The organism is Cellulomonas iranensis NBRC 101100 = JCM 18110 (genome assembly GCF_001552375.1).
GTDB classification, from domain to species: Bacteria; Actinomycetota; Actinomycetes; order Actinomycetales; family Cellulomonadaceae; genus Cellulomonas; species Cellulomonas iranensis.
In genome coordinates this window covers 1-57671 of sequence record NZ_BCRB01000014.1, presented here as the reverse complement: position 1 = coordinate 57671, position 57671 = coordinate 1, and the positions used below count along the sequence as shown (strand labels likewise).

Sequence of the window (57671 nt, the reverse complement as noted above, 5' to 3'; positions counted from 1 at the left end):
CGAGGTCGACGCCGACCTGGGCCCGGAGCTGCAGGAGGCCACGGCCGAGGCGGAGCAGCGCGGCCTGCCGATCGAGGTGGACGCGCACCACGTGACGTTCATGGACTCGTCGGGCGTCGCGTTCCTCGCGCGGCTGTCGATCCGCAGCGAGCACCGCGTGCGGCTGCTGCGCGTGCCGCCCACCGTGCGGTTCCTGCTCGAGGTCACGCGGATCGGCGAGCTGCTCGACGTCGTCGACGAGGACGACGCCGCGCCGTTCGAGCCGGTCGACCCACCGGCCTGACGCCGACCCCCTTCGCACCACGGGCGCGGCCGCACCCGCGACGCAGGACGGCCCCGACCCCCCGCAGGGGGTCGGGGCCGTCCGCGTGGCGGCTCCGGGTCAGGAGATCCGGGTGCCCGCCGAGCGCAGCTGCTGGCACGCCTCGACGATGCGCGCGGCCATGCCAGCCTCGGCCAGCTTGCCCCAGGCGCGCGGGTCGTAGGCCTTCTTGTTGCCGACCTCGCCGTCGACCTTGAGGACGCCGTCGTAGTTGGTGAACATGTGCGCGACGACGGGACGCGTGAACGCGTACTGCGTGTCGGTGTCGATGTTCATCTTGATGACGCCGTTGTCGACCGCCTCGGCGATCTCCGCGGCCGTCGAGCCCGACCCGCCGTGGAAGACGAGGTCGAACGGCGACTCCTTGCCGATCTTCGCGCCGACCTCGCGCTGGATGTCCGCGAGGATCGACGGGCGCAGCTTGACCGCACCCGGCTTGTACACGCCGTGCACGTTGCCGAACGTGAGGGCCGTCAGGTAGCGGCCCTTCTCGCCCGCGCCGAGCGCCTCGACGGTCTTCAGGCCGTCCTCGGCCGTCGTGTAGAGCTTCTCGTTGATCTCGGCCTCGTGGCCGTCCTCCTCGCCACCGACGACGCCGACCTCGATCTCGAGGATCGTGCGGGCCGCCTGCGAGAGCTCGAGCAGCTCGGCCGCGATGACGAGGTTCTCGTCGAGCGGGATGTCCGAGCCGTCGAACATGTGCGACTGGAACGTCGGGTTCTCGCCGCGCTTGACCTGCTCGGCCTCGAGCGCCAGCAGCGGGCGGACCCACGAGTCGAGGTTCTTCTTGACGCAGTGGTCGGTGTGCAGCGCGATCGTGACGCCGTAGTGCTTGGCGACCTCGGTCGCGTACGCCGCGAGCGCGAGCGTGCCGGACACGCGGTTCTTGATCGTCGAGCCCGACGCGTACTCGGCGCCGCCGACCGACACCTGGATGATGCCGTCCGACTCGGCCTCCGCGAAGCCCTGGATGGCGGCGGTGACGGTCTGGGACGACGTGATGTTGACGGCGGGGTAGGCGAACTTGCCGGCCTTCGCCCGGTCGATCATCTCGGCGTAGACCTCGGGGGTGGCGATGGGCATCGCTGTTCTCCTGAAGAGTCGGGGAGCGGTACGACCTGAGTCTGCCACCACCGGGGCACCCGCCGTCCGGGACGTCCACCGGGACCCTCGTCCCGGTGCCGCACGGGGCCGCCCGGGGCTGCACGGGGCCGCTCAGCGGGGCACGTGCTGCACGGCCCACGCGTGCATGACGATCGCGGCGGCGGCCCCGGCGTTGAGCGAGCGCGTGCTGCCGTGCTGCGTGACGTGCACGACGACGTCGCACGCGTCCTGCGCCTCCCGGGTCAGGCCGGTCGACTCCTGCCCCAGCACGAGCACGCACGCGCGCGGCAGCGCGAACCCCTCGAGCGGCACCGACCCCGGGACGTTGTCGACGCCGACGAGAGGCAGCCGCGACCCGCCCGGACCGGCGTGCGCCGCCCAGTCCGCGAGCGCGGCCGCGTCGGGGTGGTGGTGCACGTGCAGGTAGCGGTCGGTGACCATCGCGCCGCGGCGGTTCCACCGGCGCCGACCCACGACGTGCACGCCCGCGGCGTTGAACGCGTTGGCGGTGCGGACCACGGACCCGATGTTGAGGTCGTGCGCCCAGTTCTCGATCGCGACGTGGAACGCGTGGCGGCGCGTGTCGAGGTCGGCGACGATCGCCTCGACGGTCCAGTACCGGTAGCGGTCGACGACGTTGCGACGGTCGCCGTGCGCGAGCAGCTCGGGGTCGTACCGCGGGTCGTCGGGCCACGCGTCGGGCCCGCCGGGCCACGGCCCGACCCCCACCTCGGCGGGTGCGGGGTCCGACGGCGTCCCGTCGGGTGCGGCGGGCTCGTGCGTCACGACGCCGTGTCGGCCGCGGCCCGCGCGCGGGCGGCGCGCCGCCGCTCCCACGCGACGAGCGCGCCGACCACGACAGCGCCGGTGGCGGCCAGCAGCACGACCTGGCCGACGTCGCCCTGCTGCGGCGCGAGCAGCCCGCGGTCGTCGTCCTGCCACGGCCACAGCGCGCGCAGCGAGCCCACCATGAGGCCCGTGACGACGGCCATGGTGACCTGGCGACGCTCGTGCAGCAGCCACTGCAGCGTGCGCACGAACGCCGCGAACCCGAGCACGGCCCCGAGCGCGAACGCGCCGACGAACGCGGCGTCGCGGCCGTCGAGCGCGGCCTGCACGGGCACGTACAGCCCGAGCACCACGAGCAGCGCCGAGCCCGACAGGCCCGGCACGACGAGCGCGTTGATCGCGATCGCGGCGCCCAGCACGACGTACCAGAGCGACGGCTCCTCGATCGCGACGGGCGGCAGACCCGTGAGCAGGAACGCCGCGACGGCCGCGACCAGCGCGTAGGCGCCGTCCTGCACGCGCGGCCGCGACGGCATCATGCCGAGCGGCACGGCGACCGACGCCGCGATCATGCCGGCGAACACGGCGCGGGTCGGCACGGGGTGGCTCTCCAGGAGCGGCGCGAGCGTGCGCAGCGACAGCACGAGCACGACGGCCATGCCCGCGAGCACGGGCAGCACGAGGCGCCAGTCGACGCGCCGCAGCGCGACGGTCGCCTCGGCGGTGCCGCGGCGGCGCACGACGCCGACGACGAACGCGCGGCCCGCGTGCACGACGTGCGCGGCCGCGGCGATCAGCTCGTCGTACAGGCCGACGACGAGCGCGACGGTGCCGCCCGAGATGCCGGGCACGGACTCGGCGGCGCCGATGAGCCCGCCGCGGGCGGCGTGCAGGGGGGCACGGGACCACGTCGTGCGCGGTGCCGCGAGGGTCGAGGTGGTGGGGGCGTCGGCCGGGGAGGTCGCGTCATGAGCCACCGCTCCACCCTAACCAGGCGCTTCGGGGCGCCGTCCGGCGACGTCCCGCGCCGTAGGCTGAGGGCCATGTTGACGACGTCGGCGCTCGCCGCCGCACTGACCACCGACGTGGCGCCGCTGCTGGCCGGCGGCCCGCTGCCGGCGCTCGGTCCGGACTTCCTGCAGGCCGACCACCTCATCGCGTCGTTCGGCACCGCCGCGCTGATCGGCATCACGGCCGTCGTGTTCATCGAGACCGGGCTGCTGTTCCCGTTCCTGCCGGGCGACTCGCTGCTGTTCACGGCGGGCGCGCTGGTCGCGCAGGACTCGCTCCAGCTCAACATCTGGGTGCTGTGCCTGATGCTGTTCCTCGCGGCGTTCGCGGGCGACCAGGTCGCGTACGCGATCGGCCGCAAGCTGGGCCCGCGCGTGTTCAGCCGCCCCGACTCGCGGTTCTTCAAGCAGAAGTACATCGACCAGACGTACGCGTACTTCGACAGGTACGGCGGCCGGACGATCATCGTGGCGCGCTTCGTGCCGTTCGTGCGCACGTACGCCCCGGTCGCGGCGGGCGTCGGCAAGATGAGCTACCGGCACTTCGTGTCGTTCAACGTGGTCGGTGCCCTGCTGTGGGGCGTCGGCGTGACGCTCCTGGGCTACCTGCTGGGCAACGTCACGTTCATCAAGGACAACATCGAGGCGCTGCTCGTCGTCATCGTGCTCGCGTCGCTGCTGCCCGTGGCGTTCGAGCTGTGGCGCGCGCGCCGCAAGGAGAAGGCCGGCGAGACGGTCGAGGGCCGCGACACGGCGTACGACGAGCCGGTCGAGCGCGCCGCGGTCGAGCGCGAGGTCTTCGGCCACGCGGCCACCGAGCCCGTCGCCGGGCAGGCGGGCACCGAGGTCGTCGACCTGCCGGGCGACGACGCCGGGCGGGGTGCGCGATGACGCGCGAGATCCGCTCGTGGCTGTCCGACATGGACGGCGTGCTCGTGCACGAGAACCACGCGCTGCCGGGCGCCGCCGAGTTCGTGGGCGCGCTGCAGGCCGCGGAGCGCCCGTTCCTCATCCTCACGAACAACTCGATCTACACGCCGCGCGACCTGCGGGCGCGCCTGGCCGCGACGGGCATCGACGTGCCGGAGCAGGCCATCTGGACGTCGGCGCTCGCGACCGCGCAGTTCCTCACCGACCAGATGCCCGGCGGCTCGGCGTACGTCATCGGCGAGGCGGGCCTCACGACCGCGCTGTACGAGGCCGGCTACACGCTCACCGCCGCGCGCCCGGACTTCGTCGTGCTGGGCGAGACGCGCACGTACTCGTTCGAGGCGATCACGCAGGCCATCCGCCTCATCCAGGGCGGCGCGCGCTTCATCGCGACGAACCCCGACGTCACGGGCCCGAGCGCCGAGGGCGACCTGCCCGCGACCGGCGCCGTCGCCGCGATGATCTCGGCGGCCACCGGCCGCAAGCCGTACTTCGTGGGCAAGCCGAACCCGATGATGATCCGCTCGGCGCTCAACCGGATCGACGCGCACTCCGAGACGACTGTCATGGTGGGCGACCGCATGGACACCGACGTGATCGCGGGCATCGAGGCCGGGCTGCGCACCTACCTCGTGCTCACGGGCTCGACGCGCGCGACCGACGTCGAGCGGTTCCCGTTCCGCCCCACCCAGGTGCTGGACTCCGTCCAGGACCTGCTCGAGATGGTCTGACGCGCACGCCCGTACCACGGCCCGGCGAGGCCGTTCGTCCCTCGTCGGGGCTCTGACGAGGGCGCACGCTGAGGTGTGCGCAACAACGAGCTCGCCCAGGTGCTGCGCGCGACCAACCCCTGGTGGTCGCGCCGCCGCCGCGCGTCCTGGGTGCTCGACGACCCCGAGCTGACGACGCGCGACGCGCACGAGTGGCCGCTCGCGACCGCGACGGCCCGCGCGGTGCTCGCGGACCTCGCGGCCGGGCCGCGCCCGGGCACCGTGACGCTCGTGGTCGGGCCGCGCGGCGTCGGCAAGACGACGGCCGTCAAGGACGTCGTCGCGCACCTCGTGGCCGACCCGGCCGTCGACCCGCGCCGCGTCGTGCTCGTGCCGGTCGAGCACCTCGACGAGGACGACCGGCCGCGCCGCATGGGCGGCGTCGACGTCGCCGCCGTGCTCCGGCTGCCGACCCGCACGGGCGCGCCGGCGTGCGACGGCGCCCGGGTGCTCGTGGTCGACGAGGTCGGCACGGTGCCCCGGTGGCCGGCTGCGGTCGCCGAGGCGTGCCGCCGCGGGCACCAGGTCCTCGCGACCACGTCGGTGCTCGACCCCGCGGACCTCGCGGCGCTGCGCGCCGCGACGCCGTGCGGAGCCGTGCAGGTGCTCCACCTGCGCCCCGCGACGTTCGCCGAGCTCGTCACCGCGGACCCCGCGGCGGACGCCGCGGGGGTGCGCGCCGCCTTCCTGCGCCACGGCGGCCTGCCGCGCGCGATCGCCGAGCACCGCGACCTGGGCGACGTCGGCCCGGCGTTCGTCGAGCGGGTCGCGGCCGGTCTGCACCACGACGTGTGCCGCGGCGAGGAGCGCTGCCCGCTCGACCGGCTGCTCGCGGCGGTCTGCGCGACGACCGACCGGTTCGTCGAGCCCGCGGCGCTCGCCACGACCCTGGGGCTCACGACGTGCGAGGTGGGCGTGCTGCTCGAGCGGCTCGAGCACGCGCACGCGCTCGACCCGCGGCGCGGGCTCGTCGACCCGCTGCTGCACCGGCTGCCGTCGCTGCTGGCGCCGGACCGGCACACCGCGCCGTCCGACGCGCACATCGCGGCCTTCTCGTCCTGACGCCCGGCCCTGCCGACGCGGCGCCGCGGTGCGGCGCGCACCGCACCCGCGCAGCACGACGCCCGCGCGGCACCGTCACGGTGCGGCGCGGGCGTCGTCGGGTTCAGCGCGCCGAGCGGATCCGCAGGATGAGCACGGCGCCGACGAGGGCCACGACCGCGGCGACCGGGAAGCCTGCGCCGTAGCCGCCCGTCACGCCGACGACCGCGCCCATGAGCACCGGTCCGAGGATCTGCCCGCCGGTGTTGGCCATGTTGAGGATGCCGAGGTCCTTGGCGGCCGCCTCGGGGTTCGGCAGCACGTCGTAGTTGAGCGCCTGGTCGACCGAGTTGAAGACGCCCGACGCGACGCCGAGGCTGATCGCGGCGAACACGATCATCGCGGCGGGCACGGGCCACACGAACGGCACGAGCAGGCCGACGGCCATGAGCACGGTCGCCCCCACGACGAGGACCTTGCGCCGGCCGAGCCGGTCGGACACGGGCCCCGCGACCGCCCCGCACACGAGGGACAGCACGAGCTGCACGAGCGCCATCGTCGCGATCATGCCGCCCGCGCCGTCGGCGTCCATGCCGAGGTGGTCGGTGAAGATGTACAGCTGGTAGCCCGTGATCGAGAACATCGCGAGGACGAACAGCAGCTTGCCGGACATCGCGAGGTAGAAGTCGCGCGCGCCCCGCCGCGGGAACGAGAAGTTGTCGAGCAGCACCGCGCGCGAGAACGCGGGCCGCGGCTCGCCGGCGTTCGACCGGTCGGGCGCGAGCAGCGCGAGCACGGGGCCCGCCAGCAGGATCGCGAACCCCATGAGCCGGAACCCGGTCGCGGGGTCGGTGACGAACCGGGACGCGACGACGTTGGCGCCGGCCATCCCGACCATCATGCCGACGCCGTACACGGCGGAGTACGTGCCGCGCTGCCGCTCGGGCACGCGGTCGGGGATCACCGCGACCAGGGGCGCGACGATCGCGTTGAGGAACAGCTGGCACACGCACCACGTCACGACGAGCGCGGTGACGGATTCGGCCCGCGACAGCAGCAGGAGCAGCAGGCAGGTCGTGACCGACCCGAGCACCATCCAGGGGGTGCGCTTGCCGAGGCGCGACCGGGTGAGGTCGGACAGCGCGCCGAACAGGATGTTGGCGAGCAGCGCGACGACCGACCCGACGATCGACAGGGTCGCGACGACCTGGACCTTGCTGTCGGGGGCGATCTGGTCGAGGCGCGCGGGCAGCAGCACCGTGATGCTCGCGACGTAGGGGCCGATCCAGAGCACGGCGCCGAGCACGAGCGCCGTGACGAGGCGCGCGTGGCCGCCGCGCGTGAGGGTGGCGGGCGACGGCGCGGTCGCGCCGCCGGCGGGGAGGGTGGTGGACATCGTCGTCCGGCTTTCTCGAGGGCCCGACGCCCCGGACCCACCCGGGGCGTCGGGCGGGTGGGTCAGGCGAGAGTGAGGGTCGTGGTGGTGGCGTCGGGGTCGCCCGCGTGCGCGGCGACCTCGAGGTGCACGTCACCGGCGGGCGTCGTGAAGGTGCGGGTCGCGGCGTCCCAGCGCTGCAGGGGGCGCAGCGACAGCGGCACCGTGACGCGTCGCGCGCCGCCGGCGGGGACCTCGACGGCGACGAAGCCGACGAGCGCACGCACGGGGTCGCCGGCGTGCGTCGCGTAGACCTGCACGACGTGCCGCCCGTCGCGCGCGCCGGTGTTGGTGACCGTGACGTCGACCTGCGCGCTCTCGACGCCCGTGCGGCGCGCGACCGGGTCGCCGAGCGCGAACGTCGTGTACGACAGGCCGAACCCGAGCGGGTAGGCCGCGGGCACGCCGTCGCGGTCGAGCAGGCGCTGGCCGTGCCAGGCGTCGTAGGTGACGGCGGTGGCGTCGCGGTCGAACGGCGGCAGGTGGTCCTGCGAGGTCGGCATGCTGAAGGGCAGCCGCCCGGCGGCGTCCACGCGTCCCAGCAGCACGTCGGCGAGCGCGTGCCCGCCCTCCATGCCCGCGTACCAGGACATGACGAGGCCGGGCACGTGGTGCCGCCAGGACTCGGTGAGCACGGCGCCCGCGGCGACCACCGCGACGACGGTGCGCGGCGTGGCCGCGGCGACGGCGCGCACGATCTCCTCGTCGACGGGGCGCAGCGTGAGGCGCTCGCGGTCGCCGCCCGCGCCGAGCGAGGACTCCCCCGCGGCGGCGACGTGCGTCGCGGCCGTGCCGTCGAGCAGCGGCGGGTACAGGGCGGTGATCTCGGGGCGCGCCATGGCGGACGCGTCGGTGAACTCGCCCTCGTCGTCGGCGGTGTAGCCGACCACGACGACCGCGGCGTCGCACGTCGCGGCGACCGCGGCGGCGGTGCGCGGGTCGTCCTCGGGCACGTGCACGACCTCGGTGACGGGCAGCGCCGCGCGCAGGCCGGCGAGGGCCGTGACGACCTCGGGGGCGCGCACGTCGGACGACCCGTGGTCGCCGGTGTTGGGCAGGTCGGCGAGGCGTCCGACGACCGCGAGGCGGCGCAGCGACCCGGGTGCGAACGGCAGGACGGGCACGCCGTCGACGGGCTCGTTGCGCAGCAGGACGACGGCGCGGGCCGCGGCCTCGCGCGCCAGCGCGCGGTGCTCGGGGCTCGCGACGACGTCGAGCGGCGGGCGCGGCGCGTCGTGCTCGGCGTCGAACCGCAGCTGGGTCGCGATCACGCGCTCGCCCGAGCGGCGCACGGCGTCCCAGGACGTCGCGCCGTCGGCGATCTGCCGCGGCAGGTGCTGCGCGCGCTGCTGCCGGAACGGCTCCTCGACGTCGAGCCCGGCCTCGAGGGACGCGGCGGCGTCGCGCAGGCCGAAGATGAAGTCGGAGACGGTGACGCCCTCGAAGCCCCAGTCGCCGCGCAGCACGTCGGTGAGCAGCTCGGGGTGCTGCCCCGCCCACTCGCCGTTGACCGAGTTGTAGGCCGACATGATGCCGTCGACGCCCTCCTCGACGACGCGGCGGAAGTGCGGCAGGTAGACCTCGTGCAGCACGTCCTGCGCGCACGTGACGTCGACCGTGAAGCGCGCGTTCTCCATCGAGTTGAGCGCGTAGTGCTTGGCGCAGGCCATGACGTGGCGGCGCACGCCGCGCGTGAGCGCGGCGCCGAGCTCGCCGAGCAGCAGCGGGTCCTCGCCGTAGGTCTCCTGCGCGCGGCCCCACGCGGGGTGGCGGGGCAGGTTGATGCAGACGCCCGCGAAGAAGTTGCCGTCCTGCGCGGCGACCTCGGCGCCGATCGCGGCGCCGACGCGCTCCTCGAGCTCGGGGTCCCACGTGGCGCCGCGCGCCATCGAGACGGGGAACGCGGTCGAGCGGCCCATGACGACGCCGCGCGGCCCGTCGCTGAACCGCAGGCCGGGGATGCCGAGGCGCGGGACCTCGCCGTGCACGAGCGGCCGGGTATTGTAGCCGACCTGCATCATCTCGGCCATGCCGGGCCAGAACTCCTGGTCGCCGTCGAGCAGGCCGAGGCGCTCGTCGTCGGTGAGCAGGTCGTAGAGCGTGCGGGCGGCGTCCGGCGCGGGGGTGCCGGCGCGCACGGCGGCGACGGCCTCGGGGTAGCTCGTGATGACGGGTGACACCGGTGTCTCCTCACTCGCGGCGACGTCGCCGCTAACTAGTACCTAGTAGGTACTAGTTAAGCAGCCGCGGGACGACCCCGGAAGCACCCTCGCCCGAACGGGTGGCGTGAGAGCATCGGGACGTGCCCACCGCCCGCACCCGCCCGCGCGTCCGCATGGACGGCCCCCGCCGGCGCGACCAGATCCTCGCCGCGGCCACCGCGCTCATCGCCGAGCGCGGCTACTGGGGCCTGTCCACGCAGGACGTGGCCGACGCGTGCGACATGACCGTGCCCGGGCTCCTGCACCACGTCGGCTCCAAGACCGGGCTGCTCGTGGCCGTGCTCGAGCGCCGCGACGCGCTCGACGCGCTCGCGATCGCCGACCGCCTCGGCGTCCCCCACGGCCCCGGGCGCGGCATCTGGGGCACCGACCTGTTCACCGCCGCGGGCGTCACGCTCGACGTGCTGTGCGACCACCTCGTCCAGCACAACGCGACCCAGCCCGAGGTCGTGCGCCTCTACGCCGTGCTCGAGGCCGAGTCCCTCACGCCCGACCACCCCGCGCACGCGTACTTCGCCGACCGGCAGCGCACCGCGCTCGCCGCGCTCGCCGCCGTCGTGCCCCCGCCGCACGACCCCGACCACCTCGCGAGCGTCGCGCTCGGCCTCATGGACGGCCTGCAGCTGCAGTGGCTGCGCGACCCGACCACGTCTCTCGTCGACCGGTGGCGCGCGGCCGTCGCCGACGTCCCCGGGCTGCGCGTCCCGGCCTGACACGCGGCAGCCGCGCCCGGTCGTCAGCCGACCGCGAGGCCCCGGCCGTCCGCCGGCTGGTCGTCCGGCACCTCCGGTCCGACGACCTCCTCCGGGCCCGGCGACGGCCGCAACGCGCTCCACACCGACCACGTCACGGCGATCAGCGGGACCGCGACCACGGCCCCGAACAGACCCCCGACGACCGTCCCCGCGCTCACCCCGACGCCCACCACGAACGGGTGCAGCCGCGCGTGCCGTCCCATGACCAACGGCTGCACGACGTGACCCTCGAGCTGCCCGACGAGGGCGATGCCGACGCCGACGAGCACCGCGTTCCACAGCCCGTTCGACGCGAGCGCGACCAGCATCGCGACGAGCATCGCCGCCGGCGCCCCGACGAGCGGGACGAACGAGCCCACGAACACCAGGACGCCCAGCGGCAGGGCGAGCGGCACCCCGAGAACGAGCAGCACGAGGTAGCCGAGCACCCCGACGCACAGCGCGGTCAGCACGGCGCCGCGCGTGAAGTCCCCGAAGGCCCGCCAGGCCGCGTCGCCGGCGGTGCGCCACGCGTCACGGGCCCGCACGGGCACCTGCCCGACGAACCACGCCCACATCCCTTCCCCGCCCACCAGGAAGCACACGGCGCAGAACACGCCCAGCGCCGTGACCATGAGCGCCACCAGCACGCCGCCCACCTGCGTCGCCGTCGCCCCCGCGAGCGACGTCCCGTTGTCGGCCAGCCAGGACACCACGCCGGCGCCCCAGCGCTCGAGGTCCGCATCGGTCACCGTCACCGGCAGCCCGCCCGAGCGCAACGCGTCGAGCAGCTCGCCGACCCCGGCTCCGACCCGCGCCACGACGTCCGGCCACTGCCGCGCGACCCCCGTGACCGCCAGCCCGACCACGGCCACGACCACGACGAGCCCCGTGAGGACCGCGAGCGCGGCCGCGAGCGCCGGGTGCGCGAACGTGCGGTAGCGCAGCGTGACGGGGCGCAGCACGGCCGTCAGCACGAGGCCGAGGAACAGCGCGACCACGACGAGCCGCAGCTGCACCAGGACCCACAGCAGCACGCCGAGCACGGCGCACACGAGCAGCAGCCGCCCGGACCACGCGCCGAGGCGCCGCAGCCAGAGCGGGGCGAGGGGTGTCGCGTCGAGGTCGCTCACGCCGCGATGCTCCCACGGCGCGCGGCCGTGCCGGCCCGTCGCCCACGGTGCGACACACCCTGGTCAGCGCGTCGCGGCGCGTGGGAGCATCACGCCGTCGGGGGCCCGTCGAGGGAGGTCGCACGTGCGCACGTTGGCCGCGGAGGTCCGGCAGGAGGTGGCGACCGGGTCGTTGCCGGGATGGGACCGGGTCGAGGAGCTCGCGAGAGCCGCGCACGCGCGGTACCGCGACCTGGACGACGGGGCCGTCGCGGACTACATCCCGGCGCTCGCCGACGCCGACCCGGCGCTGTTCGCGGTGTGCGTCGCGGAGACGGACGGCAGCGTGCACGCCGTGGGGGACGCGGGCGTCGAGTTCTCCGTGCAGTCGATCTCCAAGGCGTTCGTCTACGCGCTGGTGTGCGAGCAGCTCGGGCACGAGGCCGTGCGCGAGCGCGTGGGCGTGAACAACACCGGGCTGCCGTTCAACTCGGTCGTCGCGGTCGAGCTCCAGCAGGGCCACCCGATGAACCCCATGGTCAACGCCGGCGCGCTCGCGACCACCGCGCTCGTGCCCGGCGCCACGCCGCAGGAGCGGTGGGAGCACGTCCGTGAGGGCCTGTCCCGGTTCGCCGGCCGCGAGCTCGTGCTCGACGAGGAGGTGCACCGCTCCGAGAGCGCGACCAACGCCCGCAACCAGGCCATCGCCCGCCTGCTGCAGAGCTACGGACGCATCGACCACGAGCCCGCCGGTGTCGTGGACGTGTACACGCGGCAGTGCGCGCTGCGCGTCGACGCTCGCGACATCGCGGTCATGGGTGCGACGCTCGCCGACGGGGGCGTCAATCCCGTCACGCGCGAGCGCGTCGTGTCGGAGGACGTCTGCCGCGACACGCTCGCGGTGCTCGCCTCCACCGGCATGTACGAGCGTTCGGGCGACTGGTTGTTCGAGATCGGCCTGCCCGCCAAGTCGGGCGTCGCGGGCGGCATCGTCGCCGTCGCCCCCGGCAAGGGCGCGATCGGCACGTTCTCGCCGCGGCTCGACGCCGCGGGCAACAGCGTCCGCGGTCAGCGCGCCACGGCGTACCTGTCGCGCACGCTCGGTCTCAACCTCTTCGCCTCCGCCCCGCACACCCTGCCGGGCCGCCCCCACCAGGACCCGGAGGTCGCGCCGTGAGCACGACACCCCACCCACCCGCCGCAGCACCTGCCACGACCCCGACCGAGGAGCGTCGGTCCTGGCTGCCGATGGTCGGGCTGTTCCTCGCCCAGGTCCTCATGTCGTTCAACGTCGCCGCGCTGCCGGTGTCGCTCGGCGGCATGGTCGAGGACTTCGGCGTGCCACCGACGGTCGCGAGCACGACCATCGTCATCTACGGCGTGGTGGTCGCGGCGCTCGTCATGACGGGTGCCAAGCTCGGCCAGCGCGTCGGGTGGGTCACGATGTTCCGCGTCGTCGTCACCACGTTCGCGGGGTCGGCGCTGCTCATGATCCTGTCGCCGTCGATCGGCTGGGCCGTCGCCGGGCAGGCGCTGGCCGGTGCGTCGGCCGCGATCATCGTGCCGGCGCTCGTGGCCCTCATCGCCGAGAACTACCGCGGCGGGCAGCAGGCGACGGCGGTCGGCTCGCTCGGCTCGGCTCGCGCGATCTCGGGTGTCACCGCGTTCTTCCTCGGGGGTGCGCTCGGCACGCTCGTCGGGTGGCGACCCGTGTTCGGCGTCGTCCTCGCGCTGGCCGTCGCCGTGCTCGCGTTCAGCTTCACGCTGCGCTCCGACCGGGGCGACCCGGACGTGCGCATCGACGTCGTCGCCTCCGTGACCATCGGTGCGGCCGTCGTCCTGCTCACGCTGGGGTTCAACAACCTGCGCGCGTGGGGCGCGCTGCGGGCGTCGGCCGCGGCACCGTTCGACCTCGGCGGGCTCTCGCCCGCACCCGTCATGGTGGTGCTCGGCGTCGTGCTCGGCCAGGTGTTCTTCTGGTGGACGCGCCGCCGGACCGCCGCCGGTCGCGTCCCGCTCGTGTCCCTGAGCGTCCTTGCCCGTCCGAGCGAGCGCGCCGCGGTCTACGCGATGTTCGTGGTCGTCGCGCTCGAGGCGGCGCTGAACTTCACGGTGCCGCTGTACATCCAGATCGTGCAGGGCCGCACGCCGTTCGACACCGCGCTCGCGATGATGCCGTTCAACCTCACGGTGTTCGTCACGGCGACGCTCGTCGTGCGGCTGTACCGCCGGTACCCGCCGCGCACGATCGGCGTGGCCGGGTTCGCCCTCACCACGGTCGCGCTCGTGTGGCTGTCGTTCGTCGTCACCAACAACTGGGAGACGGTCCCCACGGTGCTGGGCCTCGTCGTCTTCGGGGTCGGGCAGGGTGCGTTGGTCACGCTCGTCTTCAACGTGCTGGTCAGCGCGGCGCCCCGCACGCTGGCCGGCGACGTGGGGTCGGTCCGCGGCACGACGCAGAACCTCGCGTCGGCCGTCGGGACCGCGCTGGCGGGCGCACTCCTGGTGACCGTGCTCTCGGTCAACGTCGGCCGCGCGGTCGCCGAGCACGTCGAGCTCCCGCCGTCGCTCGTCGCGCAGGTCGACCTCGACGACGTCAACTTCGTCAGCAACGACGACCTGCGCGCGGCGCTCGCACGCACCGACGCCACACCGGGCCAGGTCGAGGCAGCGGTCGCGGTCAACGAGCAGGCGCGGCTCGACACGCTGCGACTGGGGCTGCTGGTCCTGGCCGGGGTCAGCGCGACAGCGGTCCTGCCGGCCAGCCGGCTGCCGCGCTACCGTCCGGACGAGATCCCCGACCCCAGCCCGGCGGGCGGCCGCTGACGGCACGCGATCGACGCGAGAGGCCCCGGTGACGCGCGCGTCACCGGGGCCCCGTCGAGCGGCGTGCGTCAGAAGCTGACCGACGGCGCCTGCCGGATCTGCGGGTCGTCGACCTCGAAGTACTCGGCGCGCGTGAACCCGAACATGTTCGCGATCACGTTGGCCGGGAACGTCTCGACCTTGGTGTTGAGCTCGCGGACGTTCGCGTTGTAGAACCGGCGGCCCGCCGCGATGCGGTCCTCGGTGTTGGCGAGCTCGGCCTGCAGCTGCTGGAAGTTCTCGCTCGCGCGCAGCACCGGGTAGTTCTCGGCGACCGCGAGCAGCCGGCCCAGCGCGGCGTTCAGCGCGTTCTCCTGCGCGGCCTGCTCGGCGGGCCCGGCACCGGGTCCGGCCGCTGCCGCGCGGGCGCGCGTCACCTCGTCGAACACGCCGCGCTCGTGCGCCGCGTAGCCCTTGACGCTCTCGACGAGGTTGGGGATCAGGTCGTGCCGGCGGTGCAGCTCGACGTCGATCTGCCGCCACGACTCCTGCACGAGGTTCCGCAGCCGGACGAACCCGTTGTACTGGGCGACCGCCCACAGCAGGACGACCACCACCAGGGCGACGACGACGAGCACGGCGATCAGGCCACCGGTCACGGGGGATCCTCCAGGGGGTCGGGACGTCGTCCGATCGTAGCGACACCGGGCCGCCGGGACGCGCGCGGACCGCCCGTCGCCGACGAGGTCACCCGGTCGGCGCGCCCCACGGCGCCCACCGCCGCGCACGGTCCCCCGGCGGGCCGTCGGTCGCCGGGTCGTAGCCGTGGTCCTGCCACACGTGCCGCGGCACGCCGCGCACGACCGCCGAGAGCACGCCGAGCCGCGGCGCGATCCGCGTCGTGTCGGTCGTGCCCGTCTCCCACGACAGCAGCCACGTGCCCTCGATCCGCCACGACGTGCCGAGCGCGTCCGCCTGCAGGAGCCGCTCGAGCGTGCGCGGGTGCAGGATCGCGTGCGCGGTGCGCGCGTCGGGGGCGTCGACGCGGTAGGCGTCGTTGAACGCCGCCGACTCGAGCTGCAGGTCGCGCGCACCGAACGCCTTCGCGACCCGCGCACCGAACCCCTCGGGCGTGACGTCGAGCGTCGGCAGGAACGCGGGCAGCGCGAGCCCCACGACGTGCACGTGGTACGTGCGCTTCTCGTCGCCCGATCCGGTGGTCCATTCGTACGTGAAGGACACCGCGGGCAGCCCGTCGTACGTGCCCGTCAGGACGTCCGACGTCGTGCGGCTGCGCCCCTGGCCGAACGGGCGGGCGGTGTGCAGCTGCGCGAGCCCCAGCCCGGGGTCGCGCGGCGCGTACGCCCAGCCGGTCGCGAGCGCCCACGCGGCGAGCTGCTCCTGCCGCTTCCGCCGGAACCACCAGCCGGCCGCCGCGATGCCGCCGCCGACCAGCAGGCCCACGACCAGCACCCCGCCGCCCGGGTGGTCGGCCGACAGCTGGCTGCCGACGACGAGGAACCCGACGAGGCCCAGCACGACGACCGCGCCGACCTGCACCCCCCGCTGCACGGCGCGCGTCGCTCAGGCCAGGCCGAGGTCGGCCAGGCCGAACAGGTGGTGGTACGGCACGCCCAGCGCCTCGATCGCCTCGCGCGCACCCGTGCCGCGGTCGACGATCGTCGCGACGCCCACGACCTCGCCGCCGGCCTCGCGCACGGCCTGCACGGCCGCGATGGGCGACCCGCCCGTGGTCGACGTGTCCTCGACGACCACGACGCGCCGGCCCGCGACGTCGGGACCCTCGATGCGGCGCTGCATGCCGTGCGCCTTGGCCTCCTTGCGCACGACGAACGCGTCGAGGTCCTGGCCGCGCGACGCGGCCGCGTGCAGCAGCGACGTCGCGACCGGGTCGGCGCCGAGCGTCAGCCCGCCGACCGCGTCGATCTCGGCCGTGCCGAGCCCCGCCTCCTCGAGCAGGTCGAGCAGCAGGTGCCCGATGAGCGGGGCCGCGCGGTGGTGCAGCGTCGCGCGGCGCAGGTCGACGTAGTAGTCGGCCTCCTTGCCGGACGACAGCGTCACGCGGCCGTGCACGACGGCCAGCTCGACGATGAGGTCCCGCAGCTGCTCGCGCGGGGTGGACGTCAGGTCGCTGCTCACGGCCGACAGACTAGCGACGGCCGCGCCCCGTGCGGGCCGCCGGCACGGCTCACGCGCCGTCGCGGCCCTCGATCGCCTCGTCGAGCAGCGCGCGCCGGTACCCGCCGAACGCGCGCACGGCCGAGCGGGGCGCGACCCGCAGCAGCGCGGACGCGGCCTTGTAGCGCAGGCTCGGCGTCGAGATGACGACGCCGCGGCGCACGTCGGCGAGCGCGGTGGCCACGACGTCCTCGGCCTGCAGCCAGCCGATCTCCGGGTAGTGGGCGGTGTCGATGCGACCCCGCTCGTGGAACTCGGTGTGCGTGAAGCCCGGGCAGACGACCGTCGCGGTCACGCCCGTGTCCTTGAGCTCGACCGCGAGCGCCTCGGTGAACGTGCGGACCCACGCCTTGTGCGCCGAGTAGGTGCCGGACGCGATGAGGCCGGCGACCGAGCCGACGTTGAGGATCGCGCCGCGCCCGCGCGCGACCATCGCGCCGGCCGCGGCGTGCGACAGCACCATGACGCTGCGGACCATGAGGTCGAGGGCGCGCAGCTCGGCGTCGAGGTCGCCCTCCACGAAGTGCTGGTTGAGGCCGAGGCCCGCGTTGTTGACGAGCAGGCCGACCGGTCGCTCGTCCGTGCGCAGCCGCTCGGCGACGCGCTCGACGTCCTCGGGCACGGTGAGGTCGGCGGGCAGCACCTCGGCGCGCACGCCCGCGGCCGCCTCGAGCTGCCGCGCCAGGCGGGTCAGCCGCTCCTCGTCGCGCGCGACGAGGACGACGTCGTGCCGCGCCGTGGCGAGCTGCCAGGCGAACTCCAGACCGAGGCCGGCGCTCGCGCCGGTGACCAGTGCGGTTCCCATGGCGTCAGCCTACGGATCGCGCGGGCGCCGCGTCTCGCCGTGCGCGTGACCGCACCCGGACCCGCACCGTCCGTCCACAGGGGCGGCGGGCACGGGCCTTACGTCGGCGTCGGCTCGTAGGGTGGGCGGGTGCTGCCGGACCCCTCGCCCCGCCCCCTGCGCCGCGACCGCGCGGACCGGACCGCCGACGCGCCCGCCGCTCCCGTCGAGGCGCCGCCCGACGCCGCGTGGGACGACGCTCCCGTCGAGCCGTGGTGGGACGAGGCGCCCCCGCCGGACGACGTGCCGCCCGACGACGCCCCGTGGGGCGAGGACCCGTGGGCGGCGGGGTCGTCCGCGGCCGCCGCCCGCCCGCGGGCGACCCGGCCGCGCAGCACCGCGGCGGGCCGACCCGCGCCGTCGCACGGCACGCCGGCCGAGGTGCTGCACCGCGTGTGGGGGTACGACGCGTTCCGCGGCGACCAGGCCGCGGTCGTCGACACCGTGGTCGCCGGCGGGGACGCGGTGGTCCTCATGCCCACCGGCGGCGGCAAGTCGCTGTGCTACCAGGTGCCCGCGCTCGTACGCGAGGGCACGGGCGTCGTCGTGTCGCCGCTCATCGCGCTCATGCAGGACCAGGTGGACGCGCTGTCGGCGCTCGGCGTGCGCGCGGGGTTCCTCAACTCGACGCAGGAGCGCGACCAGCGCCGCGCGGTCGAGGACGCGTTCCTCGCGGGCGAGCTCGACCTGCTGTACCTCGCGCCCGAGCGGCTGCGCGTGCCCGAGACGCTCGACCTGCTGGACCGCGGCCACGTCGCGCTGTTCGCGATCGACGAGGCGCACTGCGTGTCGCAGTGGGGGCACGACTTCCGGCCCGACTACCTCGCGCTGTCGCTGCTGCACGAGCGGTGGCCCGGCGTGCCGCGCGTCGCGCTCACCGCGACCGCGACGCGTGCGACGCACCGCGAGATCTGCGAGCGCCTGCAGCTCACCGACGCGGCGCAGTTCGTCGCGAGCTTCGACCGGCCCAACATCCGCTACCGGATCGTGCCGAAGGACAACCCGCGCGCGCAGCTGCTGCACCTGCTGCGCACCGAGCACGAGGGCGACTCGGGCATCGTCTACTGCCTGTCGCGCGCGTCGGTCGAGCAGACCGCGGCCGCGCTGGTCGACGCGGGCGTGCACGCGCTGCCGTACCACGCGGGCCTCGACCGCCGCGTGCGCGCCGAGAACCAGTCGCGGTTCCTGCGCGACGACGGCGTCGTCATGGTCGCGACCATCGCGTTCGGCATGGGCATCGACAAGCCCGACGTGCGGTTCGTCGCGCACCTCGACCTGCCCAAGTCGGTCGAGGGCTACTACCAGGAGACGGGGCGTGCGGGGCGCGACGGCCTGCCGTCGACCGCGTGGCTCGCGTACGGGCTCGCGGACGTCGTGCAGCAGCGCCGCATGATCGACACGTCCGAGGGCGACGCGGCCCACCGCCGACGCCTCACGCAGCACCTCGACGCGATGCTCGCGCTGTGCGAGACGGTCGACTGCCGCCGCGTGCAGCTGCTCGCGTACTTCGGGCAGGAGTCCGACGGGCCGTGCGGCAACTGCGACACCTGCCTCGAGCCGCCGCAGTCGTGGGACGGCACGGTGCCCGCGCAGAAGCTGCTGTCGACGGTCGTGCGGCTCGACCAGCGGGGGCAGCGCTACGGCGTCGGGCACCTCGTGGACATCCTGCGCGGCAAGGCGACGCCGCGCGTGCAGCAGCTCGGGCACGACGCGCTGTCGACGTTCGGGATCGGGCAGGACCTGTCGGACGGCGAGTGGCGCGGTGTCGTGCGTCAGCTGCTCGCGGCCGAGCTGCTCGCGGTCGACACCGACGGCTACGGCACGATCCGGCTCACCGAGGCGTCCGGCGCGGTGCTGCGCGGCGAGCGCGAGGTCCGGCTGCGCCGCGAGCCCGAGCGCACGGGCCGCACGTCACGCGGCTCGCGCGGGGGACGCCCGGCGGCCGCCGCCGACCTCGACGCGGACGCCGCGGCCCTGTTCGAGGCGCTGCGCGCGTGGCGCGCCGCCGCCGCGAAGGAGCAGGGCGTGCCCGCGTACGTCGTGTTCCACGACGCGACGCTGCGCGAGATCGCGACGCGGCGGCCGGCCAGCCGTGACGAGCTCGGCACGATCAGCGGCGTCGGTGCGGCCAAGCTCGACCGGTACGCCGAGGGGGTGCTGGCGGCGCTCGCGGGCGACGCCTGACCCCGGGGACGACCGCGGTCGCCCAGGACGCACCGACCCGCGCGTCGGTGGCCCCCACCCCCTAGACTCGTGCACTTGTCGGGCGTATACCAACGCCCTGACCGGCACGTTCGTGCCGACGTCCCGCAACGAGGAGCGACGTGCCGTCCGACCACGCCCGGCCCCGCAAGCCGTCGATGCAGGACGTCGCACAGCTGGCGGACGTGTCCGTGCAGACCGTGTCGCGCGTGCTCAACGACAAGCCGAACGTGTCCGAGCAGACGCGCGAGCGCGTGCAGCGCGCGATCCAGGAGCTCGACTACCACCGGAACACGGCCGCGGTCGCGCTCGTCACCCAGTACTCCAAGGTGCTCGGTGTCGTCGACTGCGGCATGGACCGCACCGGCCCGTACGAGACGATCCGCGCGGTGCACCGCGCGGCCCACGAGGCCGGCTACTTCGTGTCGTTCGCGCACTCGCCGAGCCTCACGGCCGCGAGCGTGCGCAGCGTCCTGGACTCGCTGCTCGAGCAGGCGGTCGACGGCATCGTGTTCGTCGCGCCGCACTACGAGGCGCTCTCGGTGATCCACGACCTCAAGGTGTCGGTGCCGACGGTCGTCGTGGCCCCCTCGACCCGGTTCCCGCACCACACGGTCGAGCTCGACAACCAGGCGACCGCGCGGCTCGCGGTCGACCACCTCGTCTCGCTCAGCCACCGCCGGCTCGTGCACCTCGCGGGGCCGCTCGACTGGGTCGACGCCAACGTGCGCATGGAGGCCTGGTACCACCGCGTGCAGCGCGCGTCGCTGCCGGTGCTGCCGACGTTCGTCGGCGACTGGACGGCGCGTTCGGGGTACGAGCGCGGACGGCAGATCATGCGCGAGGTCGCGCCCACCGCGATCTTCGCCGCCAACGACCAGATGGCGCTGGGCGTGCTGCGCGCCCTCGCGGTCGACGGGTACCGGGTACCCGAGGACGTGTCGGTCATCGGGTTCGGCGACGTCGACGACGCCGAGTTCTACTCCCCGCCGCTCACGACGATCCGCGAGGACTTCGACGAGGTGGGCCGGCAGTCCATCGCGATGCTGCTCGACCTCGTGCGCGGCGACGAGCGCTCGAGCGTGCTGGTCGAGCCCGAGCTGGTGGTGCGGCGCAGCACCGGACCCGCGCCGATGCCCGGCGCCTGACCCCGCGGGGCGGCACCGGGCACCGGTGGCGTCAGGCCGCGCGGACCCGTGGGGCGGACGACCTGCGCCGCAGCGCGATCGCCTGGATCACCACGACCGCGAGGATGAACAGGCCGCGGATCACGTTCTGCAGGTACGTGTTGATCTCCAGGCCCATGCCGTTGACGTAGTTGAGGATCTGGAACACGATCGCGAGCAGCGCGACGCCCGAGATGGTCGCGCTGACCGAGCCCCGCCCGCCGCTCAGGAGCGTGCCGCCCAGGACGACCGCGGCGATGGCCGTCAGCTCCCAGCCCTGTGCCTCGAGCGGGTTCCCGGTCGTCGTCTTGGCCAGCAGGAACGCGCCCGCGAGACCCGACAGCGCGCCCGAGACCACGAACACGGCGATCTGGATGCGCCCGGAACGCAGGCCCATCATCTCGGCGGACCGCCGGTCGCCGCCGACCGCCAGCACGTGCGTGCCGAACGACGTGCGCGTGTACGCGAGGCTCGCGAGCACGGCGATGAGCGCGAACACCACGAACACGAGCGGCACGAGGCCGACGCGCGTGTTGTAGAAGGTCACGAGCCCGAACCCGCGGTCGACGGGCACGCGCCCGTTGCCCGCCATGATGAGCGACAGGCCGCGCAGCGCCATCAGCATCGCGAGCGTCACGATGAACGACGGCAGCCCGAGCCGGCCGACGAGCAGCCCGTTGACGAGCCCCGCGACGAGGCCGAGCCCGACCGCGCCCGCGACCGCGACGAGACCGCCCTGCGGGGCCAGCAGGCCCGCGACGATGCTCGACGCGACGCACACGCCCGCCAGCGAGAGGTCCATCTCCCCCGCCGAGATGACGAAGGTCGCACCGATGGCCATGAGGCCGATGCACACGAGGTCCTGCGAGCCGAGCATCGCGACGACGTTGTACGGGTTGTAGAACTGCGGCATCGCGACCGCGACGAGCGCGAGGACACCCGCGAGGATCGCGGTGGTGGGCCGCGACGTGACCGCGCGCCACGCGCGGCGGGCCGGTCCGCCTGCACCCGCGGGTGCGGGGGCGGCAGGTGCCGGGAGGGTCTGTGAGGTGCTCATGTGCGTCTCCCTACCGACGTCGCCGGAGCTGGGTGGTGACCGCCGCGACGATGACCGCCGCCTGGACGAGGGACGCGACCTCCTTGGCCACGTCGTGGCTGGCCAGCGTGAAGCCGAGCAGCTGCAGCAGCGCGACCCCCGCGATGCTCCCCCAGATGCGGGGGCGCCCGCCGGTCAGCGCGGTGCCGCCGACGACGACCGCGCTGATGACCGTGAACTCGTACCCGAGCCCGAGGTTCGCCGTGTCGACCGTGCCGTTGACACCCACGCTGAGCAGCGCCGCGAGGCCCGCGAGCGCGGCAGCCACGACGTAGACGGTGGTGATCGTGCGCCGCACGGGGATGCCCGCGAGCGCCGCGGCGGTCTCGTTGCCGCCGACGGCGACGATGCGCCGCCCCAGGACGGTGCGCCGGGCGACCCAGCTCGCGACCACGACGACGACGAGCATGACCCACGCCATGACGGGCAGGCCCAGGATCGAACCCCGCCCGAGCCACACCACGGAGTCGTTCTCGACGGTGTAGAGACGCCCGCTGGTGACCATCTGCGCGATGCCGCGCGCGGTGATCATGACGACGAGCGTCGCGACGATCGGCTGGATCCGCAGGTGACCCACAAGGTACCCGTTCACCGCGCCGAGCACCGCCGCGGCGGCCATGCCGGTGAGGACCACGAGCACGAGGCCGAGCACGGGGACGTCGAGCACCGCGGGCGCCGCGAGCACGAGCACGCCCGCGGAGGCCCCCGCGACGGCCATGAGCGAGCCGACCGACAGGTCGATGCCACCGGTGGCCATGACGAGGGTGAGGCCCACGGCGCAGATGCCGACGGTGGCCATCTGGCCGAGGTTGGTCTGCAGGGTCTGCACCGACACGAAGCCGCGGGTCGCGACCACGTTGAACAGCACGAGGCCGATCAGCGCGACCCACACGCCGTTGGTCGCGAGCAGGTCGCGCCGGCGGATCCAGGACTGGCGGCGCAGGTCGTCGACGGACGCCTGCGGTGCGAGGGTGGTGGCCATCACGCGACCTCCGCCGACTCGCGCGCGCCGCCCGAGGCCATGTACATCATGAGCTGGCCGTTGGTGACGGACCCGGCGTCGAGGAACGCGACGGTCACGCCGTCGCGCATCACCATGATCCGGTTCGAGCCCTCGATGATCTCCTCCATCTCCGACGAGATCATGAGGACCCCGACGTCCTTCTTCTCCGCGACCAGCTCGGACACGAGCCGCTGGATCTCCTGCTTGGCCCCGACGTCCACGCCGCGCGTCGGCTCGTCGAGGATGAGGACGCGCGGCGTCGACGCGAGCGACCGCGCCAGCAGCACCTTCTGCTGGTTGCCTCCGGACAGCTGGTCCACCGGCTGGTCCTGCCCCGACGCCTTGATGCCGAGCCGCTTGACGTAGCGCCCGACCAGCTCGGCCTCGGCCTTCTCGTCGACGACGCCCCAGCGGCTCACCCGGTCGAGGATCGACAGGGTGACGTTCTCGGCGATGCTCATCTGACCGACGAGGCCCGTGACCTTGCGGTCCTCGGGCGTGAGCGCGAGCCCCGCACGCAGGCCGTCGCGCGCCGAGCGCGGCGTGTGCTCGGCGCCGTCGAGCTCGACGTCACCGGCCGTCCGCGGCTGCGCGCCGTAGACGGCGCCCGCGAGCTCGCTGCGACCCGAGCCGAGCAGCCCGGCGACGCCGACCACCTCGCCCGCGTGCAGCGTGAACGACGCGTCGCGGCACAGGTCGCCCGAGGCGACGTTGCGCACGTCGAGCAGCACCGGTGCGGACGCGTCGGGGTTGCCGGCGCGCACGAACGCGGTCTGCCCGGCGGTCTCGATGGTCTCGGGCGCGCGTCCCAGCATCGTCGAGACGAGCTCGATGCGGCTGATCTCCCGCAGCGACCCGGAGCGGACCGTCCGGCCGTCGCGCAGGATCGTCACGGCGTCGCAGATCCGGTAGAGCTCGTCGAGCTTGTGGCTGACGAACACGACGGACACGCCGTCGTCGCGCAGGCCCGAGATGACCTCGAACAGCGTGTCGACCTCGCGGTCGTGCAGCGACGACGTCGGCTCGTCCATGATCAGCAGCCGCGACTCGAACGACAGCGCGCGGGCGATCGCGACCATCTGCTGGGTCGCGGTGCTGACGGCGTCGAGCGGCAGCCGCGGGTCGGCGTCGACGCCGACCCGCCGCAGCAGCTCGGCGGCCTGCTCCTCCATGGCCCGACGGGCGAGGAAGGGGCCGCGCCGCAGCTCCTTGCCGAGGAACACGTTCTCGGCGATGGTGCGCAGCCCCACCAGGTTGATCTCCTGGTAGATGGGGCTGACGCCACCGCGCTGGGCGTCGTGCGGCGAGCGGAACGCGACGGGCACCCCGTCGAGCTCGATCGTGCCGGCGTCGGGTGCGACGACGCCGGTGAGGGCCTTGATGAGCGTCGACTTGCCCGCTCCGTTCTGGCCCATGAGGGCGTGCACCTCACCGCGCTGCACGGTGAGGTCGCCCTGGCTCAGGGCGATCGTGCCCGCGAAGGCCTTCTTCACCCCTGCCATGCGCAGCAGTGGCGCGTTCTCCATGGTGGTGACCGATCTGTGAGTGCCGACGCCCGGCCCGCACCGCTCGTGGCGGGCGGGCCGGGACGCCGGCCGGTGGGTCAGAAGGCGTTCGGCAGCTCGGCCGCGGCGTTCGACGCGTCGTAGAACGCGTCGGTGTTGACCTGCTCGGGCGTGACCTTCTCGCCCTTGCCGTAGGCCTCGATGGCGTCGAGCACGGCGGGGCCGAAGCGCGGGTTGCACTCCGCGGTCGCGCCGAGCGTGCCGTCGACGATCGCCTGCAGGGCCTCCTTCTGGCCGTCGACGGAGACGGTCGCGATGTCGGTGCCCGGCTTCTTGCTGGCGGCGGTCATGGCCGTGATGGCGCCGAGCATCATCTCGTCGTTGTGCGCGAACACGCCGTCGACGTCGGGGTACTGCTGGATGAGCGTCTCCATGAGCTGACGCCCGTTGTCCCGCACGAAGTCGCCGTCCTGCGACGCGACGATCTCGATGCTCGAGCCCTCGAGCGCCTCCATGAAGCCCTTGTGCCGGTCGTCGGCGGCCGACGACCCCGTCGTGCCCGTGAGCTCGATGATCTTGCCCGTCCCGTCGAGTCGCTTGACGAGCCACTCACCGGCGGCGCGCCCCTCGGCCACGAAGTCGGATCCGATGTAGGCGACGTAGTCCTTGCCGGGCTCGGCGACCGACGCGTCGACCTTGCGGTCGACGATGAACACCGGGATGCCCGCGTCGCGCGCCTTGATGGTCGCCTCGGCGAGCGGCTTCTCCTCGCGCGGGCTGATGACGATGACGTCGACCCGCTGGGCGATGAGCGACTCGACGTCCGACACCTGCTTGGCGGTCGAGCCCTGCGCGTCGGTCGTGACGACCTTGTGGCCGCGCTTCTCGGCCTCCGACTTGATCGACTCGTTGAGCGCGATCGTCCACGGGTGGTCGGACTGCTGGGCCGAGAACCCGATCGTGTAGGTGTCCTTCTGCTCGAGCGTGGGCAGCGAGCCGGGCTCGGCGTTCCCCCCCGACGCCGAGGGGCTCCCCGTCGTGCAGGCCGATGCGAGCAGCGCGACGGCCACCGCGAGCGCTGCGATGCGCTTCTTCATGTCCTCAGAACCTCTCTGTTCCTGTGGTGCGTTCGGATCCGCGCGCTCAGACGAGCGCGAGGGGGATGCGCAGCACGGTCGTGCTGTGCGGGGCGAAGCGGTACGTGGCGTCACCACGCAGGTCGACCTGGTCCTCGACGACGTGCACGGTCTCGGGGTGGTCGAAGTCGTTGGTCGCGTAGGGCTCGGGGCCGACCACGGTCGAGACCTGCGCCAGGCCGGTGACCTGCGCGGCCACGAGGTCGAGGCGCGCGTCGACCGCGTTCTCGCGGTCCCGGTTGACGACCGTCACGGTGACCGTCGTGCCGTCCTCGTCACGGGTCGCGCTGGCGTCGAGCAGCTGGAACGGGTTCATGTCGGACACCGGGGCCCGCCAGATCCAGTGCTCCCACTCGGGACGCTCCTCGAGCACGTGCGTGGGGCCGTCGACGAACGTGTCGACCGACAGCGCCTGCGTGTGCTCCGAGTACAGCCGGAACGGGTGGTAGATCGTCTGCAGGAACAGGCTGTCGGTGCGCGTGAAGATCGGCGCGATGACGTTGACCATCTGCGCGAGGTTGGCCATGCCGATGAGGTCGCAGTGCCGCAGGAAGATGTTGAGGTAGGTGGACACCGCGAGCGCGTCGCCGAGGTCGTACCGCTCCTCGAGCGGCGGCTGGTCCGACGGCGCGAAGATGCCCTCGGTGTAGCGGTACCAGACGTTCCACTCGTCGTACGAGATGCGGACCTTCTTGTCGAGGCCCTTGCGGTAGGCGACGTCGTCGATGAGTGCGCGCATGCGCGTGAGCGCGCGCTCCGCCTGGTAGGGCGCGAACTGGTTGACCCAGTAGTTCGGCGACCCGGTGTACGTGTGGATGGAGTGCATGTCGACGATGTCGGCGAGCCCCTCGAGGACGATGCGGTCCCACTCGTCGAGGCCGTCCTTGCCGCACGCGATGAGCTGGATCGAGGGGTCGGTGCGCTTCATGACGGCGGCGAACTGCCGCGCCTTGACCACGTACTGCTCGGCCGGCAGCGAGCCGACCTGGTAGGAGCCGTACATCTCGTTGCCGAGAGCCCAGAGCTTCACGCCGTACGGCTCGGGGTGCCCGTTGGCGGCGCGCAGGTCCGCCCAGTAGGTGCCGACGGGCGCGTTGCAGTACTCGACCCAGGACTGCGCCTCGTCGAGCGACCCGGAGCCCATGTTCACGCACAGGAACGGCTCGATGCCCTCGCGCTCGCACCAGCGCAGGAACTCGTCGGTGCCGACGTGGTTGCTCTCGGTGAGGTGCCAGGCCAGCTCCATGCGGGTGGGGCGGTCCTCGACCGGGCCGATGCCGTCGGTCCAGTGGTAGTTGCTGACGAAGTTGCCGCCGGGCCACCGCAGCACGGGGACCCGCAGGTCCTTGAGTGCGGCGACGACGTCGGACCGGAACCCGTGCTCGTCGGCGTGCGGCGAGCCGGGCTCGTAGAGCCCGCCGTAGATGCTGCGGCCGAGGTGCTCGACGAACCCGCCGAACAGCCGTCGGTCGACGCGTCCGAGCACGCGTGTGGCGTCCACCCGGATGACGCTCATTGCTCATCTCCTTCGATGACGTGTCGGCGAGCGCCCCCGGTTTCGCCTGTGCTGCCGCCGTCGCTGGCGGTTGTCGTACGCTAACACGCGGTTGTCGTACGTACGACAGTCGTATCTGAACCGTGATCTGGGAGACGGGCGCCCTACCGGGGCGAGCGGGGACAGATCGCGTCGGTGGACGGCGCGAGCGGGGCGCCGCCCGGCCCGCTCACGCCGTCCACCTCGCACGTCGACGTACATCGGCGCAGCCGTGCGATGTACCGCACCACCGCGGGGGCTCGTGCCAGCCTCGGGCGTCACGACGAACGCCCCGACGCCGGACGGCGTCGGGGCGTTCGGTCGGGACGGTCAGGCGGTCGGGCGCCCCGTCGACGCGCGCTGCACGAGGTCCGTCGGCATGAGCACCGGCTCGGCGGTCACGGCGCCCTCGGCGTCGGCGTCGTCCTGCGCGTCGCCGTCCGCGTCGTGGGCGCCGTTCCCGTCCCCGTCGAGGCGCGCGAGCAGCAGGTCGGCAGCCATGCGTCCCGCGCGCTCGACCGGCGAGCGCACGGTGGTCAGCGCCGGGCGGACGAGGTCGGAGCCGAAGATGTCGTCGCACCCGGTGACGCTCATGCGCCCGGGGACGTCGACACCGAGCGCGTCGAGCCGTTCGAGGATGCCGAACGCGAGCAGGTCGTTGAACGCCATGACGGCGGTGACCCCGGCCGCGAGCGCGGCGTCCGCCGCGGCGGGCCCGGAGTCGCGCACCGGCGAGTACGGGCCGTGCACGACGAGCTCGACGCCGAGGCGCTCGGCCGCGGGCACGAGCGCCTCGCGGCGGCGCCGGTCGGACCACGAGGTCGCGGGGCCGCCCGCGTAGGCGATGCGCGTGTGCCCGAGCGCGGCGAGGTGCTCGATGGCCTGCACCATGCCGCCCGCGGTGTCGAGCAGCACGCCCGGCGTCCCGGGGATCGTGCGGTTGACGACGACGAGCGCGAGGTCGGCCGCGGCGGCAGCGATCTGCTCGTCGGTGAGACGCGAGGCGGCGAGCACGGCGCCGTCGACCTGGCCGCGCAGCTTGCGCAGCGTGTCGGCCTCGACCTCGACCGACTCCTCCGTGTCCGCGAGCACCTGCACGTACCCGGACTCGCGCAGCCGCGCGGACGTGCCGCGCACGAGGCCGAAGAACACGGGGTTGGTGACGTCGGGGAGCACGAGCGCGACGGTCGAGGTGCGGCCGGACAGCAGCGCGCGGGCGGACGCGCTCGGGATGTACCCGAGCTCCTTGGCCACGGCCATGACGCGTTCGGCGGTGTCGGCGTTGACGCGACCGGGGCGCGTGAGGGCGCGCGAGGCGGTCGAGACGGCGACCCCCGCGGCCGCGGCGATGTCACGCAACGTGGGCTGGCGCCGGACGGCCATGCACCCTCCCGGTGTGCTCGTCGGACCCCGTGCGACGGTGCGCGGGGCCGCTGTTGCTGGCAAACGATTGCCAGCCTACCGTGTCGAGGCCTAGTCTCACCAGTGCCCGCCGCGACGTCGCGGACGGGCGGAAGGAGCCATCCCGATGTCCGGCACCGCCATCCGCACCGCCGAGGTGCTGGTGTCCAGCCCAGGCCGCAACTTCGTCACCCTTCGCGTCGTCACCGAGGACGGCGTGGTCGGCCTGGGGGACGCGACGCTCAACGGACGCGAGCTGTCCGTCGCGAGCTACCTCACCGACCACGTGGTCCCCCTCCTCATCGGCAGGGACGCGCACAAGATCGAGGACACCTGGCAGTTCCTCTACCGCTCGGCGTACTGGCGCCGGGGTCCCGTGACGATGGCCGCGATCGCCGCGGTCGACGTCGCGCTGTGGGACATCAAGGCCAAGATCGCCGGGCTGCCGCTGTACCAGCTGCTCGGTGGCGCGTCGCGCAACGGTCTCATGGCGTACGGGCACGCGTCCGGCCGTGACCTGCCCGAGCTGTTCGACTCGATCCGCGAGCACCTCGACGCGGGCTTCCGCTCGATCCGCGTGCAGACGTCCGTGCCCGGCATCGACGCCGTGTACGGGGTCGCCGCGCAGCCGTCGTCGTCGGGCCGGTACGACTACGAGCCCGCGCAGCGCGCGCCGCTGCCCGCCGAGGAGGACTGGGACACGCGCGCCTACCTGCGGCACATCCCGCAGGTCTTCGAGGCCGTGCGCAACGAGTTCGGCCCCGAGCTGCCGCTTCTGCACGACGGCCACCACCGCATGACGCCCATCCAGGCCGCGCGCCTCGGCAAGGACCTCGAGCCGTACGACCTGTTCTGGCTCGAGGACTGCACGCCCGCCGAGAACCAGGACGCGCTGCGACTGGTGCGCCACCACACGACGACGCCGCTCGCGATCGGCGAGGTGTTCAACACCGTGTGGGACTACCAGACGCTGATCCGCGAGCAGCTCATCGACTACGTGCGCTCGGCCGTCACGCACACCGGCGGCATCAGCGCGCTGCGCCGCATCTTCGACTACGCCGCGCAGTACCAGATCAAGTCCGGCATCCACGGGCCCACCGACATCTCGCCCGTCGGCATGGCCGCGGCGCTGCACCTGGACCTCGCGATCCACAACTTCGGGATCCAGGAGTACATGCAGCACTCCGCGACGACGTACGAGGTGTTCACGACGTCCTTCACGTTCGAGGACGGCTACCTGCACCCCGGTGACGCCCCCGGTCTGGGCGTCGAGCACGACGACGAGGCGGCCTCGCGCCACCCGTACCAGGCGGCGTACCTGCCGTTCAACCGACTCAAGGACGGGACGGTGCACGACTGGTGACCGCCATGACCGACCGCACCACCGGCCCCCCGCCCGTCCACCCCGCGTGGCTCCCCGACGCGGCGTTCGCACCCGTCGGCTCGCGACGCGTGCTCGTCGCCCCCGGACCCGACGCCGGTCCGGTCGGCGAGACCGTCGTCGCCGAGCTGCGGCGCGCGACCGCCGCGCACGGCGGCACGCTCACCGTGGTCGACGCCGCCGGTCCCCGGCTCGACGACGCCACGGTGCGAGCGCACGACCTCGTCCTTGTCGTCGCGCCGCGCGCCGGAGGGCCGGGGCAGCGCCGGTACCCCGACGCCCACCCCACGGCCTACCTGGTCGCCGCGGCGACCGCCGGACGCTACGACGGCGAGACCGGCGGTCAGTTCGCACCCGACATGGTCCGGCGCGTCCGGGTCGGTGGCACCACCGTCGTCGCCGCGGGAGGTGCGGTCGGCCTGCTCTACGGGCTCCACGGCGTGGTCCGCCTCGGCGAGCGCGCGTTCCAGGCCGACGACGGCGACCACCTCGAGCGGCCCTTGACGCCCGTCCGCATGCTCGACCACTGGGACAACATCGACGTGCACCCCGTCATGGGGCAGGTCGAGCGCGGGTACGCGGGCGGGTCGATCTTCTACGCCGACGGTCGCGTGCGCGACGACCTGTCGCGCGTGGCCGACTACGCGCGCCTGCTCGGGTCGATCGGCGTCAACGCCGTCGCGATCAACAACGTCAACGTGCACGCCACCGAGGCGCGGCTGCTGACGGACGGGCTCGCGGACGTCGCGCGCGTCGCCGACGTGTTCCGCCCGCACGGCGTGCGGACGTACCTGTCAGTGTCGTTCGGGTCGCCCATGCGCCTGGGCGGGCTCGCGACCAACGACCCGCTGGACCCCGACGTGCAGGCGTGGTGGGCCGCGACGGCCGACCGTGTGTGGGCGACGATCCCCGACTTCGGCGGGTTCGTCGTCAAGGCGGACTCCGAGGGGCAGCCGGGCCCGTTCGCGTACGGACGGGACCACGCCGACGGTGCGAACCTGCTGGCCCGCGCGGTCGCGCCGCACGGCGGGACGGTGTTCTGGCGCGCGTTCGTCTACAACCACGAGCAGGACTGGCGCGACCGGCGCACCGACCGCGCGCGTGCGGCGTACGACCACTTCGCGCCGCTCGACGGCAGGTTCGACGACAACGTCGTGCTGCAGGTCAAGTACGGGCCGCTGGACTTCCAGGTGCGCGAGGCCGTGTCCCCCGTGATCGCGGCGATGCCGCGCACGCGGGTCGCGGTCGAGCTGCAGGTGACGCAGGAGTACACGGGCCACCAGAAGCACGTGTGCTACCTGGGCCCGCTGTGGTCCGACGTGCTGGGCTTCCCGCTCGCGGAGGACGCGACCCGCACGGTCGCCGACATCGCGTCGGGGCTGCCCGGCCCCCGGACGCCCGAGGGCGCGCAGCTGCGGGCCGGCGGCATCACGGCCGTGTCCAACGTGGGCGACGACGAGTTCTGGACGGGGCACCCGCTCGCGCAGGCCAACCTGTACGCGTACGGGCGCCTGGCCTGGGACCCGTCGGCGGACCCGGTCGCGCTGCTCGACGAGTGGCTGGACCTCACGTTCCCCGGCGCGGACCCGCGCGTGCGCGAGACCCTGCACGCGTTCATGGACGACTCGTGGCTCACGTACGAGAAGTACACCGCACCGCTCGGCGTGTGCTTCATGGTCGACCCGCTGCGCGGCCACTACGGGCCCAACGTCGACGGGTACGAGTACTCCAAGTGGGGCACGTACCACTTCGCCGACCGCGACGGGATCGGCGTGGACCGCACGGTCGCGACGGGCACCGGGTTCACTGGCCAGTACCCGGCGCCGTGGGACGCGGTGTACGAGGACCTCGCGACGTGCCCCGACGAGCTGCTGCTGTTCTTCCACCACGTGCCCTACCAGCACGTGCTGAAGAGCGGCACCACCGTCATCCAGCACATCTACGACACGCGCGCCGACGCGGTCGACGTCGTCGAGTCGTGGGTGCCGCGCTGGGAGGCCCTGCGCGGGCTCGTCGACGACCGCCTGCACGCGCGCGTCGCCGAGCGGCTCGCCGAGCAGGTGCGCTCGGCCACCGAGTGGCGCGACCAGGTGCGGACGTACTTCTTCCGCAAGTCCGGCGTGCCCGACGCGAGCGGTCGCCCGATCTACTGACCGCGCGGACCACGCGTGAGGGGGTGCCGTCGTCCGCCGACGGCACCCCCTCACGCCGTGTCGGGGACCGCGACCGGCGCCGGGGCTGCGGCCGCCCGGCCGGGTTCCTGGCGCCTGACGGCCGGGGGCGCGACCTCGTCCGCGGACGACGGCGCCGTCGTCGACCGCGCCGCGCGCCGCAGCGCCCACGTGCTCGCGACCGACGTCACGAGCAGCGCACCCCCCACCACGCCGAACGCGCCGACGAGCGGGACGACCCCGCTGAGCAGCCCGAACGCCGCAGGGTTGGCGAGCTGCGCACCCCGGTTGGCGGTCGAGCGCAGCCCCGACGCGAGGCCCCGCCGGTCGGCGGGCGTGTGGTCGGCCATGAGCGCGAGCGTCAGCGGCTGCGCGAACCCGAGCGCGAACCCGTTGACCGCGGCCAGCACGGCCAGCAGCCACGGCACGGGCGGCACGAACGCGACCGCGACGACCGACACCGACGACACCACGAGCACGAGCCCGACCGTCGTGGACTCGCGCAGCCGCGCCATCGCGAGCGGGAAGAACGGCCGCGACACGAACGCCGCCGCCGCGGCGACCGACAGCAGCAGGCCCACCTGCCACTGCGGCACGCCCGCCTGGCCCAGCACGAGCGGGTGGTACGCGGTGCGGATGTCGAGCACGACGAGCGCCGTGAAGCTCACGACGAGCGTCGTCGCGACCGCGGGCACGCGCACCATCGCCGCGGCGTCGCGGAACGAGCGCAGCACGGGCACGGGGGCGGCTCCGCGGGTGGGCCGCTCGACGCGCACCGCGAGCCCCAGCCCGACCAGCACGAGCGACAGCGCCGTGTAGACCACGAAGCTCGCGGCGTACCCGCCGACCTCGGCGACGCCCGTGCCGAGCGCGGGGCCGACCGCCTGCCCGGCGGCGAGGAACAGCGAGAACGTCGCGAGCCGCGCGTTGCGCGCACGCGGCGCCTCGTCGGCCGCCTGCGGCAGGGTCGCCACGGTCTGCAGGCTCACCCACACCGCGAGCGTCCCGACGCCGATCACGGCCTGGCTCGCGACGACGCCCGGCAGCCCGAGCGGCAGCACCAGCACACCGCCGCCGACCGCCATGGTCGCGCCGCCGACGACGAGCAGCGTGCGGACGCCCCACCGGTCGGTCAGCGCCCCCAGCGGGATCGCGAGGAGCGTCGGCAGGATCGCGAACGACGCGAGCGCGAGGCTCGCCTGCTGCTCGCTGCCGCCGCCGGCCAGCACGTACGGGCCGATCAGCGGGCGGAGCATGGTGTGCGCCGCCCAGTAGGTCACGCCGAGCACCGCGAGCAGCGCGGTGGCCGACCGGCCGGCGCGCGCGGGGCGCACCGGCCGGTCCGTGCCGGGGCGCCGCGGGCGCCGGCCGCCGGGGCGTCCCGTGCTCACGCGGCCCGGGAGAGCGCCGACCACGTCGCGCCGATCTCCTCGCTCGTGGCGACGACGCCGAAGTACTGCTCGACGTTCGCGACCGTGGCCGCGTGCGCCTCGGCCTCGAAGCTCGCCGCGCAGTCCTCGACGAGCGTCACGCGGTACTCCGCGAACAGCCCGTCGCGCAGCGTGGACTCGACGCACACGTTGGTCGAGACGCCCGTGAGCAGGAGCGAGTCGACGCCCGCGCTGCGCAGGACCACGTCGAGGTTCGTGCCCGCGAACGCCGAGTACCGGTGCTTGACCACGACCGGCTCGCCGGGCTGCGGCGCGACCCGGTAGAAGTCGGCGCCCCACGTGCCGGTCGCGCACGTCGCGACCGGCGTCGGCGCACCGGGCACCGGGTCGCCGCGGCGCGCGAGCCACGCCGGGGAGTTCGTCGTCGCGTCGTGCGTCGTCTGGATGAACACGACGAGCACGCCGGCCGCGCGGGCCGCGTCGAGGAACCGCTCGAGCCGCGGCACCATCGCGACCGCGCCGGCCACGTCGCTGCCGCGCTGCGCGCACGCACCGGCGGGGTCGCAGAAGTCGTTCTGCACGTCGACCACGACGACGGCGGCCGTGCCGGGCGCGAAGCGGGAGGTGGGGTACGTCATGGGGGGTCCTTCCGGGTGGGGGTGGGGTCAGTCCTGGACGAACCGGGTGTCGGCGATGACGTCGAACGTCTGGGGGACGGCGGAGTCGTCGAGGATCTGGCCGCTGCGGGCGACCTCGAGCGCGGTCTCGACGGCCTCCTCGGTGAGCACGCTGCCGCCCCACAGGCCGTCGGCGTACGCGCGGTCGAGGGTCGCGGCGAGCACGGCGGGCTCCATGGTCGGGAACTGCGCGGCGGCGAGCTCCTCGGCGTACGCGCGGTCCTCCTCGATGCGCTGCTGCCCCCGCGCGAGCGCGTCGACGAACGCCTGCACGAGCTCGGGGTCGTCGTCGACGGTCGCGCGCGGCACGACGATCGACGAGTAGGCGTACGGGCCGAGCAGCTGCAGCGGGTTGATGATCGGCTCGCCCCACAGTCCCTGCTGGATGCCGAGTCCCAGCTGCGGCTCGGCGACCACGGCGACCTGCGCCTGCCCGGCCTGCACGGCCGACGGGATCGCGCTGGAGTCCTCGATCTCGAGGAGCGTCACGTCGGTCTCGGGGTCCAGCCCCAGGCCGATGAGGACGTGCCGCAGGATCGCGTTGGGGGTGCCGCCGTAGCGGCCGCCGGCGATCGTCTTGCCCCGCAGGTACTCCCCCAGGTCGGCGCCCGGGGCGGGCTCCTCGCCGGTGGCGGCGACGAAGTACACGTTCCCGCGGTTGACGACGTTGGCGACGGTCACGAGGTCGGCGCCCTTGACGTTGGCGACCGCACCGGACTCGGGGCCGCCGATGAACCCGAAGACCTCGCCCGCGAGCGTCGCGTTGACGTGCCCGCCGCCGGTCAGGGTCGTGACCTCGACGTCCAGGCCCTCGTCGGCGAAGTACCCGAGGTCCTGCGCGGCGTAGAGCGGCAGGTAGCCGACGCCGTGCACGGGCTCGGCGAGCGTGAGCGACGTCGGCGCGTCACCGTCGGCGGCCGCGGCGGTGGTGGTGCCGGAGCCGGGGCTGCACGCCGCGAGGGCGAGCGCGAGGGCCGCGGCGACCGGGACGAGGGCAGCACGGGAGAGGGTCTTCACGACGGGTCCTCCGAGGGTGGGGTGACGGGGGGGGGACGGGGCCGGCGGGGTCCGGGCCCGGGTTCGGGGGTGCGCGGTCGACGCGCGGGGGCGGCGCGTGCGGGCGGAGGCCGCGCGTGCCGGCGGGGGCTCAGCGGGTGTGCGCGAGGCCCTTGAGCAGGCGGCGCTCGAGCCCGGAGACGACGACGTAGAGCAGCATCGACAGGATCGCGAGCGTGAACACGCCGACCCAGATGAGCGCGATGTCGTACGTCGAGCCGGCGTAGTGGATCATCCGGCCGAGGCCCGCGTTGGAGCCGATGTACTCGCCGACGATCGCGCCGGTGAGCGCGAGCCCGATGCCCACGCGCAGGCTCGACGCGATCCACGGCAGCGTCGAGGGGACGACGACCTTGCGGAACACCTGCCAGCGCGACGCGCCCAGCGAGTACAGGAGCGTCGTGAGGTCCTTGTCGACGGACCGCACGGCCGCGTACGTGTTGAGGGTCTGGATGACGATGACGAGCGCGGTCGCCATGGCGACCTTCGAGCCCATGCCGAGCCCGAGCACCAGCACGACGATCGGCGCGAGCGCGAGCTTGGGCATCGCCTCGAACGCGATGACGAGCGGCTCGGCGACCAGCGCGTAGCGCCGCGACCACCAGAACGACAGCCCGAGGACCACGCCGCCCGTGACGCCGATGACGAACCCGAGCACGGTCGACGTGAACGTGAACCGCACGTCGGCGAGGATCCCGCCCTGCGTGAACGCGACGACCGCGGTGTCCCAGATGCGCGAGGGCTGGCTCCAGAAGAACGCGTCGATCCAGCCGGCCCGCACGCCGAGCTCCCAGCCCGCGAGCACCGCGACGACCACCCCGACGCGCAGCAGGTTGACGCTCCACGCGCTGGGCTCGCTCGGACCGCGGCGGCGCCGGACGACCGGGAGCACGCTGCTGCGCAGGCGGCCGAGCTCGCGCAGCGAGTCCTGCGCGGTGACGGGCGCGGCCGCGGGGCCGGCCGGCGGGGTCGTGGCGGGCGCGGTGGCCGTGGCGGTCATCGGGTCTCCTGGGCGTCGTGGGTCCGGTGGGCGCCGTTGAGCAGCTCGCGCGCGTCGGCCTTGAGGCGGACGAACTCGGCGCTCGTGACGACCGACGGCTTGCGGGGACGGTCGAGGGGGACGTCGAAGCTCGCGACGATCCGCCCGGGCCGGGCGGACATCACGACGACGCGGTCGGACAGGTAGATGGCCTCGTCGATGTCGTGCGTGACGAACAGGACGGTCTTCTGGAAGTCGTCCCACAGGTCGAGGAGCCACTCCTGCATGTGCTCGCGGGTCTGCGCGTCGAGCGCGCCGAACGGCTCGTCGAGCAGGATCACGTCGCGGTTGAACAGGATCGTGCGCAGCAGCGCGACGCGTTGCCGCATGCCGCCCGAGAGCTGCGCGGGGTACCGGCCCTCGAAGCCGCCGAGCCCGTACGTGGTGAGCAGCGGCTTCGCGATGGCCTGCGCGGCCTTGCGGCGCACGCCGCCGATCTCGAGTCCGAGGACCACGTTCTCCAGGACGGTGCGCCACGGCAGCAGCAGGTCCTTCTGGAGCATGTAGCCGACGAGGCCCTGCTGCCCGGACCGGTCGACGCCGTCGATGAGGATGCGCCCCTCGGTGGGGGTGTCGAGCCCGGCGATGAGGTTGAACAGCGTGCTCTTGCCGCAGCCGCTGGGGCCGATGAGCGAGATGAACTCGCCGGGGCGGACGGTGAGGTCGGCGTCGACGAGCGCGTCGACCGTGCCGCCCTCGGGGCTGGGGAACCGGCGGTGCACGTGCTCGACGACGAGCTGCGCGTCGCTCGTCGTGCCGGTGGCGGACCCGCTCGGGGCCGGTGCCAGGGTCGTGGTCACGGGGGCTCCTTCTCGTCGGTTCTATAATCTATAGATGTTCTACGCCGGGCTCGTTTCACCGGCGTACGTCCCACGTAACGGCGCTGTAACGGAGGCCCCGATGACGCTCGCGCCCGCCGGACCCCGACCCGCAGGGCCCGCCCGCGACCGTGCGACGCGTGCGAGCATGTCCGCCGTGAGCCCCACCGACGCGACGCGAGCCGACGCCCCGGTCACCGCGCACGTCTGGGTCCGCGAGCGCATCCGCGAGGCGATCTTCTCGGGCGTCTACGCGCCCGGCGCGCGCCTCGTGCAGGGCGAGATCGCCGAGCGCTTCGGCACGAGCGTCACGCCCGTGCGGGAGGCCATGCGCGACCTCGCCAACGACGGGCTCATCGAGGTGCACCCGCAGCGCGCCGCGACCGTGCGGGACGTCGACCTCGACGAGGCCGTCGAGATCAACGAGATGCGCCTGCTGCTCGAGCCGCTCGCGGCCCGCCGCGCGGCCGAGCGCATCACCGACGCCGAGCTCGCGGCGCTGCGCCGCTCGGAGCAGGACATGGAGGCGGCGCCCGACCACGCGACGTGGCTCGAGCTCAACCGCCGGTTCCACCTCGAGGTCATCACCTACGCGCGCTCGCCGCGGCTCGGCGAGGTGCTGCGCAACCTGCGGCAGATCAGCAGCTTCTACCTCGCGGCGCTCGTGCGCGCGCAGGGCGGCGACCGCGAGAAGAGCGCACGCGAGCACCGCGAGCTGCTCGACGCGTTCGCGCAGCGCGACGGCGACCGCGCCGCCGCGATCATGCTGCGGCACCTCGCCGACGCGCACCGGCTGCGCGAGCGCCTGGGCGCGGGCGACTGACCGCGGCGGGACCCGCCGCGGTCAGTCGTCACCGCCTTCCGTCAGGGTCGGGGCGTCAGCGTCCCGTGCCGTCGACGGCGTGCTCGTCGATCGCCGCGAGCTCGGCGTCGGTCAGGGGCGGTGCGCTGAGCGCCGCGACGTTGTCCTCGAGCTGCGCGACCGAGCTCGCGCCGATGAGCGCGGACGTCACGCGGTCGTCGCGCAGCACCCACGACAGCGCGAGCTGCGCGAGGCTCTGCCCGCGGGACGCGGCGACCTCGTTCAGCGCACGGGCCCGCGCGAGGTACGTCTGCGACAGCGAGCGGTCGGACAGGAACGGGCTGGCGCCGGCCGCGCGCGACCCGGCGGGTGCGTCACCGCCCAGGTACTTGCCCGTGAGCAGGCCCTGCGCGAGCGGCGAGAACACGATCATGCCGACGCCGAGGTCGCCCACTGCGTCGAGCAGCGACTCGCGCTGCCCCTCCCCCACGTTCTCGACGTGCCGGTTGAACATCGAGTAGCTGGGCTGGTGGATGAGCAGCCGCACGCCCATCTCGGCGAGCACGGCGTGCGCCTCGCGGGTCTGCGCCGGCGAGTAGTTGGACACCCCGACGTACAGGGCCTTGCCGCTGCTCACGGCGTGCGCGAGCGCCCCCATGGTCTCCTCGATCGGCGTCGAGGGGTCCGGGCGGTGGTGGTAGAAGACGTCGACGTGGTCCAGGCCCATGCGCGTGAGCGACGCGTCGAGCGACTGCAGCAGGTACTTGCGGGACCCGCCGTCCTGGTACGGGCCCGACCACATGTCGTAGCCGGCCTTGGTCGAGATGACGAGCTCGTCGCGGTACGGCCGCAGGTCGGCGGCGAGGTGCCGGCCGAAGTTCTCCTCGGCCGCGCCCGGCCGGGGGCCGTAGTTGTTGGCGAGGTCGATGTGCGTGACGCCCAGGTCGAACGCGCGCCGCAGGATGTCGCGCTGCGTGCCGAACGGCGTCGTGTCGCCGAAGTTGTGCCACAGCCCCAGCGAGAGCGCGGGCAGGTCGAGCCCCGACCGCCCGGTGCGGCGGTAGGTCATCGTGGCGTACCGGTCGTCGGCGGCACGGTACGGGTCCAGGCTGGGCATCGTCGCTCCTCGCGGGTGGGGTGCCCCCAGGCTAGGCCGCGAGGGCGCCCGGACGGCGCCCGCACCGCGCGCGGCGCGCGTCCGTCCGCGCGGCCCGGCGCACGGTCATCCCCGCGAGAAGCGCAGGACCTCCTGCTCGAGGGTCCCGGCGAGGCTGCCCAGCCCGTCGTCGCCCGCGGCGCGCGTGATGCGGTCGACCTCGTCGCTCATGTCGTCGATGACGACGCCGATGCGTTCCATGGCCGCGACGGCCGCCGTCGACGCGGCCTGCGCGGCCGCGACCTCGTCGGCGATCTGCGCGGAGTTGCCCGTGACCTCGTCGGCCAACGTGCGGACCTCGGACGCGACGACGGCGAACCCGCGGCCCGCGTCGCCGGCGCGCGCCGCCTCGATGGTCGCGTTGAGCGCGAGCAGCCGCGTGCGTGACGCGACGGTGCGGATCAGCGCGGCCGCCGCGTCGATCTGCGCCGACGTGCGCTCGAGCTCGGCCATGATCGTGCGCGCGTGGTCGACCTCGGTGGCACCGGCGCGGGCCGACGCCGCGACGGCGTGCGCCGAGGACGCGAGCTCGCCCGACGCCTGCGCCACGAGCCCGGACACCCGGCCGGTCTCGGAGACGAGCCGCGCCTCCTGCGCGGCGCGGTCGGCGTGCGCGGTCGCGAGCATGTCGCGCCCCGCGTCGATGCGGCTCGCGGCGTCGCGGTACGCGCCCTGCAGGCCGCGCTGCAGCAGCCGGCGGTGGTAGCGGCCCTCGGCGGCCGCGCCGAGCGTCGCGGCGGCCTCGCGGACGAACGTGTCGACGACGTCCAGCAGGTCGTTGAGGGACTCGCGCACCGGGCCGAGCGTCGTGCCGGGCAGCTCGGGGACGCGGCGCTCGAGGTCGCCACGGCTCGCGGCGCACAGCGTGTCGACGACGGCGGCGAGCGCCTCGGCCTGCGGGTCCGGGCCGGCGGCCCGGTCGTCCGGCGCCGCGGACGGTGCGGGCACGGTCCCGGTCGGCGCGGGACGGCGGCGGGGGCGCGTCACGCGGCACGCCCCTGGCCGGCGACGACCTGCCAGACCAGCTCGTCGTACGTGCAGCCGCGTGCGGCGAGCTCGTGGTCGAGCAGCGTCGACGACGCCTCGAGCGCAGCACGGGGCGTGGGCTGCGTGGACTCGGCGGCGCGCAGCCGCGCGTAGAGCGCCTCGATCTCGGCGACCGCGGCGGGCTCCGGCAGCCGGCGGCTCGAGTGGTACCCGACGACGCCGCCGTCGGCGCCGCGCGACGGCGTCACGTGCGCGAGCACCCAGTACGACGCGCCGTCCTTGGCGAGGTTGTTGATGTAGGCGAACATCTCGCGGCCGGCGCGCAGCTCGTCCCACAGCAGCCGGAACACCGCGCGGGGCGTGTCGGGGTGCCGGATGACGTTGTGCGGGCGGCCCAGCAGCTCGCTCTCGTCGTAGCCGGACACGCGGCGGAACGTGCCGTTGACGTAGGTGATGCGGCCCTGCAGGTCGGTCTTCGACACGATCAGCTCGTCGGGGGCGAAGGTCCTGACCTCGCCCGTGGGCACCACCGTCCGCGTCCCTGTGGACGTCCGCATGCGCTCGCTCCCCCTCGCGTCGGTGCCTCGACGCGTCGTCGCCGTCCCCGCACCTATCGACGGTCGCGGCCCGGACGTGAGGAACCGCGACCGCGGCATCGGGACCTCGGGCTCTTCCGCGCTGCACGGGCTCCGCGCCGGGCGCCGCGCCGCGCATGATCCCGGCGGGCGCCGCGCTGCGCGTGCTCCCCGGCGGGCGCCGATGCGGGGTGCCGCCGCGCGTCGGCGCCCGGCGCGCCCACGGGCGGGGCTACCCGGTGGCGCTGCCGGCGCAGCCCGGGGCGTCGGGCTGCTGCCGGCACGTGCCGGACACCAGGCGCGACGTGCGCTCCTCGACGTCGAGCGCGGGGCCCGTCACCGAGGTCTGCGCGGTGCCCGTGACGTCGCGCCACTGCGCGTCCCCGGCGACCCGGTAGCGGCCGGTCCACTGCGTCGTCAGCGTGATCGCGACGCGCCCGGGCTGCTCGTAGCGGTGCACGACGTCGAGCGCCGGGTACGGCCGGCCGGCGTCGCGCGTGGTGGTGCTGTGCCCGTCGCCCCAGTCGTACGTGAACTCCCGCGGGGTCGCCTCGACCGTCACCTCGTGGCCCAGCAGGTCGGTCGTCAGCGTCACCGGGCTCGGGTCGGTGTAGACGATGGTCTCGACGTTGACGAGCACCCAGTCGCCGTCGGGCTGCACGTGCAGCGTCGGGGCGGGCAGCGGCAGCCGCCGGAAGTCCTCGGCCGTCAGCACGGGGACCGCGGCGTCCGGCCCGACGCACGCGCCGTAGTCCTGCAGGCTCCACTCGCTCCACGCACCCGACGGGAGCACCCGCGACCGGGTCCACCGCGGCGCGCGCGGGGTCTGCCCCTCGTCGCACGACAACGCCCCCGGTGGTCCGAACCCGAAGCCGAGGCAATCAGCGCCCGTATCCGACGCAGCACGCTCCGCGTCCCCGCACACCCGCGCGAACCGCTGCTCCGTCTCGACCTCCGCCACGGCGCGGGGCGCGGAGGTCCGCCGCGCGCCCTGCGCGTCGGACCACGATCCCAGCAGGTCCATCGCGTCCCCGGCGGGCGATGTGCGCGCCATGCCGACGATGCTTCTGTGCTCGGGCGGCGGGGCCGTCGCCGACACGGGGGCAGCGGTGAGCGTGCCAAGCACCACGACCCCGAGCACCGTGCTGCCCGCGCGCCTCACGCCGTGATCTCCACCAGATCAAGAGCCTCGACCCGCCACCGGTCACCGAGCCACGCCATCGCGAAGATGAAGTCCACGGTGCCACCCTCGGACGTTCGCTGCCGGACCCCGTCGGGCGTCACCGTCTCGACGGCCCCCTGCTCGACCCGCAGGTGCACCCGGAACCACTCGCCCTCGCGGATCTCCGCGCTGTCGGTCATGACCACCCGCAAGGGGTCGCTCTCGGCGGTGAAGCCACCGTCCGTCATCGCCGCGACGTCCTCGCCGATCGACGCGCAGGTGACGCACCCCTCCGCCGACATCGCCAGCAGCGGCGCGGCGTCGCCGATCGAGTACGCGTAGTCGTACAGCGCGAGGAACTGCGTGCCGGCGGCGACGGCGCCCTCGGGTGTGGGTTCCGCGATGGCCGGGTCGGGCGTGGGGAACGCCATCGGCGTCGGGGTCGGTGCGGCCGTCGGGGTGCTCGTCGCCGTGGGGGTCGAGGTCGGCGTCGGCGTCGGTGAGCCCGAGCCGCCACCCGGCGTGCAGCCCGCGACGAGCAGCACCGTGCCGAGCACCGCGGTCGCTGCTGCCCCCCGCGCGGCTCGTCCTCGCCGCTCCGCCCGCACCCGCCGCGTCCTCGTCCCCTGCCGACCCATGGCGCAAGAACCTACCGATTCCGGACACCGCGCGGGCGCGGTCCGGCGCACCTGTGGACGACCACCGCGCCACCGGGCACGTGTGGGGGCGTCCCCAGCGGCGGGCGACCAACGCACGCACCGACGCCGCACGCACGAAGGCGGCAGGCACGGACGCCGCGGGCCGGGACACCGTGGTGTCCCGGCCCGCGGTGCGCTCAGCGCGTGAGCGAGGCCACGACCTCGTCGGCGCGGTCGTCGCGACCTGCTGCGCGCAGCATGTCGACGAGCATCGACGCGGCCGCGCCGCGCGGCTCGGTGGCGCGGGCGATGCCGAAGCCCTCGACGGCGGACTCGAGGTTCCAGATCGCGTCGTCGACGCCGCCCATCGCGTGGTGCAGGCGCCCGGCCAGCCAGAACGCGTGCGAGGCGTCGGCGACCGCGTCGACGGCCGCGTACGTCTCGGCGGCCCGCGACGCGCGCGCCGCGGCGTCGGCCGCGTGCTCGGGCCCCATGGACGCGAGCACGCGTGCCGCGGTGTCGTCGAGGTCGGCGCGGGCACGCCGGCGGGCGCGCGCGACCCGCTCGTCGAGCTCGGCGCCCGCGGCGTGCGCGGCGGCGTCGGCCGGGGCGGGCGCGTCGGCGTCGGGCGTCGGCTCGGCCAGGCCGTCCAGCAGGCCGTCGACGGCCTCGAGCAGCGCGGGCCCCGTGCCGGTGGTGACCGCGACGGGGCCCCACGCGACGACGACCGGCACGACGTCGGCCGGCGGCACGCCGCCGGCCCGCATGCGCGCGACCGCGCCGGGGTACGTCGCGGCGGCGCCGTCCTCGTCACCGGCCTCCTGCGCGCAGCGCGCGGCCTCGGCGGTCGCGAACCCGGACTCGGCCAGCCGGCCCGCGGCCTCCGCCTGGGCCGCCGCGTCGAGCCACGCACCCGCGGCGGACACGAGGTCCCCGTCCGCGACGAGACGCTCGGCGCGCTGCACGGCCGACTCCTCCGCCTCGGCGCCGTCGGCGGCGGACGCGGGGGCGGCAGGTGCGGCGGGCGCCGCCGCCACGGGGGCGCCGGACGGGCCGCCCGCGCGGATCACGTCGAGGTCGAGGCGCACGCCCGCCGGGCGGGTCGCGCGCGCCCGGGCGAGCAGCGTGGCGTACCGGTCGGTGCCGTTGCGCGCGTCGAACGCGCGCGCGAGCGTCTCGGCCTCCGCGTCCGCCCACGTGCGCAGCGACGCGACGTCCGTCGCGGGCACGCCGTCGAGCGTGACGGCCACGTCGGCGTGCTCGGGGAGCAGCGCGGACGTGCCGGCGACCACGTGCAGCAGGAAGATCAGGCGGTCCCGCGGCGTGTCGGCCTGCACGAGCAGGCGCTGGTCGACCACGAGCGCGCGCAGCGCGCGCGTCGGCTGACCGCCGCGCGCGAGCAGCTCGAACCGCTCGCCGCGCGCACCCGCCATGTCGGACTCGGCCTCGGCGAGCGCGGCGACCGCGCGGCGGTGCGCCGACGCGGCCTCCGCAGCTCGCCCCGCGTCGAGGTGGATCAGCGCGAGCGTCGACAGCATGTCGGCCGGCTCGGTCGCGCAGGTCTGCCCCGTCGCGAGGGTCTGCTCGATGAGGCGGCGCGCCTCCTCGGCGTCGCCGCGCTCGACGAGGTACGTCGCGCGGTCGCCCGGGTCGCAGACCTCGCACTGCGAGTACTCGTCGCGCGGCGTGCGCACCCACTCCTCGTAGAGCGCGTCGACGTCGGCCGAGCCGCGCGTGCGGGCCAGCGAGAACCGCTCGAACGCGACCGCGTCGCGGCCCAGGCCGGCGAGCGCGTAGCGCCGCTCCATGTCCTCGAGCGTCGCCTCGATCTGCGAGGCCGGGACGTTCGGGAAGTCCGACAGGTGCCCGACCATCCACTTGAACGTCCAGAACATGCCCTGGACGTCCATGTCGTCGAAGTGCTCGGGGTGCTGGTCGTACCAGCGCACGAGCTGCGTGAACGGCAGGTACGCCTTGTCCACCTCGCCGTTCCACACGAGCGACTCGACGAGCACCGACAGCGCGAACGCGCGCGCCTTGTCAGGCCCCTCGGCCTCGATGAGCCGCACCTGCTGCTCGGCGGCCTGCGTGCGCGCGGCGCCGTACGGCAGCGACCGCACCCTCGAGATCTCGCGGTTGGCCTCGTCGAGCGAGCGGGTCACACGTCCTCCTGGGTCTCGTCGGGCACGCGGGGCTCGGTGCGGGGACTCAGCCCCGCGTCGAGCAGCACGCCCATCGCGTCGTTCATGAGCTCGGCCTCGCGCACGCGCAGCGGCTCGCCGGCCAGCAGCACCGCCGTGACGTAGAGCGACCGCACGCCGGCCGCGAGCACGGGCGCGTCGGGTGCGGCGGTGAGCAGCCGCCGCACGGTGGGGTTCGCGTCGTTGAGCACGAGCCGGCGCGCGGGCGCGTCGTCGGTCGCGTCGGTGAGACCTGCGAGGACGCCGCCCCACAGGTCGTCCGCCTCGGCGACCGTGCGGCGCACGTCGCTGCGGTGCCGCCCCTCCCGGTCCTCCAGCAGGACCGCGGGCACCTCCTCGGGCTCGAAGCGGCGCACGACGAGGTCGCAGTCCAGCGGGCGCACGACCGCGTCGGCCGCGCGCACCTGGTCGAGGACCTCGAGCTCGCGGAGCGGCTCGAGCGGCTCGAGCACCTGCGCGACGTCCTGCGCGTTGAGCTCGCGCACGCGCCAGCCGGGCCGGCGCGCGAGGCGGGCCAGCAGGTCGGCGTCGTACACGTAGCCCGCGTTGACGACCGTCATGCCCTGCGCGCGGGCGACGGGAGCGACGCGGCGGAAGTCCTCGACGCGCGTCGTGTGCAGCACGTCGCCGTGGGACTCGCGGACGGCAGCGAGGGTCTGGGTGCCGTCCGTGGTCTCGAACGGGAGCACCTGCGCGGCGAGGTCGAGCACCTCGTCGTCGACGACCGCGAGCGAGCGCAGCGCGAGGTGGTGCGTCGCGACGACCTTGCGGCTCGTCGAGGACGGCGAGGTGAGCGTGGCGACGGTCCACGCGCGCACCTGGGCCGCGAGCGCCTCCTGCGCGGCCAGCAGCGTGTCGTCGGTGTAGAGCTGCTCGCGCGACGCGGTGGGGCGCAGCACGCCGGTGTCGACGACGCAGCGCACGAAGAAGGCCCAGTCGGGCAGCAGGTCCTCGACCTGCGTGCCGAGCAGCATGCGCTTGAGGTACACGCGGTGCCGCGACCCGGCGCCCGGCGGCACGGCCGTGGGCAGCACGAACGCGACGCCCGACAGGCCCGCGAGCGGGACCTCGAGGTCGATGTGCGCGAGCGGCGTGAACCCGAGCGTGCGCTCGCAGTACGCCGCGAGCGCCGCGGTGCGCTCGGCGTCGTCGCGGTACTGCGCGCGCCACGGCAGGACGGGCTCGCTCGTGCGGCGCCACGCGGTGCCCTGCGCACCGGGCAGCGGCACCTCGACCGCGACGTCGACGGGCAGCAGCGCGCCGAACTCCTCGGCGAGCGCGACGACCGTCTCGGCCGCGAGCCAGTGGTCGGTGTCGCGGCGCGCGCGCAGGCGCACCGTGCTGCCGGGCTCGACGGGCGCGTCGGCGGGCAGGACGGTCAGGTCGTACCGGCCGTCGGCGTAGCCGACCCAGCGCACGGGCGGCGCCTGCGGGTCGGTCGCCGAGCGCGACACGAGCTCGATCTCGTCCGCGACCATGAACGCGGACAGCAGGCCGATGCCGAACTGCCCGAGGAACTCCTCGCGGCCGAGCCCGAGGTCGAGGTCGCGCTTGGACGAGCGGCCGACGGTCGCGAGCAGCTCCTCGGCCTGCGCGGGCGTGAGCCCGACGCCCGTGTCGGTGACCTCGAGGGTGCCGTCGGGGCCCGGACGCAGCCGCACGGTGGCGGGTGCGTCCGGGTCGACGGCGCGGCGGGCCGTGATCGCGTCGACGCCGTTCTGCAGCAGCTCGCGCACGTAGACGCGGGGCCCCGAGTACAGGTGCCGTGCCAGCAGGTCGACGACGCCGCGCAGGTCGACCTGGAAGGCCCGGCCCGCCGCGGTGGACTGGTTCTCCACGGTCAGTTCTCGTCCATCTCCGCCCGGGCGGCCGCCGCCTCGGCGGGGTACTTCTCGTCCAGGTGCTCGAAGAGCTGCAGCCCGGTCGAGATCCCGCACGCGAGCTGCAGGTCGACCTGCGCGTCGCTCACGCCGTGCTCGTAGTCGACCGTGTGCTCGGCGTACACGCCGACCACGCCGTCCTCGGCGCGCACGTAGCCCTTGGGCCACAGCTTCGAGGCGTTCCACTCGTTGACGATCTCGGTGATCGCCTGGAGCTGGTCGAGCCCGACCTTGCGGTTCCAGCGGCCACGGGTCTGCAGGTACTCGCCGTTCTGACCCATGATGAAGAAGTAGAAGAGGTGGCCGTCCCAGTAGCCGCCGACGTCGCCGTCGTCGTCGATGCCGTAGCGCATGTCGCGCGCGTCGAGCGCGGCGGTCACGCGGTCGCGGCTGAGCGGGCCGAGCGCCGGCGGCGGCGGTGCGGACGTGTCCTTGGTGAAGAAGCCCATGATCTCCCCGGTCGGGTGGTGGTGGAACGGCAGGGCGGACCGGGACCCGTGGGCACCGGCTCGACCCGAGGGTCGAGCCTAGCCACCGCGTCCGACATGTCCGTTCGGCCGTCCGGGCGAATCGCCTGTGACTGACGGCCATGACGCGGTGAGCGGTGTGGTCGACCTCACGCGTCGAGGTCGAACGCGAGCACGAGCGCACGCGCCAGGTCGCGCTCCTGGTCGGGAAGCAGGTATCCGACGACACGGCCGAGCGCGCTCGCGGGCACCGTCTGGACGTTGTCGCAGCTCACCACGCACGCGTGGTCGAGCCCGTTGGCGCGTCCGAGCGGCACCTCGGTCGAGAGGCCGCGCACCGTCGAGGTGATCGGCGCGACCGTGACGCTCGTCAGGTGCGGCCGGACCAGCTCCCGCGTCAGCACCAGCACGGGCCGCGCCTTGTCGAGCTGCGCGACGTGGATCGGGCGCATCAGTCGATCGAGGGCAGCGACTGCCGACGTGCCCACGCCGCGAGCGCGTCGAGGTCGTGCGCACCGGCCGCGTCGCCCGTCAGCAGCGCGGCGTCGCGCGCGGCGAGCTCGCGCCGCAGGTGCCGCTCCAGCGCGTCCTCGACCACGGACGCCCGGCTGCGGGCTCGACCCGCGGCGACGAGGGAGTCGAGGGCCTCGACGAGCCCGTCGTCGAGGCGCACGGTGATCTGGATGGTCATGCCGCGATGGTATCGACTTCGGGATTCGTCACGCATCCCGGACCGGGTCTCGGCGTCAGCCGCGCAGCACCAGCACCTGCCGCGGCGGCAGCACGAGCTGCTCGCCCGCGGCGACGGTCCGCCCGGTGAGCAGGTCGACGCCCGCGACCTGGGACGTCACGGTGCGCGGCGCGTCGCCGTGGTGCAGCACGAACGCGAGACGCGTGCCGTCGGGCGCGACGCGGTGCGCGACCTCGACGCCCTCGTCGTCGGCGTGCGGGCCGAGCAGCCCGTGCCCGGCGACGACGTGCCGCAGCACGCGCGCGAGGCCCGCGTCGTCCAGCCCGGTCGCGACGTGCCACGCGGAGCCCGCGCCGCGCCGCGCGCGCGTCACGGCCGCGCGGCCCGCGTAGAAGTCGGCGCCGTAGGTGCCGACCACCTCGGTGCCGTCCTCCGGCACGAGCAGCTCGAACACGAGCGTCGCGTCGTGCGTCGTCGTCACGCCGTCCAGCGTGAGCGTCACGGGGTTCGCGGCGCCGGGCACGCCCGAGTCGGTCTCCTCGACGCGCGCGCCCACGAGCGCGTCGAGCGGCGGCGACCCGAGGAAGGCGTTGGTGGACGCGTCGACCCGCCCGCCGTAGAACGTCGTCACGAGCGAGCCGCCGCGCTCGACGAACGCCGTCAGCCGCTGCGCGACGTCGCCCTTCAGCACGTGGAGCAGGGGTGCGACGACCACGTCGTACGCCGCGAGGTCGGCCGTGACCGGGACGACGTCGACGTCGACGTTCGCGTCCCACAGCGCGCGGTGGTGCGCCAGCAGCGTCTGCAGGTAGGACACGTGCCGGTTGTAGCCGTCGGTCATCTCGACCGCCCACCACGAGTCCCAGTCGAGCAGCAGCGCGACGCGGGCGGGCGTGCGCGCGCCGAGCAGCGTCGACCCCGTCGTCGCGAGCGCCGCGCCGAGGTCCGCGGCCTCGCGGAACACGCGCGTGTCGGTGCGGCCCGAGTGGTCGAGCAGCGCCCCGTGGTACTTCTCGCACGCGCCCCGCGACTGGCGCATCTGGAAGTACAGGGTCGCGTCGGCGCCGTGCGCGACCGACTGCCACGTCCACAGCGCGAGCACGCCGGGCCGCTTGACGGGGTTGACGTCGCGCGACGCCGTGATCGACGGCGTCTGCTCCATGACCCAGAACGGCTGACCGCCCTTGAGGCCGCGCATCGCGGCGTGCGTCGCAGCCATGCGCGCGGCCGTGCGCAGCGGGTCGTCGGGCAGCGGCGGGTAGTTGTCCCACGACACGAAGTCGAGGTCGTCGGCCCAGCGGTGGTAGTCGACCGGCTGGTAGAAGCCCATGAGGTTGGTCGTCACGGGCGTCGTCGCGTCGTGCTCGCGGATCGCGGCCTTCTCGGCGACGAAGCCCTCGCGCAGGCGGTCAGACATGTAGCGCCGGTAGTCGAGCGTGATGCCCTGGAACGCCGTGTGGTTCGGCCCGCGCCAGTGCTCCGACAGCATCGACGGCGGCACGACCTCCTCCCAGTCCCCGAAGACGTGCGACCAGAACAGGGCGTTCCACGCGTCGTTGAGCCGCTCGAGCGTGCCGTACCGCGCGCGCAGCCACTCCCGGAAGCCCGCCGCGCACAGGTCGCAGTAGCACGCGCCGCCGTACTCGTTGCCGACGTGCCACGCGACGACCGCGGGGTGGTCGCCGTACCGCTCGGCGAGGCGCGCGGCCATCGCGACCGACAGCCGCCGGAACGCGGGCGACGACGGGCAGTGGTTGTGCCGCTGCCCGTAGACGTGGCGGCGACCCTCGAGGTCGACGCGGCACGCGTCGGGGTACGCACGCGCGAGCCACGGCGGCATCGCGCCGCTCGGCGTCGCGAGCACGACCTGCCGCCCCTCGGCGTGCACGCGCTCGACGATCGCGTCGAGCCGCGTGAAGTCGTAGCGGTCCTCGGCGGGCTGCGTGTGCGCCCACGCGAACACGCCGACCGTGAGGGTCGTGACGTGCGCGAGGTCGAACGCGGCGTGGTCCTCGTCCCACACGGGCGCGGGCCACTGCTCGGGGTTGTAGTCGCCGCCGTAGCGGACGTGGTCGCCTGCGGGCAGGGTCACGGGACACCTCGCGGTGGGGTGGGGACGGACGGGGGACGGCCGGGCCGTCGGGGCACGGCCCGTGGGAAAGGGGCCGGTCAGGCCGTGAAGCGCGCGGTCGCGTCGCGGACCACGGGCTCGGTGGTGGTCGTCGCGGCCAGCGCGAGCAGACCCGCGAGCAGCACGAGCACCCAGTCGGACGTGTACAGCACGACCCCCGTGCACAGCACGAGCAGCGACAGCACGCCGAGGGTGACGAGCGGCCGGGCCGCGAGGTAGTACGACGCGAGGCGCGCGACGTCGCGCGTGCGCAGGCTCAGGTGCGACGACAGCGCGAGCGCGAGCACCGCCCACAGCAGCGTCGCGACGGCCAGGACCACGAGCGCGACGCCGTACGCACCGGGCACGCCGGCCGCCTCACGGTTCGCGAGCGAGAAGCCGATCACCGCCTGCACCGCCACGAACGGCACCCACCAGCGCAGCACGTCGACCGCGTTGACGCGGTACCCGCGCCAGAAGTGCCGCCCGGGGTGCAGGTCGCGCTCGGCGAGGAACCGCCGCCACGCGAACATCGCGGCCGCCAGCGCGGGCCCGAGCGGCAGGGCGAGCAGCGCGACGATCCACACGTTGGCGGCGTCGGCGGCGAGGAACGGCACGAGCGCGAGCGGCACACCGCCCGTGAGCGCCACGAGCACGCTGATCGTCAGGACCCAGAGCACGACGGCGGCACCCCGCGAGAGCGGGCCGGAGCCGACCTCGTCGAGCGGGTCGCTGCGCTGCGTCATCGTCGTCATGCTCGCACGCGCTCGTGCGCCGCGACGAGCCGGTCGTCGTCGACGCCCAGGATGCGGCGGTCGTCGAGCCCCTCGTGGTGCGTGGGCGTCACGGGCGTCAGCTCGACGAACGTCACCTCGTGGCGCGCCAGCGCGAGGTCGAGGTCGACGCGGCCGTCGTGCGCGCGCAGCACGTCGTGCTCGACGGCGGGCGCCGCACACGTGCGCAGCAGGTCGAGCTCGCGCGACGTCGGCGACATCGGACGCCCGAGCTCGCGCCACGCGGCGAACGCGTTGCCGTCGTGCTCGTTGACGCGCTCGCGCAGCGCGAACGCGACGTCGCCGCGCACGGGCAGCGACAGCTCGACGCGGTGCTCGGCCGCGGCGTCGCCGCCCTCGGTGCCGCCCACGGGCTGCCACGCGAGCACGGTGACGCGCCCGTCGGGGTCGGCGCACACGAGGTGGTCGTCGCCGCGGGCCAGCACGTCGCGTCCCATGCGCGCCATGAACGCGTACAGGTGGTAGGTCGGCTTGGGCACCTGCCGGTGCGTGAGCATGCCGAACCCGCCGTGGAAGAACGACGTCGGCACGTTCGTCTCCTCGAAGACGTCGCAGAACGTCCAGTACGAGAACGAGTCGACGAGGTCGCCGCCGCCCGCGAGCACGGGTGCCAGGTAGGCCGCGTTGTACGCGGTGTCGTGGATCGGGTTGTCGGGCCGGTACGAGGTGTTGAACTCGGTGATGTGCACCGGCAGGCCCGCGAGGGCCGTGCCCTCGAGGTAGCGGCGCGGCACGTCGAACTCGCCGAGCAGCCACGCCGGCGGCTGCAGCGTCTGGTAGGTGCCGAACGGGATCTCCTGCGTCGGGCCGGTCGCGTACGCGTGCCGGCTGACGAAGTCGATCGGCACGTCGCGGCTCGTCACGAAGTCGGCGAACGGCGCCCACCACGCGTCGTCCGAGCCGCCGCAGATGGCGGGGCCGCCGACCTGCAGCTCGGCGTCGACGTCCTTGACCGCGCGGGCCGTGGCCTCGAACAGCCGGAAGTAGGCCGCCTGGTCGGCGTCCTTCCAGAACCCCGCGAGGTTCGGCTCGTTCCAGACCTCGACCGGCCAGCGCCGGACCTCCTCGATCCCGTAGCGGTCGATCTGGTGCCGCAGCAGCGCCTGCACGAGCGCGACCCACTCGGCGTGGTCGCGCGGCGGCGTCACGTTGCCCTTCCACCAGAACACGGTCTGGTCGCCCGACGCGAGCTGCGAGGGCATGAACCCGAGCTCGAGGAACGGCCGGATCCCGACCTCCAGGAAGAAGTCGTGCACCTGGTCGACGTACGTGAACGCGTACCGCGTGTGCGTGCACCCGTCGACCTCGTCGGTGCGCAGCAGGCCCATGTCGTCCGACAGCAGGCCGTGCCCGCGGATGTGCCGGAAGCCGATGTCACGCTGCACCTGCGCGAGCGAGTCGCGGTAGTCCGCGCGCAGCGCGAGGTTCATGCGCCCGGTGCCGACGCACTCGCGCCAGGACGTGGGCAGGGGGCCGGACGGCTGGGACGGGACGACGGTGCGCACGGTGCTCCAAGGACGGGTCGGGGCGTGCCGGGGTGGTGCGGGGGTGCGGGACCCTGCCGGGCCCCGATGAGCGACGGCCGGGTCGCCCTCCGGTGCGGAGGGCGACCCGGCCGTCACCGGTCAGCCGTTCTTCTCGGCGAAGCGCTCCTGCGCGCCGTTCACGACGTCGAGGTACTGCTGCATGTTCTTGCCCTCGAGCTCCTTGACGTAGGCGTCCCACTCGTCCAGCGAGCGCTGGCCCAGGATGAACGCGGCCGTGTTCTGCCAGACGTGGTCCTTGAGGGCCGTCTGCCACAGCGAGACCTGCTCGCGCTCGAGCTCGTTGAGCGGGGCCGGCGGCGAGACGGGCGCGAGCTCCTTGTCCGACATCGACGAGACGAAGTCGACGACCTCGGGCCGCAGCATCGACTGGTCGAGCTCGTCGGACGAGCCGTGCTCGAGCATCCAGACGCCGTTGTGGTAGCCGTAGTCGACGTTGAGCTTCTTGGGCGCGCCCGGGTTGAGGTCGTTCTGGTCGATCTCCGGCATGAGCGTGCGCTTGCCGTCGGCGTCCTTGGTGTACGTCTCGCCCTCGACGCCCCACTTGGAGAACTCGAGGCCCTCGTCGGAGTAGAACAGCCAGTCGAGGTACTGCAGCATCGCCTTGAGGTGGTCGGAGTCCTTGACCTTCGACGACAGCATCGCGCCGCTCACGAGGCGTCCGCCGGCGACGTAGTCACCCGCGGGACCGGCCGGCACGCGGATCATCGTGACCTCGCCGGGCGTGCCCAGCTCGGTGAACGCGGTGCGGACCTTGAGGATCTCCTGGTCGTTGGTGAGCTGCGCGAACGTCTGGCCCGACGCGATCTTCTGCTGCGCCTGGTCGTCGTCCTGCGTGAGGCTCTCGGGGTCGAGCAGGCCGTCCTCGACGAGCCCGTGGAAGTACTCGAGCAGGTCGCGGTACTCGTCCATCGCACCGGCGTAGACGAACTCCTCGGCGTCGGCGTCCCAGTAGGTGCCCTCGCCGAAGCCCCAGCCGGCCGCGGTGCCGAAGTTCGGGGCCGCGATGTTGAGCGTCGCCTCGATCGGGCCGTTGGCCGACCAGCGGTCGGACATCGGGAACTTGTCGGGGTACGCCTCCTTGACCTTCGCGAGGTCGGCCGCGAAGTCGTCGAACGTCTCGGGCTCCAGGCTCAGGCCGAGCTGCTCCCAGACGTCCTTGCGCACGGCGAACGTGTACATCGGGCGGACCGACTCACGCAGGCCGGGCAGCAGGTAGAACTTGCCGTCCTCCTGGCGCATCCGGTCGACGTCGTCCTGCAGGTCCCACTTCTCGACCTTGTCCTTGAAGTTCGGCATGTAGTCGATGTAGTCGCTGACCGGCAGGATCGCGCCGCCGGCGACGAACTGCACCTCCTGGCCCGGGTGCGTCACCGAGATGATGTCGGGCGCGTTGCCGGCGCCGATGGCGACCGACTTGGCCTGGTCCCAGTCCGACAGCGGACGCGACGTGATGTCGAAGGAGACGTTCTGGTTCTCCTTGAACTTCGTGAGGATGTCCCAGTCGTCCTTGAGCGGGTAGTTCGGGTGGTCGCGGTACATCAGGCCGAACGTCACCGGCTCCGTCGCCTTGAACGTCGTCCCGACCGCGAAGTCCTCCATCGCGCCGACCGAGCCGATGTCCTCGGCGGACGGCTTGTCGCCGTCCCCGCCGTCGCCACCGCTGCCGCAGGCCGCCAGCGCCAGCGCGAGGGTCGCGGCGGTCGCGGCGTACGCCACCGACCGCTTCTTGGTGGTCCTCATGGTTCTCCTTCCGGGGGAACGTCGTCGTCCGGATCCGTGGAAGTGGCACCGCGACCCCGGCGGGGCGCGGGTGGGGCGATCAGGTCACTGCTTGACCGAGCCGAGCATCACGCCCGACACGAAGTACCTCTGGATGAACGGGTACAGGCACACGATCGGCAGGACGGTGAGGAGCATCGTCACCGCCTTGACGTTGGCGGCGATCTGCGTCGCCTCGGAGGACCCGGCCGCGCCGTCGACGCTCGTGGCGCCCGCGATGAGGTTCCGCAGGTAGACGGTCACCGGGTACAGCTCGCGGTGGTCCATGTAGAGGAACGCGGCGAACCACGAGTTCCAGAACGCGACCGCGTAGAACAGCACCATCGTCGCGATGACCGCCTTGCTCAGCGGCAGGACGATGCGCCAGAGCTTGCCGTACGTGCTCAGGCCGTCGATCTCGGCGGCCTCCTCGAGCTCGGTCGAGAAGTTCTCGAAGAACGACTTCATGACCAGGAGGTTGAACACGCTGATCGCGTTGGGCAGCGCGATGGCCCACACGGTGTTGCGCAGGCCCAGCTCGTTGACCAGCACGTAGTTGGGGATCAGGCCGCCGTTGAAGAACATGGTGAACACGGCGATGCCGATGAACACCTTGCGCCCCTTGAGGCGGTACTTCGAGATCGCGTACGCGTACGTGGTGGTGAGGACCATCGCGACGAGCGTCGCGACGACCGTGTAGTAGACCGTGTTCTGGTAGTTGCGCCAGAACATCGAGTCGCTCATGACGAGGTCGAACGTCGTGAGGTTGAAGCCGCGCGGCCAGATCGTGACCTGCCCCGAGTTGATGTACGACTCGGAGCTGAACGCCTGCGCGGCCAGGTTCGCGAACGGGTAGAGCGTGATCGCCGCGATGAGGACGAGGAGCGTCGCGTTGACGACGCGGAACGCGGTGTAGGCCCGCGTCTCCTTGACCGCCCGGACGGTCGGCTTCGACAGCTTCTTGTCGAGGCGCGTGACGTTGTCGACGGTCACCACAGGGAGGCTCCCACCACTCGGCGCGAGATCGCGTTGGCCGACAGGACGAGGGTGAGGCCGATGAGCGCCTCGAACAGGCCGATGGCCGTGGCGTAGGAGAACTGGCTGGACCCGATGCCGACGCGGTACAGGTACGTCGCGATGACGTCCGCGGTCGGGTAGAGCAGGGGGTTGTACAGCAGCAGGATCTTCTCGAACCCGACGGCCATGAACGTGCCGATGTTGAGGATCAGCAGGACGACCATGGTGGGCCGGATGCCGGGCAGCGTGACGTGCCACGTCTGGCGCCACCGGTTGGCGCCGTCGATGCGCGCGGCCTCGTAGAGCTGCGGGTCGATGGTCGACAGCGCGGCGAGGTAGAGGATCGTGCCCCAGCCGACGGTCTGCCAGATCTCGGAGCTGATGTAGATGGTGCGGAACCACTCGGGCAGCTGCATGAACCCGATCGCGTCGCCGCCGATCGCGGTGATGACCTGGTTGACCGTGCCGCGCATGGCCGTGAGCTGGAACACCAGGCCGGCGACGATGACGATCGACATGAAGTGCGGCAGGTACGAGATCGTCTGGATGACCCGCTTGAACCGCTGCGAGCGGAGCTCGTTGAGCATGAGCGCCAGCACGATCGGCAGCGGGAAGATGATGACGAGGCTGAGGACGCCCAGCACCAGGGTGTTCTGGAAGACGTTCCAGAACGTGGGGTCGTTGATGAACATCCGCACGTAGTGCAGACCGACCCACTCCTCGCCGAAGATCGAGCCGCCCGGCCGGAACCGGCGGAACGCGATCACGTTGCCGAGCATCGGCACGTAGCGGAAGACCAGGAAGAACACGAGCGGGAGGACCAGCAGCGAGTACAGCTGCCAGTCCCGGCGCAGCGCGCGCCCCCACGTGACGTGACCCTCGCGGCGCCTGCGGGCCGCGCGGTCGCGCGGGCCCGACGGGCCGGCGCCCTGCGCGACCGGTGCGGCGGCGCGCTGCGTGCGATCCACCGTCGTCTGCGCGGCGACCGTGCCGTCGACGGTCACTCCGTCCTGCGTGGACATGGCTTCACCACCCTTCGCGGGTGAGGAGCACCCCGGGGGTGGTGGTGCTCGTCAGGTGCGGGACGTGGTCGTGCGGCGGCGTCCCGGCGTCCGCCGGCCCCGTCTCGTGCTGCTCCGCCTGCATCGGTTCTCCACGCCCTCGTGGTCGAAACGTGTCGGCGGCCCATTCCGCCGAACGTGAGGGCTGCCACGTTAGGCAAACGTTTGCGGTGCCGTCAACCTCCGTGGCCGAACCGAGACCGGACGGGTGTCCGGGACAGCCTCCGGCGGCGCCCCGGACGTCCCACGACGGCCGCGCACCGGCGCCGAGCGGCCCTGTCGGACGCTCCCCCGGGCACGCTCCCGGGTGCTACCGTGCCCTCGAAACTTGCGGACACATCACGGGCACCCGACGACGACGTCACCACCCGCAGTCAGGCGAGCCCGGCCGGAGGAGGCCCCGTGACCACGTCGACCGACGGACGACGCACCGTCACCATCGCCGAGATCGCGACGCTCGCGGGGGTCTCCGTGCCGACGGTCTCCAAGGTGCTCAACGGCCGCGCGGACGTGGCCGCGGCCACGCGGGCCCGCGTCGAGGCGATCCTCGAGGAGCACAGCTACCGCCGGCGCCGCGGGCGCGGCTCGGGCGACCCGAGCCTCATCGACCTGGTGTTCCACCACATCGACAACGCGTGGGCCCAGGAGGTCATCAAGGGCGTCGAGGACGCCGCGGCGGCGCGCCGCGTGGGCGTCGTGCTGTCCGAGCTCGGCGGTGCGCACCGCCCGCCGCAGGACCTCATCGACGACATCCTCGCGCGCCGCCCGCTCGGCGTGCTGCTCGTGCTCTCGACGCTCGACGCGACGCAGCGCCACCAGCTCGAGTCGCGCTCCATCCCGTTCGTGGTCGTCGACACGTTCGGCGAGCCGCCGGCCGGCGTGCCCACCGTGGGGTCCAACAACTGGAACGGCGGTCTCATCGCGACCCGCCACCTGCTCGCGCTCGGGCACCGGCGCATCGGCGTCATCGCCGGGCCTCCGGACGTGCTGTGCTCGCGCGCCCGCGTCGACGGCTACCGCAGCGCGCTCGCCGAGGCCGGCGTCGAGGCCGACCCCGAGCTGGTGCGCTGGGGCGACTTCCACGTCACGGGCGGGTACGAGCACGGCCTGCGGCTGCTGCAGCGCGCCGACCGCCCCACCGCGATCTTCGCGGGCTCCGACTACCAGTGCCTCGGCGTCATGCGCGCCGTGCGCGAGCTGGGCCTGTCGATCCCCGAGGACGTCTCGGTCGTGGGCTACGACGACATCCCGCTCGCGCAGTGGCTCGGGCCGTCGCTCACGACCGTGCGCCAGCCGCTGCGCGAGATGGCCGGCACCGCGACGCAGATGGTGCTGAGCCTGGCCGCCGGCGAGCGCCCGGCGAACCTGCGGATCGACCTGGCCACCGAGCTCGTCGTCCGGGAGTCCACGGCCCCGGCGCCCGCCTGACGGCCCTCCCCGCACCGCCGCGGCGGGTCAGCCCACCGCGACCGTCGGCTCGCCCGGGCGCACCACGACCTGCCGGCGCTCGGCGCCCTCGCGCACGTCGACGACGACGCGGCGCTCCGCCGCGAGCACGGCCCGCACGACGCGCCCGTCCCGCCACGCGAGGTCCACGAGCCGCAGCCCGCCGCGCAGCCGCAGCCCGCGGACGCGTCCGGACGGCCACGCGGCGGGCAGCGCGGGCAGCAGGTGCACCTCGCGCACGCCGTCCGGACCGCGGCGGTGCGCCTGCACGAGCACCTCGGCGAGGCCCGCCGTGAACCCGAGGTTCCCGTCGATCTGGAACGGCGGGTGCGCGCACAGCAGCGAGCGGTAGACCCCGCCGCGCTCCGCCGCGGGCGCGGCGGCCGGCGGCAGGTCGGCCGGGTCCGCGTCGACCGGGTGCAGGAACGCCGTGACCAGCGCGGTCACCCCGTCGGGGTCGCGCAGGCGGGCGCGCAGCGCGAGCCG

General features: G+C 73.9%; 51 protein-coding genes (1 of these 51 running past the window's edge). 13 read left to right on the top strand and 38 right to left on the bottom strand.

The window, feature by feature from the left end; genetic code table 11:
* Window positions 1-283, top strand: the 3' portion of a protein-coding gene (locus CS2_RS04650) for an STAS domain-containing protein (protein WP_046529205.1). 146 nt of this gene lie to the left of the window's left edge; the window shows 283 of its 429 coding nt (coding positions 147-429); its start codon lies beyond the left edge, outside the window; the stop codon is at window positions 281-283.
* A 99-nt stretch (window positions 284-382) separates the two neighbouring features.
* On the opposite strand, the gene fbaA is transcribed toward CS2_RS04650, so the two are convergent.
* The 3 genes from fbaA to CS2_RS04635 form a co-directional block, all read right to left on the bottom strand.
* Window positions 383-1453 carry a class II fructose-bisphosphate aldolase gene (gene fbaA, locus CS2_RS04645; RefSeq protein WP_255430545.1) on the bottom strand — a complete coding sequence of 357 codons (1071 nt, stop codon included), beginning with the start codon at window positions 1451-1453 and terminating at the stop codon, window positions 383-385.
* A gap of 84 nt (window positions 1454-1537) precedes the next feature.
* Window positions 1538-2212, bottom strand: coding sequence for a TrmH family RNA methyltransferase (locus CS2_RS04640; RefSeq protein ID WP_070319083.1), 675 nt, complete (start codon window positions 2210-2212; stop codon window positions 1538-1540).
* Window positions 2209-3192 carry a DUF368 domain-containing protein gene (locus tag CS2_RS04635; protein WP_082739882.1) on the bottom strand — a complete coding sequence of 328 codons (984 nt, stop codon included), beginning with the start codon at window positions 3190-3192 and terminating at the stop codon, window positions 2209-2211. Before CS2_RS04635 ends, CS2_RS04640 begins: the two co-directional genes overlap by 4 nt.
* 66 nt (window positions 3193-3258) lie before the next feature.
* Here CS2_RS04635 and CS2_RS04630 point away from each other — a divergent pair, with 66 nt between their 5' ends.
* The 3 genes from CS2_RS04630 to CS2_RS04620 all read left to right on the top strand — a co-directional run bounded on the left by CS2_RS04630 (window position 3259) and on the right by CS2_RS04620 (window position 5987).
* Window positions 3259-4116, top strand: coding sequence for a VTT domain-containing protein (locus CS2_RS04630; protein WP_046529207.1), 858 nt, complete (start codon window positions 3259-3261; stop codon window positions 4114-4116).
* A complete protein-coding gene (locus tag CS2_RS04625) occupies window positions 4113-4886 on the top strand; it encodes an HAD-IIA family hydrolase (RefSeq protein WP_046529208.1) in 774 nt (257 codons plus the stop codon). The genes CS2_RS04630 and CS2_RS04625 overlap by 4 nt, the downstream gene beginning before the upstream one ends.
* A 75-nt stretch (window positions 4887-4961) precedes the next feature.
* Window positions 4962-5987 carry an AAA family ATPase gene (locus CS2_RS04620; RefSeq protein ID WP_070319073.1) on the top strand — a complete coding sequence of 342 codons (1026 nt, stop codon included), beginning with the start codon at window positions 4962-4964 and terminating at the stop codon, window positions 5985-5987.
* Window positions 5988-6090: 103 nt separating this feature from the next.
* On the opposite strand, the gene CS2_RS04615 is transcribed toward CS2_RS04620, so the two are convergent.
* Both CS2_RS04615 and CS2_RS04610 read right to left on the bottom strand, forming a co-directional pair.
* The gene (locus tag CS2_RS04615; protein WP_070319072.1) at window positions 6091-7362 is read right to left on the bottom strand and encodes an MFS transporter; all 1272 of its coding nucleotides are present in this window, start codon (window positions 7360-7362) and stop codon (window positions 6091-6093) included.
* Between the two features lie 62 nt (window positions 7363-7424).
* Window positions 7425-9581, bottom strand: coding sequence for a beta-glucosidase (locus tag CS2_RS04610; protein ID WP_233421068.1), 2157 nt, complete (start codon window positions 9579-9581; stop codon window positions 7425-7427).
* A gap of 122 nt (window positions 9582-9703) precedes the next feature.
* Here CS2_RS04610 and CS2_RS04605 point away from each other — a divergent pair, with 122 nt between their 5' ends.
* Window positions 9704-10336: a TetR/AcrR family transcriptional regulator gene (locus tag CS2_RS04605; protein ID WP_205601456.1), complete on the top strand. Its 633-nt coding sequence runs from the start codon at window positions 9704-9706 to the stop codon at window positions 10334-10336.
* A gap of 23 nt (window positions 10337-10359) precedes the next feature.
* Here the strand turns inward: CS2_RS04605 and CS2_RS04600 are convergent, their stop codons facing one another.
* Window positions 10360-11490, bottom strand: coding sequence for an AI-2E family transporter (locus tag CS2_RS04600; protein WP_070319070.1), 1131 nt, complete (start codon window positions 11488-11490; stop codon window positions 10360-10362).
* Between the two features lie 124 nt (window positions 11491-11614).
* Between CS2_RS04600 and glsA the strand changes: the two genes are divergently transcribed.
* Together glsA and CS2_RS04590 are read left to right on the top strand one after the other, a co-directional pair.
* Window positions 11615-12646: a glutaminase A gene (gene glsA / locus CS2_RS04595; protein WP_070319069.1), complete on the top strand. Its 1032-nt coding sequence runs from the start codon at window positions 11615-11617 to the stop codon at window positions 12644-12646.
* Window positions 12643-14295 carry an MFS transporter gene (locus CS2_RS04590; protein ID WP_233421067.1) on the top strand — a complete coding sequence of 551 codons (1653 nt, stop codon included), beginning with the start codon at window positions 12643-12645 and terminating at the stop codon, window positions 14293-14295. The genes glsA and CS2_RS04590 overlap by 4 nt, the downstream gene beginning before the upstream one ends.
* A gap of 68 nt (window positions 14296-14363) precedes the next feature.
* Here CS2_RS04590 and CS2_RS04585 read toward each other — a convergent pair whose 3' ends face one another.
* The 4 genes from CS2_RS04585 to CS2_RS04570 all read right to left on the bottom strand — a co-directional run bounded on the left by CS2_RS04585 (window position 14364) and on the right by CS2_RS04570 (window position 17278).
* Window positions 14364-14933: a LemA family protein gene (locus tag CS2_RS04585; protein ID WP_046529212.1), complete on the bottom strand. Its 570-nt coding sequence runs from the start codon at window positions 14931-14933 to the stop codon at window positions 14364-14366.
* 88 nt (window positions 14934-15021) lie between these two features.
* A complete protein-coding gene (locus tag CS2_RS04580; protein ID WP_070319067.1) occupies window positions 15022-15846 on the bottom strand; it encodes a hypothetical protein in 825 nt (274 codons plus the stop codon).
* Window positions 15847-15858: 12 nt separating this feature from the next.
* Window positions 15859-16434, bottom strand: a complete 576-nt coding sequence (gene pyrE, locus CS2_RS04575) for an orotate phosphoribosyltransferase (protein WP_046529213.1) — start codon at window positions 16432-16434, stop codon at window positions 15859-15861.
* A 49-nt stretch (window positions 16435-16483) separates the two neighbouring features.
* On the bottom strand, window positions 16484-17278 hold the full coding sequence (locus CS2_RS04570) for an SDR family NAD(P)-dependent oxidoreductase (RefSeq protein WP_070319066.1): 795 nt from the start codon (window positions 17276-17278) through the stop codon (window positions 16484-16486).
* 129 nt (window positions 17279-17407) lie between these two features.
* Between CS2_RS04570 and recQ the strand changes: the two genes are divergently transcribed.
* Window positions 17408-19501: a DNA helicase RecQ gene (gene recQ / locus CS2_RS04565; protein WP_070319065.1), complete on the top strand. Its 2094-nt coding sequence runs from the start codon at window positions 17408-17410 to the stop codon at window positions 19499-19501.
* Window positions 19502-19641: 140 nt separating this feature from the next.
* Window positions 19642-20667 (top strand): LacI family DNA-binding transcriptional regulator, encoded by a 1026-nt coding sequence (locus CS2_RS04560; RefSeq protein WP_070319064.1) that lies wholly within the window; start codon window positions 19642-19644, stop codon window positions 20665-20667.
* Window positions 20668-20698: 31 nt separating this feature from the next.
* Here the strand turns inward: CS2_RS04560 and CS2_RS04555 are convergent, their stop codons facing one another.
* From CS2_RS04555 to CS2_RS04530, 6 genes are all read right to left on the bottom strand, one after another.
* Window positions 20699-21742, bottom strand: a complete 1044-nt coding sequence (locus CS2_RS04555; RefSeq protein ID WP_070319063.1) for an ABC transporter permease — start codon at window positions 21740-21742, stop codon at window positions 20699-20701.
* Window positions 21743-21752: 10 nt separating this feature from the next.
* Complete coding sequence (locus CS2_RS04550) at window positions 21753-22763, bottom strand: ABC transporter permease (RefSeq protein WP_070319062.1); 1011 nt, start codon at window positions 22761-22763, stop codon at window positions 21753-21755.
* Window positions 22763-24310: a sugar ABC transporter ATP-binding protein gene (locus tag CS2_RS04545; protein WP_046529216.1), complete on the bottom strand. Its 1548-nt coding sequence runs from the start codon at window positions 24308-24310 to the stop codon at window positions 22763-22765. The genes CS2_RS04550 and CS2_RS04545 overlap by 1 nt, the downstream gene beginning before the upstream one ends.
* Window positions 24311-24387: 77 nt before the next feature.
* Window positions 24388-25386 carry an ABC transporter substrate-binding protein gene (locus tag CS2_RS04540; protein WP_070319061.1) on the bottom strand — a complete coding sequence of 333 codons (999 nt, stop codon included), beginning with the start codon at window positions 25384-25386 and terminating at the stop codon, window positions 24388-24390.
* A gap of 46 nt (window positions 25387-25432) precedes the next feature.
* Window positions 25433-26941: an alpha-N-arabinofuranosidase gene (locus CS2_RS04535; RefSeq protein WP_070319060.1), complete on the bottom strand. Its 1509-nt coding sequence runs from the start codon at window positions 26939-26941 to the stop codon at window positions 25433-25435.
* Window positions 26942-27289: 348 nt separating this feature from the next.
* Complete coding sequence (locus tag CS2_RS04530; RefSeq protein WP_070319059.1) at window positions 27290-28342, bottom strand: LacI family DNA-binding transcriptional regulator; 1053 nt, start codon at window positions 28340-28342, stop codon at window positions 27290-27292.
* 145 nt (window positions 28343-28487) lie between these two features.
* Here CS2_RS04530 and manD point away from each other — a divergent pair, with 145 nt between their 5' ends.
* Together manD and CS2_RS04520 are read left to right on the top strand one after the other, a co-directional pair.
* Entirely contained in the window at window positions 28488-29723 is a 1236-nt protein-coding gene (gene manD / locus CS2_RS04525) for a D-mannonate dehydratase ManD (protein WP_070319058.1), read from the top strand.
* Between the two features lie 5 nt (window positions 29724-29728).
* On the top strand, window positions 29729-31894 hold the full coding sequence (locus CS2_RS04520; RefSeq protein WP_070319081.1) for an alpha-glucuronidase: 2166 nt from the start codon (window positions 29729-29731) through the stop codon (window positions 31892-31894).
* A gap of 50 nt (window positions 31895-31944) precedes the next feature.
* On the opposite strand, the gene CS2_RS04515 is transcribed toward CS2_RS04520, so the two are convergent.
* The 5 genes from CS2_RS04515 to CS2_RS04495 all read right to left on the bottom strand — a co-directional run bounded on the left by CS2_RS04515 (window position 31945) and on the right by CS2_RS04495 (window position 36875).
* Window positions 31945-33246, bottom strand: coding sequence for an MFS transporter (locus tag CS2_RS04515; protein ID WP_134851260.1), 1302 nt, complete (start codon window positions 33244-33246; stop codon window positions 31945-31947).
* Between the two features lie 53 nt (window positions 33247-33299).
* On the bottom strand, window positions 33300-33941 hold the full coding sequence (locus tag CS2_RS04510) for a cysteine hydrolase family protein (protein WP_070319056.1): 642 nt from the start codon (window positions 33939-33941) through the stop codon (window positions 33300-33302).
* A gap of 27 nt (window positions 33942-33968) precedes the next feature.
* Complete coding sequence (locus tag CS2_RS04505) at window positions 33969-34997, bottom strand: ABC transporter substrate-binding protein (protein ID WP_070319055.1); 1029 nt, start codon at window positions 34995-34997, stop codon at window positions 33969-33971.
* A gap of 130 nt (window positions 34998-35127) precedes the next feature.
* On the bottom strand, window positions 35128-36036 hold the full coding sequence (locus tag CS2_RS04500; RefSeq protein WP_082739880.1) for an ABC transporter permease: 909 nt from the start codon (window positions 36034-36036) through the stop codon (window positions 35128-35130).
* Window positions 36033-36875: an ABC transporter ATP-binding protein gene (locus CS2_RS04495; RefSeq protein ID WP_201775262.1), complete on the bottom strand. Its 843-nt coding sequence runs from the start codon at window positions 36873-36875 to the stop codon at window positions 36033-36035. Before CS2_RS04495 ends, CS2_RS04500 begins: the two co-directional genes overlap by 4 nt.
* A 175-nt stretch (window positions 36876-37050) precedes the next feature.
* Between CS2_RS04495 and CS2_RS04490 the strand changes: the two genes are divergently transcribed.
* Window positions 37051-37716, top strand: a complete 666-nt coding sequence (locus CS2_RS04490; protein ID WP_167748847.1) for a GntR family transcriptional regulator — start codon at window positions 37051-37053, stop codon at window positions 37714-37716.
* A 55-nt stretch (window positions 37717-37771) separates the two neighbouring features.
* Here CS2_RS04490 and CS2_RS04485 read toward each other — a convergent pair whose 3' ends face one another.
* From CS2_RS04485 to CS2_RS04410, 16 genes are all read right to left on the bottom strand, one after another.
* Window positions 37772-38812 (bottom strand): aldo/keto reductase, encoded by a 1041-nt coding sequence (locus CS2_RS04485; protein ID WP_046529224.1) that lies wholly within the window; start codon window positions 38810-38812, stop codon window positions 37772-37774.
* Between the two features lie 105 nt (window positions 38813-38917).
* Window positions 38918-39799 carry a methyl-accepting chemotaxis protein gene (locus CS2_RS19680; RefSeq protein ID WP_156441994.1) on the bottom strand — a complete coding sequence of 294 codons (882 nt, stop codon included), beginning with the start codon at window positions 39797-39799 and terminating at the stop codon, window positions 38918-38920.
* A gap of 35 nt (window positions 39800-39834) precedes the next feature.
* A complete protein-coding gene (locus CS2_RS04475) occupies window positions 39835-40395 on the bottom strand; it encodes a PAS domain-containing protein (protein ID WP_046529225.1) in 561 nt (186 codons plus the stop codon).
* 250 nt (window positions 40396-40645) lie between these two features.
* Window positions 40646-41575 carry a hypothetical protein gene (locus tag CS2_RS04470; protein ID WP_233421065.1) on the bottom strand — a complete coding sequence of 310 codons (930 nt, stop codon included), beginning with the start codon at window positions 41573-41575 and terminating at the stop codon, window positions 40646-40648.
* Window positions 41572-42132, bottom strand: coding sequence for a DUF6318 family protein (locus CS2_RS04465; protein ID WP_070319052.1), 561 nt, complete (start codon window positions 42130-42132; stop codon window positions 41572-41574). The genes CS2_RS04470 and CS2_RS04465 overlap by 4 nt, the downstream gene beginning before the upstream one ends.
* Window positions 42133-42410: 278 nt before the next feature.
* The gene (locus CS2_RS04460) at window positions 42411-44375 is read right to left on the bottom strand and encodes a rhodanese-like domain-containing protein (protein ID WP_070319051.1); all 1965 of its coding nucleotides are present in this window, start codon (window positions 44373-44375) and stop codon (window positions 42411-42413) included.
* Window positions 44372-46252: an HSP90 family protein gene (locus CS2_RS04455; RefSeq protein ID WP_070319050.1), complete on the bottom strand. Its 1881-nt coding sequence runs from the start codon at window positions 46250-46252 to the stop codon at window positions 44372-44374. The genes CS2_RS04460 and CS2_RS04455 overlap by 4 nt, the downstream gene beginning before the upstream one ends.
* 2 nt (window positions 46253-46254) lie before the next feature.
* Window positions 46255-46743, bottom strand: coding sequence for a type III secretion system chaperone family protein (locus tag CS2_RS04450; protein WP_046529230.1), 489 nt, complete (start codon window positions 46741-46743; stop codon window positions 46255-46257).
* A 167-nt stretch (window positions 46744-46910) separates the two neighbouring features.
* Entirely contained in the window at window positions 46911-47213 is a 303-nt protein-coding gene (locus CS2_RS04445) for a type II toxin-antitoxin system PemK/MazF family toxin (protein ID WP_070319049.1), read from the bottom strand.
* Window positions 47213-47452 (bottom strand): ribbon-helix-helix domain-containing protein, encoded by a 240-nt coding sequence (locus tag CS2_RS04440; RefSeq protein WP_052748303.1) that lies wholly within the window; start codon window positions 47450-47452, stop codon window positions 47213-47215. Before CS2_RS04440 ends, CS2_RS04445 begins: the two co-directional genes overlap by 1 nt.
* A 55-nt stretch (window positions 47453-47507) precedes the next feature.
* On the bottom strand, window positions 47508-49544 hold the full coding sequence (locus CS2_RS04435; RefSeq protein ID WP_070319048.1) for a beta-galactosidase: 2037 nt from the start codon (window positions 49542-49544) through the stop codon (window positions 47508-47510).
* Between the two features lie 77 nt (window positions 49545-49621).
* The gene (locus CS2_RS04430) at window positions 49622-50308 is read right to left on the bottom strand and encodes a hypothetical protein (RefSeq protein WP_046530812.1); all 687 of its coding nucleotides are present in this window, start codon (window positions 50306-50308) and stop codon (window positions 49622-49624) included.
* Between the two features lie 5 nt (window positions 50309-50313).
* Window positions 50314-51861, bottom strand: coding sequence for a GH39 family glycosyl hydrolase (locus tag CS2_RS04425; protein WP_070319047.1), 1548 nt, complete (start codon window positions 51859-51861; stop codon window positions 50314-50316).
* Window positions 51862-51981: 120 nt separating this feature from the next.
* Window positions 51982-53643 carry an ABC transporter substrate-binding protein gene (locus CS2_RS04420; RefSeq protein ID WP_070319046.1) on the bottom strand — a complete coding sequence of 554 codons (1662 nt, stop codon included), beginning with the start codon at window positions 53641-53643 and terminating at the stop codon, window positions 51982-51984.
* Between the two features lie 84 nt (window positions 53644-53727).
* The gene (locus tag CS2_RS04415) at window positions 53728-54657 is read right to left on the bottom strand and encodes a carbohydrate ABC transporter permease (RefSeq protein ID WP_201775263.1); all 930 of its coding nucleotides are present in this window, start codon (window positions 54655-54657) and stop codon (window positions 53728-53730) included.
* Window positions 54651-55700: an ABC transporter permease gene (locus CS2_RS04410; protein WP_233421064.1), complete on the bottom strand. Its 1050-nt coding sequence runs from the start codon at window positions 55698-55700 to the stop codon at window positions 54651-54653. The genes CS2_RS04415 and CS2_RS04410 overlap by 7 nt, the downstream gene beginning before the upstream one ends.
* 441 nt (window positions 55701-56141) lie before the next feature.
* Here CS2_RS04410 and CS2_RS04405 point away from each other — a divergent pair, with 441 nt between their 5' ends.
* On the top strand, window positions 56142-57167 hold the full coding sequence (locus CS2_RS04405; RefSeq protein ID WP_070319045.1) for a LacI family DNA-binding transcriptional regulator: 1026 nt from the start codon (window positions 56142-56144) through the stop codon (window positions 57165-57167).
* Between the two features lie 27 nt (window positions 57168-57194).
* On the opposite strand, the gene CS2_RS19015 is transcribed toward CS2_RS04405, so the two are convergent.
* A partial coding sequence (locus CS2_RS19015) for a glycoside hydrolase family 95-like protein (protein WP_369691418.1) occupies window positions 57195-57671 on the bottom strand: 477 nt, incomplete at its 5' end.

Coding starts and splice junctions, on each gene's coding strand:
- CS2_RS04630 (WP_046529207.1), top strand. CDS start 3,259: ATGTTGACGACGTCGGCGCTCGCCGCCGCACTGACCACCGACGTGGCG.
- CS2_RS04625 (WP_046529208.1), top strand. CDS start 4,113: ATGACGCGCGAGATCCGCTCGTGGCTGTCCGACATGGACGGCGTGCTC.
- CS2_RS04615 (WP_070319072.1), bottom strand. CDS start 7,362: ATGTCCACCACCCTCCCCGCCGGCGGCGCGACCGCGCCGTCGCCCGCC.
- CS2_RS04570 (WP_070319066.1), bottom strand. CDS start 17,278: ATGGGAACCGCACTGGTCACCGGCGCGAGCGCCGGCCTCGGTCTGGAG.
- CS2_RS04555 (WP_070319063.1), bottom strand. CDS start 21,742: ATGAGCACCTCACAGACCCTCCCGGCACCTGCCGCCCCCGCACCCGCG.
- CS2_RS04550 (WP_070319062.1), bottom strand. CDS start 22,763: ATGGCCACCACCCTCGCACCGCAGGCGTCCGTCGACGACCTGCGCCGC.
- CS2_RS04545 (WP_046529216.1), bottom strand. CDS start 24,310: ATGGAGAACGCGCCACTGCTGCGCATGGCAGGGGTGAAGAAGGCCTTC.
- CS2_RS04540 (WP_070319061.1), bottom strand. CDS start 25,386: ATGAAGAAGCGCATCGCAGCGCTCGCGGTGGCCGTCGCGCTGCTCGCA.
- CS2_RS04535 (WP_070319060.1), bottom strand. CDS start 26,941: ATGAGCGTCATCCGGGTGGACGCCACACGCGTGCTCGGACGCGTCGAC.
- CS2_RS04530 (WP_070319059.1), bottom strand. CDS start 28,342: ATGGCCGTCCGGCGCCAGCCCACGTTGCGTGACATCGCCGCGGCCGCG.
- manD (WP_070319058.1), top strand. CDS start 28,488: ATGTCCGGCACCGCCATCCGCACCGCCGAGGTGCTGGTGTCCAGCCCA.
- CS2_RS04520 (WP_070319081.1), top strand. CDS start 29,729: ATGACCGACCGCACCACCGGCCCCCCGCCCGTCCACCCCGCGTGGCTC.
- CS2_RS04510 (WP_070319056.1), bottom strand. CDS start 33,941: ATGACGTACCCCACCTCCCGCTTCGCGCCCGGCACGGCCGCCGTCGTC.
- CS2_RS04500 (WP_082739880.1), bottom strand. CDS start 36,036: ATGACCGCCACGGCCACCGCGCCCGCCACGACCCCGCCGGCCGGCCCC.
- CS2_RS04485 (WP_046529224.1), bottom strand. CDS start 38,812: ATGCCCAGCCTGGACCCGTACCGTGCCGCCGACGACCGGTACGCCACG.
- CS2_RS04475 (WP_046529225.1), bottom strand. CDS start 40,395: ATGCGGACGTCCACAGGGACGCGGACGGTGGTGCCCACGGGCGAGGTC.
- CS2_RS04450 (WP_046529230.1), bottom strand. CDS start 46,743: ATGGGCTTCTTCACCAAGGACACGTCCGCACCGCCGCCGCCGGCGCTC.
- CS2_RS04445 (WP_070319049.1), bottom strand. CDS start 47,213: ATGCGCCCGATCCACGTCGCGCAGCTCGACAAGGCGCGGCCCGTGCTG.
- CS2_RS04440 (WP_052748303.1), bottom strand. CDS start 47,452: ATGACCATCCAGATCACCGTGCGCCTCGACGACGGGCTCGTCGAGGCC.
- CS2_RS04430 (WP_046530812.1), bottom strand. CDS start 50,308: ATGACGCAGCGCAGCGACCCGCTCGACGAGGTCGGCTCCGGCCCGCTC.
- CS2_RS04420 (WP_070319046.1), bottom strand. CDS start 53,643: ATGAGGACCACCAAGAAGCGGTCGGTGGCGTACGCCGCGACCGCCGCG.
- CS2_RS04410 (WP_233421064.1), bottom strand. CDS start 55,700: ATGTCCACGCAGGACGGAGTGACCGTCGACGGCACGGTCGCCGCGCAG.